General features: G+C 51.5%; 54 protein-coding genes, 1 pseudogene and 1 CRISPR repeat array (1 of these 56 running past the window's edge). Of the genes and pseudogenes, 28 read left to right on the forward strand and 27 right to left on the reverse strand.

Translation table 11 applies throughout. The features are described from left to right. Positions 1 to 90: 90 nt before the first annotated feature. A pseudogene (locus AADEFJLK_RS18440) lies at positions 91 to 1,046 on the forward strand (IS1595 family transposase). 158 nt (positions 1,047 to 1,204) lie between these two features. Here AADEFJLK_RS18440 and AADEFJLK_RS18445 read toward each other — a convergent pair. Further along, complete coding sequence (locus tag AADEFJLK_RS18445) at positions 1,205 to 2,980, reverse strand: hypothetical protein (protein ID WP_103975302.1); 1,776 nt, start codon at positions 2,978 to 2,980, stop codon at positions 1,205 to 1,207. 419 nt (positions 2,981 to 3,399) lie between these two features. On the opposite strand from AADEFJLK_RS18445, the gene AADEFJLK_RS18450 reads away from it, so the two are divergent. Then, entirely contained in the window at positions 3,400 to 3,900 is a 501-nt protein-coding gene (locus AADEFJLK_RS18450; protein ID WP_232463754.1) for a hypothetical protein, read from the forward strand. 160 nt (positions 3,901 to 4,060) lie between these two features. Here the strand turns inward: AADEFJLK_RS18450 and arsA are convergent, their stop codons facing one another. The 4 genes from arsA to AADEFJLK_RS18470 form a co-directional block, all read right to left on the reverse strand. Next, positions 4,061 to 5,824, reverse strand: a complete 1,764-nt coding sequence (gene arsA / locus AADEFJLK_RS18455; protein WP_103975303.1) for an arsenical pump-driving ATPase — start codon at positions 5,822 to 5,824, stop codon at positions 4,061 to 4,063. A gap of 294 nt (positions 5,825 to 6,118) precedes the next feature. Continuing rightward, positions 6,119 to 6,475, reverse strand: coding sequence for an arsenite efflux transporter metallochaperone ArsD (gene arsD / locus AADEFJLK_RS18460; RefSeq protein WP_103975304.1), 357 nt, complete (start codon positions 6,473 to 6,475; stop codon positions 6,119 to 6,121). A gap of 18 nt (positions 6,476 to 6,493) precedes the next feature. Then, positions 6,494 to 6,973 (reverse strand): arsenate reductase ArsC, encoded by a 480-nt coding sequence (locus AADEFJLK_RS18465; protein WP_103975305.1) that lies wholly within the window; start codon positions 6,971 to 6,973, stop codon positions 6,494 to 6,496. A gap of 33 nt (positions 6,974 to 7,006) precedes the next feature. After that, a complete protein-coding gene (locus AADEFJLK_RS18470; protein ID WP_088618060.1) occupies positions 7,007 to 7,345 on the reverse strand; it encodes an ArsR/SmtB family transcription factor in 339 nt (112 codons plus the stop codon). A gap of 279 nt (positions 7,346 to 7,624) precedes the next feature. Between AADEFJLK_RS18470 and AADEFJLK_RS18475 the strand changes: the two genes are divergently transcribed. From AADEFJLK_RS18475 to AADEFJLK_RS18495, 5 genes are all read left to right on the forward strand, one after another. Next, on the forward strand, positions 7,625 to 9,415 hold the full coding sequence (locus AADEFJLK_RS18475; RefSeq protein WP_088618059.1) for an ABC transporter ATP-binding protein: 1,791 nt from the start codon (positions 7,625 to 7,627) through the stop codon (positions 9,413 to 9,415). Between the two features lie 2 nt (positions 9,416 to 9,417). Next, positions 9,418 to 10,269, forward strand: a complete 852-nt coding sequence (locus AADEFJLK_RS18480) for a PHP domain-containing protein (protein ID WP_088618058.1) — start codon at positions 9,418 to 9,420, stop codon at positions 10,267 to 10,269. 121 nt (positions 10,270 to 10,390) lie between these two features. Then, on the forward strand, positions 10,391 to 11,341 hold the full coding sequence (gene ispH, locus AADEFJLK_RS18485) for a 4-hydroxy-3-methylbut-2-enyl diphosphate reductase (RefSeq protein WP_088618057.1): 951 nt from the start codon (positions 10,391 to 10,393) through the stop codon (positions 11,339 to 11,341). Next, positions 11,331 to 11,729: an RNA-binding S4 domain-containing protein gene (locus tag AADEFJLK_RS18490; protein ID WP_088618056.1), complete on the forward strand. Its 399-nt coding sequence runs from the start codon at positions 11,331 to 11,333 to the stop codon at positions 11,727 to 11,729. The genes ispH and AADEFJLK_RS18490 overlap by 11 nt, the downstream gene beginning before the upstream one ends. Positions 11,730 to 12,066: 337 nt before the next feature. After that, positions 12,067 to 12,694: a CRISPR direct-repeat array (repeat unit 28 nt; unit sequence GTTAACCGCCGCACAGGCGGCTTAGAAA). 103 nt (positions 12,695 to 12,797) lie between these two features. After that, entirely contained in the window at positions 12,798 to 13,007 is a 210-nt protein-coding gene (locus tag AADEFJLK_RS18495; RefSeq protein ID WP_088618055.1) for a hypothetical protein, read from the forward strand. Positions 13,008 to 13,085: 78 nt separating this feature from the next. On the opposite strand, the gene AADEFJLK_RS18500 is transcribed toward AADEFJLK_RS18495, so the two are convergent. From AADEFJLK_RS18500 to sugE, 3 genes are read right to left on the reverse strand one after another with little or no spacing between them, the layout of a single operon-like run. Then, on the reverse strand, positions 13,086 to 13,418 hold the full coding sequence (locus tag AADEFJLK_RS18500; RefSeq protein ID WP_103975306.1) for a TusE/DsrC/DsvC family sulfur relay protein: 333 nt from the start codon (positions 13,416 to 13,418) through the stop codon (positions 13,086 to 13,088). Then, positions 13,409 to 13,699: a sulfurtransferase complex subunit TusB gene (gene tusB, locus AADEFJLK_RS18505; protein ID WP_103975307.1), complete on the reverse strand. Its 291-nt coding sequence runs from the start codon at positions 13,697 to 13,699 to the stop codon at positions 13,409 to 13,411. The genes AADEFJLK_RS18500 and tusB overlap by 10 nt, the downstream gene beginning before the upstream one ends. After that, positions 13,699 to 14,019 carry a quaternary ammonium compound efflux SMR transporter SugE gene (gene sugE, locus AADEFJLK_RS18510; RefSeq protein WP_088618052.1) on the reverse strand — a complete coding sequence of 107 codons (321 nt, stop codon included), beginning with the start codon at positions 14,017 to 14,019 and terminating at the stop codon, positions 13,699 to 13,701. The genes tusB and sugE overlap by 1 nt, the downstream gene beginning before the upstream one ends. Before the next feature lie 185 nt (positions 14,020 to 14,204). Here sugE and AADEFJLK_RS18515 point away from each other — a divergent pair, with 185 nt between their 5' ends. Beyond that, a complete protein-coding gene (locus AADEFJLK_RS18515) occupies positions 14,205 to 14,972 on the forward strand; it encodes a LamG domain-containing protein (RefSeq protein ID WP_103975308.1) in 768 nt (255 codons plus the stop codon). A 58-nt stretch (positions 14,973 to 15,030) separates the two neighbouring features. Here the strand turns inward: AADEFJLK_RS18515 and AADEFJLK_RS18520 are convergent, their stop codons facing one another. Further along, on the reverse strand, positions 15,031 to 16,734 hold the full coding sequence (locus AADEFJLK_RS18520; RefSeq protein WP_249028079.1) for a lytic transglycosylase: 1,704 nt from the start codon (positions 16,732 to 16,734) through the stop codon (positions 15,031 to 15,033). 313 nt (positions 16,735 to 17,047) lie between these two features. On the opposite strand from AADEFJLK_RS18520, the gene AADEFJLK_RS18525 reads away from it, so the two are divergent. From AADEFJLK_RS18525 to AADEFJLK_RS18535, 3 genes are read left to right on the forward strand one after another with little or no spacing between them, the layout of a single operon-like run. Continuing rightward, positions 17,048 to 17,767, forward strand: a complete 720-nt coding sequence (locus tag AADEFJLK_RS18525) for a class I SAM-dependent methyltransferase (RefSeq protein ID WP_103975309.1) — start codon at positions 17,048 to 17,050, stop codon at positions 17,765 to 17,767. Then, positions 17,760 to 18,203, forward strand: a complete 444-nt coding sequence (gene rnhA / locus AADEFJLK_RS18530) for a ribonuclease HI (RefSeq protein ID WP_103975310.1) — start codon at positions 17,760 to 17,762, stop codon at positions 18,201 to 18,203. Before AADEFJLK_RS18525 ends, rnhA begins: the two co-directional genes overlap by 8 nt. Positions 18,204 to 18,238: 35 nt before the next feature. Further along, on the forward strand, positions 18,239 to 18,883 hold the full coding sequence (locus AADEFJLK_RS18535) for a hypothetical protein (RefSeq protein WP_103975311.1): 645 nt from the start codon (positions 18,239 to 18,241) through the stop codon (positions 18,881 to 18,883). An 18-nt stretch (positions 18,884 to 18,901) separates the two neighbouring features. On the opposite strand, the gene AADEFJLK_RS18540 is transcribed toward AADEFJLK_RS18535, so the two are convergent. From AADEFJLK_RS18540 to lexA, 3 genes are all read right to left on the reverse strand, one after another. Beyond that, positions 18,902 to 19,282: a YajD family HNH nuclease gene (locus AADEFJLK_RS18540; protein WP_088621490.1), complete on the reverse strand. Its 381-nt coding sequence runs from the start codon at positions 19,280 to 19,282 to the stop codon at positions 18,902 to 18,904. Between the two features lie 92 nt (positions 19,283 to 19,374). Then, complete coding sequence (locus AADEFJLK_RS24720; protein ID WP_170065179.1) at positions 19,375 to 19,512, reverse strand: hypothetical protein; 138 nt, start codon at positions 19,510 to 19,512, stop codon at positions 19,375 to 19,377. Positions 19,513 to 19,528: 16 nt separating this feature from the next. Beyond that, positions 19,529 to 20,167, reverse strand: a complete 639-nt coding sequence (gene lexA, locus AADEFJLK_RS18545; protein WP_088621489.1) for a transcriptional repressor LexA — start codon at positions 20,165 to 20,167, stop codon at positions 19,529 to 19,531. 572 nt (positions 20,168 to 20,739) lie between these two features. Here lexA and AADEFJLK_RS18550 point away from each other — a divergent pair. Then, complete coding sequence (locus AADEFJLK_RS18550; protein WP_103975312.1) at positions 20,740 to 21,126, forward strand: lipocalin family protein; 387 nt, start codon at positions 20,740 to 20,742, stop codon at positions 21,124 to 21,126. 174 nt (positions 21,127 to 21,300) lie between these two features. On the opposite strand, the gene AADEFJLK_RS18555 is transcribed toward AADEFJLK_RS18550, so the two are convergent. Together AADEFJLK_RS18555 and rimK are read right to left on the reverse strand one after the other, a co-directional pair. Then, positions 21,301 to 21,600 (reverse strand): hypothetical protein, encoded by a 300-nt coding sequence (locus AADEFJLK_RS18555; protein WP_103975313.1) that lies wholly within the window; start codon positions 21,598 to 21,600, stop codon positions 21,301 to 21,303. 144 nt (positions 21,601 to 21,744) lie between these two features. Next, entirely contained in the window at positions 21,745 to 22,680 is a 936-nt protein-coding gene (gene rimK / locus AADEFJLK_RS18560) for a 30S ribosomal protein S6--L-glutamate ligase (protein WP_088618044.1), read from the reverse strand. A 171-nt stretch (positions 22,681 to 22,851) separates the two neighbouring features. Here rimK and AADEFJLK_RS18565 point away from each other — a divergent pair, with 171 nt between their 5' ends. From AADEFJLK_RS18565 to AADEFJLK_RS18625, 12 genes are all read left to right on the forward strand, one after another. Then, positions 22,852 to 23,997 (forward strand): type III PLP-dependent enzyme domain-containing protein, encoded by a 1,146-nt coding sequence (locus AADEFJLK_RS18565; protein WP_103975314.1) that lies wholly within the window; start codon positions 22,852 to 22,854, stop codon positions 23,995 to 23,997. Positions 23,998 to 24,212: 215 nt separating this feature from the next. After that, the gene (gene dapA, locus AADEFJLK_RS18570) at positions 24,213 to 25,088 is read left to right on the forward strand and encodes a 4-hydroxy-tetrahydrodipicolinate synthase (protein WP_103975315.1); all 876 of its coding nucleotides are present in this window, start codon (positions 24,213 to 24,215) and stop codon (positions 25,086 to 25,088) included. Between the two features lie 2 nt (positions 25,089 to 25,090). Next, entirely contained in the window at positions 25,091 to 25,849 is a 759-nt protein-coding gene (gene bamC, locus AADEFJLK_RS18575) for an NlpB/DapX family lipoprotein (protein ID WP_103975316.1), read from the forward strand. Between the two features lie 143 nt (positions 25,850 to 25,992). Continuing rightward, positions 25,993 to 29,856 carry a phosphoribosylformylglycinamidine synthase gene (gene purL, locus AADEFJLK_RS18580; RefSeq protein WP_103975317.1) on the forward strand — a complete coding sequence of 1,288 codons (3,864 nt, stop codon included), beginning with the start codon at positions 25,993 to 25,995 and terminating at the stop codon, positions 29,854 to 29,856. 90 nt (positions 29,857 to 29,946) lie between these two features. Then, entirely contained in the window at positions 29,947 to 30,402 is a 456-nt protein-coding gene (locus AADEFJLK_RS18585) for a hypothetical protein (RefSeq protein ID WP_103975318.1), read from the forward strand. A 254-nt stretch (positions 30,403 to 30,656) separates the two neighbouring features. Continuing rightward, positions 30,657 to 31,088 (forward strand): carboxymuconolactone decarboxylase family protein, encoded by a 432-nt coding sequence (locus AADEFJLK_RS18590; RefSeq protein ID WP_088618038.1) that lies wholly within the window; start codon positions 30,657 to 30,659, stop codon positions 31,086 to 31,088. 40 nt (positions 31,089 to 31,128) lie between these two features. Then, the gene (locus tag AADEFJLK_RS18595) at positions 31,129 to 31,677 is read left to right on the forward strand and encodes a GNAT family N-acetyltransferase (RefSeq protein ID WP_103975319.1); all 549 of its coding nucleotides are present in this window, start codon (positions 31,129 to 31,131) and stop codon (positions 31,675 to 31,677) included. Then, the gene (locus tag AADEFJLK_RS25250; protein ID WP_198328444.1) at positions 31,646 to 31,804 is read left to right on the forward strand and encodes a hypothetical protein; all 159 of its coding nucleotides are present in this window, start codon (positions 31,646 to 31,648) and stop codon (positions 31,802 to 31,804) included. The genes AADEFJLK_RS18595 and AADEFJLK_RS25250 overlap by 32 nt, the downstream gene beginning before the upstream one ends. 969 nt (positions 31,805 to 32,773) lie before the next feature. Continuing rightward, positions 32,774 to 35,599, forward strand: coding sequence for a 2-oxoglutarate dehydrogenase E1 component (locus tag AADEFJLK_RS18610; protein ID WP_103975347.1), 2,826 nt, complete (start codon positions 32,774 to 32,776; stop codon positions 35,597 to 35,599). Position 35,600: 1 nt separating this feature from the next. Further along, positions 35,601 to 36,842, forward strand: a complete 1,242-nt coding sequence (gene odhB, locus AADEFJLK_RS18615) for a 2-oxoglutarate dehydrogenase complex dihydrolipoyllysine-residue succinyltransferase (RefSeq protein ID WP_103975320.1) — start codon at positions 35,601 to 35,603, stop codon at positions 36,840 to 36,842. Between the two features lie 4 nt (positions 36,843 to 36,846). Next, entirely contained in the window at positions 36,847 to 38,286 is a 1,440-nt protein-coding gene (gene lpdA / locus AADEFJLK_RS18620) for a dihydrolipoyl dehydrogenase (RefSeq protein WP_088618034.1), read from the forward strand. An 8-nt stretch (positions 38,287 to 38,294) separates the two neighbouring features. After that, on the forward strand, positions 38,295 to 38,798 hold the full coding sequence (locus tag AADEFJLK_RS18625; protein WP_088618033.1) for a methylated-DNA--[protein]-cysteine S-methyltransferase: 504 nt from the start codon (positions 38,295 to 38,297) through the stop codon (positions 38,796 to 38,798). On the opposite strand, the gene glgX is transcribed toward AADEFJLK_RS18625, so the two are convergent. After that, positions 38,795 to 40,891: a glycogen debranching protein GlgX gene (glgX, locus tag AADEFJLK_RS18630; protein ID WP_103975321.1), complete on the reverse strand. Its 2,097-nt coding sequence runs from the start codon at positions 40,889 to 40,891 to the stop codon at positions 38,795 to 38,797. The genes AADEFJLK_RS18625 and glgX overlap by 4 nt on opposite strands. Before the next feature lie 255 nt (positions 40,892 to 41,146). Here glgX and AADEFJLK_RS18635 point away from each other — a divergent pair, with 255 nt between their 5' ends. From AADEFJLK_RS18635 to AADEFJLK_RS18645, 3 genes are all read left to right on the forward strand, one after another. After that, the gene (locus AADEFJLK_RS18635) at positions 41,147 to 41,881 is read left to right on the forward strand and encodes a sulfotransferase family protein (RefSeq protein WP_088618031.1); all 735 of its coding nucleotides are present in this window, start codon (positions 41,147 to 41,149) and stop codon (positions 41,879 to 41,881) included. A 41-nt stretch (positions 41,882 to 41,922) separates the two neighbouring features. Continuing rightward, the gene (locus AADEFJLK_RS18640) at positions 41,923 to 42,606 is read left to right on the forward strand and encodes a sulfotransferase family 2 domain-containing protein (protein WP_088618030.1); all 684 of its coding nucleotides are present in this window, start codon (positions 41,923 to 41,925) and stop codon (positions 42,604 to 42,606) included. Positions 42,607 to 42,754: 148 nt separating this feature from the next. Continuing rightward, positions 42,755 to 44,314 carry a hypothetical protein gene (locus tag AADEFJLK_RS18645; protein ID WP_146054664.1) on the forward strand — a complete coding sequence of 520 codons (1,560 nt, stop codon included), beginning with the start codon at positions 42,755 to 42,757 and terminating at the stop codon, positions 44,312 to 44,314. Positions 44,315 to 44,362: 48 nt separating this feature from the next. On the opposite strand, the gene thrC is transcribed toward AADEFJLK_RS18645, so the two are convergent. The 8 genes from thrC to AADEFJLK_RS18685 form a co-directional block, all read right to left on the reverse strand. Then, on the reverse strand, positions 44,363 to 45,448 hold the full coding sequence (gene thrC / locus AADEFJLK_RS18650) for a threonine synthase (protein ID WP_088618028.1): 1,086 nt from the start codon (positions 45,446 to 45,448) through the stop codon (positions 44,363 to 44,365). Between the two features lie 91 nt (positions 45,449 to 45,539). Further along, positions 45,540 to 46,850 carry a homoserine dehydrogenase gene (locus AADEFJLK_RS18655; protein ID WP_103975348.1) on the reverse strand — a complete coding sequence of 437 codons (1,311 nt, stop codon included), beginning with the start codon at positions 46,848 to 46,850 and terminating at the stop codon, positions 45,540 to 45,542. An 88-nt stretch (positions 46,851 to 46,938) separates the two neighbouring features. Then, positions 46,939 to 47,145, reverse strand: coding sequence for a DUF1289 domain-containing protein (locus AADEFJLK_RS18660; protein ID WP_088618027.1), 207 nt, complete (start codon positions 47,143 to 47,145; stop codon positions 46,939 to 46,941). 179 nt (positions 47,146 to 47,324) lie between these two features. Further along, on the reverse strand, positions 47,325 to 48,263 hold the full coding sequence (gene miaA, locus AADEFJLK_RS18665; RefSeq protein WP_103975349.1) for a tRNA (adenosine(37)-N6)-dimethylallyltransferase MiaA: 939 nt from the start codon (positions 48,261 to 48,263) through the stop codon (positions 47,325 to 47,327). Between the two features lie 42 nt (positions 48,264 to 48,305). Further along, positions 48,306 to 50,114 (reverse strand): DNA mismatch repair endonuclease MutL, encoded by a 1,809-nt coding sequence (mutL, locus tag AADEFJLK_RS18670; protein ID WP_103975323.1) that lies wholly within the window; start codon positions 50,112 to 50,114, stop codon positions 48,306 to 48,308. A 19-nt stretch (positions 50,115 to 50,133) separates the two neighbouring features. Next, positions 50,134 to 51,333: an N-acetylmuramoyl-L-alanine amidase gene (locus tag AADEFJLK_RS18675; protein WP_088618025.1), complete on the reverse strand. Its 1,200-nt coding sequence runs from the start codon at positions 51,331 to 51,333 to the stop codon at positions 50,134 to 50,136. Positions 51,334 to 51,436: 103 nt separating this feature from the next. Next, the gene (gene tsaE / locus AADEFJLK_RS18680) at positions 51,437 to 51,856 is read right to left on the reverse strand and encodes a tRNA (adenosine(37)-N6)-threonylcarbamoyltransferase complex ATPase subunit type 1 TsaE (RefSeq protein ID WP_103975324.1); all 420 of its coding nucleotides are present in this window, start codon (positions 51,854 to 51,856) and stop codon (positions 51,437 to 51,439) included. Next, positions 51,856 to 53,343, reverse strand: a complete 1,488-nt coding sequence (locus tag AADEFJLK_RS18685) for an NAD(P)H-hydrate dehydratase (RefSeq protein WP_088618023.1) — start codon at positions 53,341 to 53,343, stop codon at positions 51,856 to 51,858. The genes tsaE and AADEFJLK_RS18685 overlap by 1 nt, the downstream gene beginning before the upstream one ends. A 240-nt stretch (positions 53,344 to 53,583) precedes the next feature. On the opposite strand from AADEFJLK_RS18685, the gene AADEFJLK_RS18690 reads away from it, so the two are divergent. After that, a complete protein-coding gene (locus AADEFJLK_RS18690) occupies positions 53,584 to 54,156 on the forward strand; it encodes a beta-class carbonic anhydrase (protein WP_088618022.1) in 573 nt (190 codons plus the stop codon). A gap of 36 nt (positions 54,157 to 54,192) precedes the next feature. Here the strand turns inward: AADEFJLK_RS18690 and AADEFJLK_RS18695 are convergent, their stop codons facing one another. The 4 genes from AADEFJLK_RS18695 to AADEFJLK_RS18710 form a co-directional block, all read right to left on the reverse strand. After that, positions 54,193 to 54,480 carry a hypothetical protein gene (locus AADEFJLK_RS18695; RefSeq protein WP_088618021.1) on the reverse strand — a complete coding sequence of 96 codons (288 nt, stop codon included), beginning with the start codon at positions 54,478 to 54,480 and terminating at the stop codon, positions 54,193 to 54,195. Positions 54,481 to 54,553: 73 nt separating this feature from the next. Further along, positions 54,554 to 55,507 carry a YVTN family beta-propeller repeat protein gene (locus AADEFJLK_RS18700; protein WP_088618020.1) on the reverse strand — a complete coding sequence of 318 codons (954 nt, stop codon included), beginning with the start codon at positions 55,505 to 55,507 and terminating at the stop codon, positions 54,554 to 54,556. Positions 55,508 to 55,515: 8 nt separating this feature from the next. Then, positions 55,516 to 56,079 (reverse strand): SRPBCC family protein, encoded by a 564-nt coding sequence (locus AADEFJLK_RS18705; protein WP_088618019.1) that lies wholly within the window; start codon positions 56,077 to 56,079, stop codon positions 55,516 to 55,518. A 366-nt stretch (positions 56,080 to 56,445) separates the two neighbouring features. Next, positions 56,446 to 57,671 carry the 3' portion of a choice-of-anchor tandem repeat GloVer-containing protein gene (locus AADEFJLK_RS18710; protein ID WP_103975325.1) on the reverse strand. The gene runs 31 nt beyond the window's last position, so 1,226 of the gene's 1,257 nt are visible here — the last part of the coding sequence; the start codon falls outside the window, past its right edge — the gene reads right to left on this strand; it ends in the stop codon at positions 56,446 to 56,448.

A 57,671-nucleotide genomic window follows, 5' to 3' on the forward strand; every position in this document is an offset into this window, starting at 1 on the left:
TTCCTGATTAGCAAGATGCTTCAGCCAAACCCAGTATTACGCGAAAGGACGGCGTCTACTAAAGGCATATCATTTAAGGGGCCGTATATCATGGCGATGAACCGCATCCAATTCCAACCTGGGCTGTCACTGCCTGAGTTTCTTAAGCAGTTCGGCAGCGAAGCGCAATGTGAGGCCGAACTTGAGCAAGCCCGCTGGCCTGAGGGTTTTGTCTGCCCCTGTTGTGGCGGAACCGGCCATAGTGTGTTTAAAACCGGCTCCCACAAAACCTTCCAGTGCAAAGCCTGCCGCCGCCAAACGTCACTGACCGCCGGGACGCTCTTCCAAAGCACCCGCCTGCCGCTGACGGTTTGGTTTCTGGCGATCTATTTCATCAGTCAAGCCAAGACAGGGCTGTCCGCATTGGCTTTGAAGAGGCTGATTGGCGTCAGCTATCCCACGGCTTGGCTGATCCAGCACAAGCTGATGGCGGCGATGTCCGAGCGTGACGCGGACTACACCCTCAGCGGCAGGGTCGACATTGACGACGCTTATCTTGGTGGCGAACTCAGCGGCGGCAAAGCGGGCCGGGGGTCTGAAAACAAAGTGCCTTTTGTGGCCGCGCTGTCGCCTGACGACGACGGGCATCCTTTATGCATCAAGCTGTCCCCCGTTCCGGGCTTCACCAGCGAGGCTATTGCCGACTGGGCGGAAACTAACTTGGAACCCGGCAGCGCCGTCTTATCTGACGGGCTGGCCTGCTTCGCGGCGGTGACCCGGGCGGGTTGCCGACACGGGGCGATCATTGTCGGCGGGCGAAAACCTAAAGAAATGCTTGAATTCCTATGGCTCAATACCATACTGGGCAACCTTAAGACCAGCCTTGGTGGTGCTTACCATGCGTTTGGGTTCGCAAAATATGCCTCGCGTTATCTGGGGGCGTTCGCCTATCGCTTCAACCGCAGGTTCCAGCTCGATAGGCTTCCCATGCGCCTGCTTGTTGCCGCCATCGCCGTTGGGCCTCTCGCCCAGAGGTTTGGATCCGCTCGGCTGAAGCATCTTGCTAATCAGGAAGGGGTAAGCGCTGTTAGGAAGATTATTTTTAAGCAACCAAGAAAATACAGTCCCCCAAAAATGCAAAAAAGCCAACCGTCCGAAAACGGTTGGCTTTGTTTTTACGGCAAGATGCCGCTGTTCAAGCCATTAATGCCTTGCGCATTAACAATTATTGAACAATTTGCAAGCCCTGGGTGTTGTTTGCAGGGTTGTTAGAGTAGATGATTGGCGTACGGCAATCGTTAGTGGCACTGCCGCTGGTGCCTGGGAAAATGGCATGGCTTAATGGGTTAACAGGGGCTGCCAAGTTAACTTTGCCGGTTGCCGCAGCAGGGTGTGTGCTGTTAGGAATTGCCATAATGCCAGAAGCACCGAAAGTATGAGTACCTGTATTGGTGTTGACATAGCTGATTACAGAAGGGGTAGTGAATGAACTAACCAATTCCAGAACCATTGCTTTCAGCGCGGCGTCAGTCAATACAGTCGTGTTGTATTGGAAAGTACCTTCAACCCAATCAGGGTATAAGCCGTTAGCGACGTTAGCCAAAGTCGGCGCTACACCGTCGATTTTCACGAAACGGTAAGCGTTAGCCAAGTTGGCGTTTTTGTCTAATGATTGGAAACCGACTGCCCAACGTACCGCAGTCGCGCCAGCAGCGCCATAAGCTGTGCCTGGGGCAAAGTTACCCGCCGTGTTGGCTGAGCCTGCATCCAATTCATTCAAACATTCAGCCAAATCGCCGCCGCTGGCCATGGCATGAACCATAGGACGCAAACTTTTTTCTACGTTGGCGATAGGGCCAGCTTTATAGCCTGTTTGGCCAGATTCGCCAATGGCAGAATGGTCAGCATGTTGGACAACTTTGCTGCCGTTGGTGCCACAGACGTTGCCTAAGAATTTAACGCCAAATTGGGCTTTGGTGCCTGAACCGACAGTACGGCTACAGATATGGACTTTAGCTGCACCTGGTTTGTTGGCGGCACTGACTTGGGTATACAAATCAGAAGCGCCGACTTTAAACTGGGTCCATTGGTTGATTTTGCCGGCACCTAAAGCAGGGGCACTGATGTTGGCGGCTAATGGCGCGACTGGTGTTGGGTAGGCGGCAAACAAAGCAGCGACAGTGCCTTTATTCAGGTTAGGCATACACGCTTCTGAATCGGCAGTATCAACTTGGGTGCCAGACAGGTCAGTATAGCCAGCATTTTTTGGGTTACAAACGCTAGTTACAGGAAATTGGGCTTCTTGCAGCGCGTTACGCAGCTTAGTCGTAGCAACGATACCAAACACAACGGCAGGGCCTGGGACAATTTGGTAAGTGGTTGGTGTTGGGTTTGGCGGAGTGCCAGGAACCGTACCTACAGGCGCATTTTCACTGGCGACAGTGAAAATTTGTGGGTTGACATCGGACATACCGAAAGTAGGGACGTGGAATTCAGCGTTAGTGCTGACATTGTATGCGCAAGTTTTGACGCTGGCGAACACAGAAGAAGACGCAGAAGTACAAGCTGTTGGGTTAGTCGTCAGATTCAAGAATTCAATTTGCGCAGGGGCGACGATTGGCACAACACCTTTGCCTGAACCGCCCGCGTTACGTTTGTAAACCAACAGGTTTGACGTAGTGATAGAAGCAGGGATGCTGGTGTCAGGTGTCAAGCTGCCGTTAGCGGCAGTGTTCAATTCACAGATATAAGCCAATTGGTTGCCAGTTGACTCTTGGAATTTATGGACAGTACCCGCTCTACAAACGCCTTCGTTAGTACCGACAGTCAAGCCTCTTTCAATCAAATCTGATTGGGCAGAAGAACCTGACAGATAAACGGTAGTGGTATCAGCCAAAGTTGCCGCATCAGGCAGGTTGTTGGCATTGAAGGTAATGGCCGCTTGGGCAGCGCCGCCAAACAAAGCCGCAGAGATTGCCGCTCCTAATAAGATTTTTTTCATGTTATCCTCGTTATTTATAAATATAAAAAAACCGCACTTACAGTCTATGGGTACAGTGGGCATCTTCAACACATCAGGCTCAATTCCTTCTGCTAAGGGCTATTCATCAAACCCTTAATAAACGGCAAACTAGCCTTCCATGTTTAAGCAATGACACACCGCCAGCTTGGCCATTATTCATATCCGCTAGATTGGTCAATGCTGATGGCCTTACCTCAACTTGTGGTATTTTTTCATACTTACTGCGTGAAGATGGTTACAGCTTCATGAAAATTCCATGTAACGTATGACGTTTGTATGACGTTTGTGGCTTATCTTGGCTTTCGTAGTATTTCTGTAACATTAATCTTTTATCTTATGCGCAATTGATGAACCACCCTCATCCCCCTGATCACCCACAGCTCCCAGGGAGTTGCCTTTTGAACGAATTAAAACAAATCATTTCGCTACGCCTGGTCGATAGTGATAGGGCCGCAGTGCAGGCGATCGCCGCACGCCTGTTTGTCAGGGAATCTGATATTTACCGTTTCGCCATTAACTATCTGCTCAACCGGTTCAGTTGCCTGTTTGACGATACTTACACGGGCAGCGATTTATTGCCCGCCATGCTGGAAATCCGCGCGGAAATTAACCACACCCTCGGCTTAAAAAGACATCAGCTAGAAAAGATCATTAATGGTAACAACATCAACCCGGACAAATATGTGGCGATGTGTGATATTGAACTGCTGCTGATGCCGCAACACTTGCTAAGACAGCGCCTGCTGAAACTGGATGAAAACCCAAGGAACCAAGGCGATGTGGAGACTTGGCTAAAAGACTACCTGACCGACAAATACCATTTGCTGGCTGTGGAAAAAAAGACGGTATTCGACGATTTTATCGTGCCGCGCAAAAAAGCCCCAAAGCTTGATACCTAATGGCCTGCCAACGCTTCACAGTGAATTTTCGCCTGTACGACAGGAAAGGCATAAGCTCACGCCCCTGTGAAGAGGGCTTTCGGCTTCGCTCAGGAACTGAGCGGTGGGGTTTAACACACTGAGGCGCAATGGAGCGCCCACTTAATTTTATGCACGTTCCTTAATGCCTACCCGCCAACGCCAACAGCCGATCAACTCCCACAGGCTCTTCAGATAATAACGGTACCACGGCATAGCGATGGGCATGTTGATGCGCAACCGCGTCGATTTCGCGCACTTCATTCATAGCACGTTGACGCAATAACGGCGATGCCACGGTCGTGGCAGCGATACTGTTATTGATCACCCACGCCCAAGGCTCAATACCGGCACGGCGCAAGTCGTTTTGCAGATTAGCCGCTTCCAGCACAGGGGTCGTTTCGGCCAATGTGACGATCAGCACCTTGGTTTGCTGAGGGTCTTGTAGTTGCATCATCGGCGTTGAAAACGGCACACTGCCGTCCATCTGCCGGGCGACTTCCCGATGATAAGCCCCTGTTGCGTCAAGCAGCAACAAAGTATGCCCAGTTGGGGCGGTATCCATCACGACAAACTGCTTACCTGCCGCGCGGATAATCCGCGAAAACGCCTGAAACACGGCGATTTCTTCGGTACAAGGCGAACGCAAATCCTCTTCCAGCATAGCGCGGCCTTGCGCGTCCAGCTTAGCGCCTTTGGTCGCCAAAATCTGTTGGCGATAACGTTCCGTTTCGGCGTGAGGGTCGATACGGCTGACGGTCAGATGGGCTAACGCCCCATCCAGCGTTTCACCCAAATGCGCAGCAGGGTCAGAGGTGGTCAGATGCACAGGCAAGCCGCGTTGCGCCAAATTAACTGCCACTGCCGCCGCTATTGTCGTCTTACCTACCCCGCCTTTGCCCATCAACATGATAAGGCCGTGACCGCCCAAGGCGATTTCAGCAACCAGACCAGAAAGGCTAGGCTGCGTAAACGCCATAACTGGCGCAACCGCCATCGGCACTGACGCAGGCGCGTCAACTAACAGCTGCCGCAAAGCCTCCAGCCCCACCAGATTAAAGGCCTTAAGCAATACCTCGTCACGCGGCAAAGCCCGCAACACCTCCGGGATGCCCTGTAGCGCCGCCTGCTCACGCGTATGGATAGCCAACGCCAAGGAATCATTGCCTATTGCGCTGGCAGGCAAGAGCGCGTTAATCAGCAAATATTGGTTCTGAAAGCCAATAGCCGCCAATTCCTCATGCGTACGCGCCACCTCGCGCAAGGCCGAGTGCTGGGCGCGGGCCACTAAAATCAGCCGGGTGCGGGCCGCATCAGCAAGACAGGCAACCGCCGCCTTATACTGGTCGCGTTGCTTTTCCAAACCCGCCAAGGGGCCAAGACAAGAAGCGTCGCCCTTACCTTCTTCAAGAAAGCCAGTCCAAGCACCCGGCAATTGCAACAAGCGGATGGTGTGTCCGGTCGGGGCCGTATCGAACACGATGTGATCGTAACCGCTGGTTAAGGCCGGATCAGTCAATAAGGCGGTGAACTCGTCAAAGGCGGCAATCTCCGTCGTGCAAGCACCCGACAGCTGTTCCTCAATGCCTTTGACCACCGCTTCCGGCAACAGACCGCGCACTGGCCCGACAATACGGTCACGGTAAGCTTGGGCAGCGGCTTGCGGATCAATTTCTAATGCCGCCAAGCGGGGCACGGCAGGGATGGCGGTAATCTGATTACCGATAGTGATGCCGAAGACTTGGCCGACATTGGATGCAGGGTCAGTGCTGACCAGCAAAACCTGTCGCCCGGCATCGGCTAATTGTATGGCCGTGGCACACGCCACCGAGGTTTTACCCACACCGCCCTTGCCGGTAAAAAACAAAAAACGTGGTGCTTGGTCAAGAAACCTTAATGCGGACATGAGAAACCTCAGGTAAGGAACGTGCATGAAATAAAATTTGTTGAACAGACAAAAGTACGACAACTTCCTCCCAGCCTGCCCTTTGGCAGGGGGAGGGGCATTTTTCCCCTGATTTTCGCCTGTACGACGGGGAAGCCATAAGCTCCCTCCCCTGCCAAGGGCGACTGCACGGATGCACACCCTCAGGGGTGTAAAGGAGGTAGAGCAACGCAAGGAGCGGTTGCCGAGAGGGCTGGGGTGGGGTTTAATACGCAGAGGTGCAATGGAACGCCGACTTGATTTTATGCACGTTCCTTAGCAACAGCTACTGCCACTACAACAAGCGGATACCGGTTTTTCGGTTGTTTCGGCAATGGCCGCCCAACGCGCCAATTCATCGCGGTTAGGGTAACGCCCCGCCAAAGCCACCTCACCGTCTACTAAAACCAATGGCAATGCATCAGCACCTGAACGCTCCAGAAAGGCCTTTACGACAGCATTGTCAGCAAAAGCCATCGGTTGCTGAGCCAGGTTGAAGCGCTCAAGGTTTGCGCCATTTTGCTTTGCCCAATCCACATCGGCAGAAAAACCCACTAACTGTTGATCGACTTCCACACCGCACACACCCGTACTGCAACACAAGGCGGGGTCAAAAATTTGAATGCTTGCCATGATTAAATTCCTTAAACGTTAGGGTAACAGATTGCCAAGACGATCCAGTTCCGCTTTTAAGCGTTCGCGGGCGTCCTTTAATTCATCCAGCGGTAAAGCCAGAAATTGTTCAATGCGATGCCGCAAAATACGGTAAGCCGTCATAAACGCCGCTTTGATTTCCTCTTCAGTACCTTCGGCATGGGCGGGGTCTTCAACCCCCCAATGACTGCGTAAAGCGCCGCCCAAATACACCGGACAGGTTTCGTTAGCCGCATTGCCGCACACGCTCAGCACAATATCCGGTGTCAACGGCAGATCATTCCAAGATTTGCTGTAATAGCCCTCGGTAGAAATGCCTTCCTGCTCAAGCAAAGCCACCGCGCCGCTGTTTAACCGACCCAACGGCTTGCTGCCCGCACTGATGGCCCGCCACCCTTCCGGGGCAAGATGATTGAAAATGGCTTCACCCATCAGAGAACGGCAAGAATTGCCAGTACATAAAAATAAAACATTCATAATCAATAAGATGTATTAATGAAAAATAAAAAATTAATCGCTATCACAGCAAGGGGATGCCTTATCGGCATCAAAACAGTGTTCCGGGCTACCCGCACAACACTCGGCAGTCAAATAGCCGATCAATGCCTGCATAACGGCAAGGTTCGCCCGATAACGCTGGTAGCGTCCCTCTTGGGTGACGTTAAGTAAACCGGCATACGTCATCGCCTTGAGATGAAAGGACAGATTCGTGGGCGGTAACGCCAATAACGTGGCAATTTCACCCGCCACCAGCCCGGTGGGCGCCTGTTTTACCAGCAGCCGAAAAATATCCAGCCGAATGCCGGATGCTAGTGATTCAAAAAGTGTGGTGGCAAGTTGTTTATCCATCCTTCAATTATACAATAATAGTTGAAATATAAAAATTATAAAATGGCTTATTGTAAAAGTTGTCTGCCCAATGTGCATGTGCTTATTGGCGAGCCAAACGATTGCCTTTTGGATAGGAGTGCGTACAGGGAGTTGAGTTCCCCCCCTTTTGGCAATAAGCACAAAACATGACGCGCCTGCCTCTACAGATAAACCGTAGATAGCATTCCGCAATTGACTGTCCAGCCTTTTGCCGACAAGATGCTACAATAACCGTTTTTTCATCGCCCTCCTCCCCCTGTGCAAACTAAACCGGACAAGCCCGTTGACCTTTGGAAGCCCATTAAACAAATCGCCCTTGAGCATAAAAAAGCCCTGGTTTACTCGCACCTGATCGCGGTCTTAGCCACCGTCGCCAGCGTTCCCGTACCGTTGCTGATGCCCTTGCTGGTCGATGAAGTCTTGCTGCATAAACCGGGCATTGTCATGGCCACTATTGACTTGGTCGCCCTGCCGGAATGGCGGCAACCGATTTTGTATATCGGCGTGGTGCTGTTTATCAGCGTTCTGCTACGCTTATTCTCCATCCTGTTCAACATCATCCAGTTGCGGCAATTTTCGATGGTATCGAAAGACATCGTGTTCCGGCTGCGCAAAGGCCTGCTTGACCGCTTGCGGACGATTTCAATGGCCGAATATGAAAGCCTAGGCACGGGTACAGTGGTCACGCATCTGGTCACCGACTTGGACACGCTGGATAATTTTATCGGCAACACCATCAGCAAACTGTTGATTGCGGTACTGACCATCATCGGCACAGCGGTGATTTTGCTCTGGATGCACTGGCAACTGGGCTTATTTATCTTATTGCTCAATCCGGTGGTGATTTATTTCACCCGCGTAGTCGGGGCAAACGTCAAACACCTAAAAGCTAAAGAAAACTCTGCATACGAAATTTTCCAACAAGCCCTGACCGAAACCTTGGAGGCCATCCACCAGATCCGCGCCAGCAACCGCGAACAATACTATTGCCAAGAACTGATTACCGCCGCCCGTTCAGTCAAAGACAACGCCATCGCTTACGCGTGGAAAAGCGATGCCGCCAACCGCCTCAGTTTTCTGATATTTTTGTTCGGCTTCGATGTATTCCGCGCCGGTGCCATGCTCATGGTGTTCTATTCCGACTTGACCATGGGACAAATGCTCGCGGTGTTCGGCTATTTATGGTTCATGATGGCGCCGGTACAAGAAGTTTTAAACATCCAATACGGCTACTTTGCCGCCAAAGCCGCCCTGCTCCGCATCAATCGCCTGAATGCCCTGCAACAAGAGCCGCAATACCCGCATCTGCATAACCCTTTCCAAGGCCAAAAAACCGTCGCGGTGCGCGTCGATAACCTGCATTTCAGCTACGGCGAAGACAGTATCCTCAACGGCATAAACCTGCACATCAAAGCGGGCGAAAAAGTCGCCTTAGTCGGAGCCAGCGGCGGCGGCAAATCGACCCTGATCCAAATCCTGATTGGCCTGTATCCCTGCGCCCCGCAGCGCATTTATTTTAATGATATACCCATTGAACAGATCGGTTTGGATATCGTCAGAGAAAATGTCGTCACCGTTTTGCAACATCCTGTATTATTTAACGACACCATCCGCGCCAACCTGACCCTCGGTAAACCGGCCCCTGATGACGTGCTATGGCACGCCTTAGAAATCGCCCAACTGGGCGAAGTGATAAAAGACTTGGACAAAGGTTTGGATACCGTCGTTGGCCGCCACGGTATGCGCCTGTCCGGCGGACAACGCCAGCGCATGGCCATTGCCCGCATGGTGGTCGCCGACCCCAAAGTCGTCATCCTTGATGAAGCGACCTCGGCCTTGGACAGCGAAACGGAGCATAATCTGCACCAGGCTCTGGCGACATTTTTAACAGGCCGCACCACGCTCATCATCGCCCATCGGCTCAGTGCCGTCAAACAAGCCGACCACGTTTATGTGTTCGAGCAAGGCAGCATTTGCGAGCAAGGGCGGCACGAAACCTTAATCCAACAAAATGGCCTTTATGCCAAGCTATACGGCGAGTACCAATAACCATGCCCGAACCTGACCCAAGCAAACCGCAAATTTACGACCTGCACTGCCATTCCACCGCCTCAGACGGGGCTTTGTCGCCCACCGCCGTGGTGCAGCGTGCCTATGAACGTGGCGTAACCGATCTGGCTCTGACCGACCACGACACCACTGCCGGACTGGCCGAGGCGGAACGTTGCGCCGCCACCGCCGGCATAACCCTGATCCCCGGCATAGAACTGTCCGCACAATGGCGGCACCAATGCTTCCATATTGTCGGCCTAGGCATTAACTCTGCCTACCCGCCCCTAGCCGATGCCACGCAACGGTTACAAAACACCCGCATGGACAGGGCGGAACGGATTGCCGACAAACTGGAAAAAAAACGCATCCCCGGTGCCTTAGCCGCAGTCATGGCGGCAGCGGGTGACGGCATGATCACGCGTAGCCATTTTGCCGACTTTCTGGTCGCCGGACACCATGTTAACAGCCAACAGGAAGCTTTTGACCGCTATCTGGCCAAAGGCAAACCCGCCTACGTCTCGACCGCGTGGGCAGAATTGGTGGAAGCGGTCGGCTGGATTACCCAATCCGGCGGCGTGGCGGTGCTGGCGCACCCCCTGCGTTACAAACTCAGCGCCAACCAAATGCGCCTCTTACTGACTGCGTTTAAAGACGCGGGCGGACAAGGCATAGAGGTCGTTACCGGACGCACCAACCCCGACGAAATCAGCCGGGTCTGCCAATACGCCAAAAACTTTGGCCTGAGCGGCTCGATGGGTTCCGACTTTCACGGGCCCGACCAATGGGTGGAACTCGGTCGCCTTATGGCCCTGCCGCCGCAAATCCAACCCGTTTGGCAATTACTTAACTAACCGCACAGCGGGTAAAAAACTTACCCGCCGCCGCAATTCACTTTTGCGCACATCGCCAATAGTATCGCCTCCCCTATTGAGTTAAAATATCCCCATTCAACCCACTAAAGAAGTCAAGATTATGCAAATCGTACTCGCAAACCCCCGTGGATTCTGTGCCGGTGTAGACCGCGCCATCGAAATCGTCGACCAAGCCATAGAAGCGTTCGGCGCCCCCATCTATGTCCGTCATGAAGTCGTGCATAACCGTACCGTCGTTGACGGCCTGAAAGAAAAAGGCGCGATTTTTATCGAAGACCTGACCGACGTACCCGTCGGCTCTTACCTTATCTTCAGTGCCCACGGCGTTTCCAAACAAGTACAGCAAGAAGCCAAAGAGCGCAACCTGACCATTTTTGATGCCACCTGCCCCCTAGTCACCAAAGTGCATCTGCAAGTCGCCAAACACGCCAAATCCGACCGCGAAGTGATCCTGATCGGCCACGCCGGCCACCCCGAAGTGGAAGGCACCATGGGCCAATACGAAAAATGCACGGAAAACGGCGGCATTTATCTGGTCGAAACCCCCGAAGACGTCGCCAAACTGCACGTCAACAACCCCGACAACCTGGCCTACGTCACCCAGACCACCCTGTCCATGACCGATACCCAAATCATGGTCGATGCCCTCCGCGCCCGGTTTAGCTCCATCCAAGACCAGAAAAAAGACGATATTTGCTACGCCACCCAAAACCGTCAAGACGCGGTGTATGAGCTGGCAAAAACCGCCGGCACCATCTTAGTGGTCGGCTCGCCGAACAGTTCCAACTCCAACCGCCTGCGCGAAATCGCCGAACAGCTCGGCAAACCCGCCTACCTGATCGATACCGCCAAGGACATGCAGCAAGAGTGGTTTACCAACATTGATGTCGTCGGCGTAACCGCCGGCGCCTCCGCCCCCGAAGTCTTAGTACAAGAAGTGATTAACCAACTGAAACAATGGGGCGGCCAATCGACTATTGAAATCCAAGGCATTGAAGAAAAAGTCGTCTTCTCCCTGCCCAAAGGCCTAAGAAAAGCCAGTGTCGCCTGAACTGGAGTCCCTCCGCCTAGATAAATGGCTGTGGGCGGCGCGTTTTTTTAAGACCCGTGCCGATGCCGCCGAAGCCATCAACGGCGGCAAAGTCCACGTCAACAAACAACGCGCTAAGCCAGGTAAAGACATTAAAGTCGGTGCACAACTGAGCATCAGCAAAGACCGCTACCGCTGGGAGATCACCGTCACCGCCCTCAGCGGCCAACGCCGCGCCGCCAAAGACGCGGCGCTGCTCTACGAAGAATCCCCGGAAAGCCACGCCCAACGCCAACTGCAAATCATCCAACAGCGCGAACAACGGGAATTTTTAGCCATCAACGGCATAGACCACAAGCCCAATAAAAAAGAACGCCGCTTGATCCATCGGTTTAAAGATGGGCAATAACGCCCATCACCTTACCGCGTTTCCGGTACAGAAAAGCTCCCCTCGCGATCAATATGAGCGGCATCAAACGGAGCGCAAAGGTCTTTAGCCTTTGGACGATAACCTAAAGCCAACGCATTAACATTCCGCTTACCCCCTGTAGCTTACCCATAACCATAACAGACCAGCCCCTATTTTTACCCCCTAAGCCTGCACCCCCAAAATTTAGGAATAAATTTAAAGCCCAAATTTACTTAATAATAATCAATAACTTATAGTAGCATCAAAAAACATTGGTTTTTCTTGCCAAAATCCCCGTAAAGCCTATATACTCTAGCCTCTGAAGCATCTAACTCCAGTTAACCGCCGCACAGGCGGCTTAGAAAAAAAGTTAAAATCAAAACTGATGTTCCCCATTGTTAACCGCCGCACAGGCGGCTTAGAAAGATTATTGTCGCTAATAATGATTAACGAGCCAGTTAACCGCCGCACAGGCGGCTTAGAAATCTTATGAGTTGGGCTATCACGCTTGGGGTACGTTAACCGCCGCACAGGCGGCTTAGAAACACCCGCCGCCTGCGCCAGCGCATCGCTGATAGTTAACCGCCGCACAGGCGGCTTAGAAAAGCCCTCGAAACCGAAACCGACCCTTTTTTGCGTTAACCGCCGCACAGGCGGCTTAGAAAATGCTTCGCGCCATGTTAGCCATGACAGGCATGTTAACCGCCGCACAGGCGGCTTAGAAAATGTTGAAGGCCTTGATTGATTGCTTGGTGTTGTTAACCGCCGCACAGGCGGCTTAGAAATTTTCCGGTTTTTGAAAATACAAAAACTTAATGTTAACCGCCGCACAGGCGGCTTAGAAAAATAGTCGAAGAGCGCGATCAGCTTTCGCAGTGTTAACCGCCGCACAGGCGGCTTAGAAATTTACATTATAAGAACTTCTGTTTGTTGTAATGTTAACCGCCGCACAGGCGGCTTAGAAAATCAATCTTAGCACCCGACTGGATTTGTTTCAGAAACGTTTGTAGGCAAGCATTTTTATGCTGAAATAGTCACGCTGTACCAAAAATTACACGAGGCTGACTTATGATCCATAGATACCAAGACAATTGCCGTTTTTGCGCCCATTATCTGGGCGGACAGCGCTGTAAGGCATTCCCTTTGTCGATACCTGCTTACTTATGGTCGGGCGACAACCAGCACCGTAGCCCCTATGATGGCGACCAAGGCATCCAGTATGCGTCTAAGCAGATGGCCGTGCCCGATGCAGATGCCTTTCTGTCCGGCAATTATTAATGGCTGGCGCATCCGTCACTGTTAACCGTCGGCCAGCATTTACAGCAGCTTAAAAACCCAAATGCCATTATCTACCCCTCACAAACAAGTTGGCGGCTTGGGCAACCCCGCCAGCTTGCAAGTATACTTCAACGGCCCAGCGGGGAATAAGCGCTGCAAATAACGGCTATTGCCCTTCTCTTCCCCTAGCGTCTTCGCTATGGCTTTGGCGAATACCCGTGCATTGGGCAGATGCTTATACTGCCGATAATACCCCCGCATAAATTCAATCAGCTCCCAATGCGCCTCCGTCAACTGAATCTGGTTAGCAGCGGCTAATGCCTCGGCGACCGTAGGGTTCCAATCCGCCGCATTCACCAAAAAACCTTGCTCGGTAGTCGGTAAGGCGATACCTTCAACCATTAAGACCATGATTGTGTCACTGTATTTTTAACGGTCAACGCCACCAGCCCGGCATAATCGACCAAAGCCAACCCTGCTACCAAGTCAGCTTGGGCAAGGCCGCGTATCTGTAAATCATCCGCTAAGGCAAACACCTGGCAGGCCCCTGTTAAGCGGCTTATCTCCTGCGCCCAACGGCTATTTTTTAACAATCCCAGCACCGCGCCATCCAAAAAAACCACATCATCCCCTGCGCCGATCCGCGCCAGTACCGCCGCATCCGGCGGCGTTTGAAAAATGAGCTGTAACATTACACCGTATCCGTTATTTTTAAGCCAATAATGCCGATAATCACCAGTAACAGCGAGAGCAAACGCGGCCAGTCCGCCGATTCTTTAAAAAGGACAATCCCCAGAATGGCTATGCCGACTGCACCGATGCCCGTCCACACGGCATAAGCCGTACCGATAGGTAAGGTTTTAATCGCCAACGTCAGCAGATAAAAGCTCAGCGCACCAGAAGCGGCAGTCAGCAAGCTTGGCCAAAGCTGGGTGAAGCCTTCGTTATACTTAAGGCTGACCGCAAAAACAATCTCTATCACACCCGCCAAAAACACTAATAACCACGCCACAATAACCTCTTTTTCTTAACAAAACAGCGGACATTTTACAACATGTAGGGGGCAAGGGCATGTAAGTCTGCCGCAAACAGACAAATGCCCTACGTTTAAGGTAAATATTTACCTGCCTTCGCCGAGATTCTTTGCTACATTACCTCCGACACAGCGATTATCATCATAAAAAGGACTGGAAAGCCATGAAAACCACGACAAAATGCCTATTATCCCTCGTTGCCGCCATCGGCACTTATAACGCCCAAGCCGCCCCATTGAATAATATGGTCGCCAACTGGCATATCGACGAGGGTGCAGGCCAAAAAATCCTTGATTCATCGGCTTATGGCAAACATGGGCAACTGGGCGGCAGCACGGCGGCAGATGCCGCCGACCCACTCTGGATTAGCCGCCGTTTTGACGATGCGGCGTTAAATTTCACGGGTGGACAGTATGTAAAAATACCTCATGCGGCTATTTTAGAGCCGCAAAAAATCTCTGTGGAAGCGTGGATAAAAGCAGGGACGACTGACGCAACCGTACCGCTGTATGTGCTTGCCAAAAGCAACCATGCCTGTAGTTATGCCGCATACGGCCTCTATCTGCACGAAAATGCGACGCACAGCAATGGCGTGCCTTATTTTTATGTCGCCAACAGTGACGGCTCGTCTTATACCGAATCGCCCGATCCGGGCTATAGCTTAATGGATGGCAAATGGCATCATTTGGTCGGCACTTATGACCTGAACGCCGTCAGGTTATATGTAGACGGCGTACAAGTCGGTACCGGAACACCAACAAAATCAGCCATCGGCTACGGCAGTTTCAGCCAAAAAGATGTCTATATCGGCAGTTTTGACAATGGGGCAAATGGATGCCCATACCAGTTTATCGGCAGCATTGACGAAGTAAGGATATGGAATAAAGCCTTGACTGCCAGTGATGTGTTGACCCGCTATAAGGGCTATTGACAGGCACAAAAAAGGGCGGTCAAGCCGCCCTTTTTATCGGTGTCGGTGTCAGAACGTTTTAAGTAGAGGGCTGCCCGTCAACAATCACTTTTAATTGCTGCCCAGGACGCAGGCCTCTGCTTAATGCGTCGGCGTTAGTTTTGCGCAATTCGCTTACGGAGATGTTAAAGCGTTTGGCGATTTGCGTCAGGGTATCGCCATTGCCGACTTTATAATGCACCAAGCGTATCGGTGCGGCTGAGGCGACCTGCTGGTTGGCGGTGCCCCCTTTAATCACCAGTTTACGGCCCGGCAATAGGGCGGTTTTTAGGGTTATTTTATTCCACTCGGCCAAATCCTTAGGATCTACTGCAAAGCGTTGCGAGATATTCCAAAAGGTATCGCCTTTTTTCACCGCATACATCTGGCCGCTGCCGCCAGTCTGGATTTTTGCCGCTTTTACCGCTATCGGCTGGCGCTCAGCCCGCGCGTCGTTAAGGTCGTCGCTGGCGGACGGAATCTGCAAGCGCATACCCCAACGCACATTACCGTCGGGCAAATGGTTGGCTTGGCGTAACGCCGCTATGCTGGTATGGCTACGCTCGGCAATCGCCGATAAGGTTTCGCCCGGCTTGACGGTATAACGCCCTGAAATAGTGCTGGTCTGAATCTCTTCATGACGCTCTTCTTTCGGCTCGCTTCTTTTCATGATAGGGGCGGCGGCAAGCCGTTCTTCAGAGCGGATTCTGGCCGGAGCCGGGGCTGGTGCAGCCTCTTCATAAAATTGGCTGTAATCGACGCGTTCGTTAAACGGCAATTGGGCGAGGTTTCTTTTAAAGTTTTGCGCTTGCGCCACTGGCACTAACAGGCGGTGCGGACCTTGCGGGGCGGTACACGATCGGTTAAAACCCGGATTAAGCTTTAAGAATTGGTCAAAAGGGGTATTGGCCAATTGTGCGGCTTTGCGCAAATCCAACGGCGCTTTAATATCGACCGCTTCAAAATACGGCTTATTAGGGATATGATGCAAATGCAGATTGTATCGCTCGGCATTAGCGAATATTTTGGCGATCGCCAATAAGCGCGGCACATAATCTTGGGTTTCTTGGGGCAGGCTTAAAGACCAGTAATCCGTCGGCAGACTGCGGCCTTCATTTTTATCTATCGACTTGCGGACGCGGTTTTTACCGCAATTGTACGAAGCCAAAGCCAACAGCCAATCGCCGTCGAACAACTCGCTTAACTCTTTCAGATAAGTGGTCGCGGCTTTAGTGGAGGCATAAACATCGCGGCGGCCATCGTACCAATCATTTTGCTCCAAACCGTATTCTTGACCTGTAGAAGGGATGAATTGCCAAAGCCCTGAGGCATCAGCGGTAGAATAGGCGTTCACCACGAACGCGCTTTCCACCACGGGCAATAAGGCCAATTCCCCAGGAATGTGCTTAGCTTCCACCTCGTCCAAAATATGGTGCAGGTAAGGCTCTGCGCGTTGCTGGATAATTGCGAGGGAAGCCGGATGTTGCAAGTACCAATCAACCGCACGGTCGATACGCTCATTATCCATTTCCGGCAGGGAATAGAGCGCTAATAAACGGTCCCATACGCTATCGTATTGGGCGGTTTCGCTTTGGGGCTTGTGTTTGTTGAATTTAAGGCGAGAACCGGCCTGTCCAGAGACATTCTCTGGCGCATTAGGATCGGTGTTGCCGGACACTTGGTCGGTGGCACTGATCTGGTCGGTGGCGTTTTCCGTACAGCCTGCTGCCAAAAAAGACAACAAAATCAATAGGAAATTAACTGGCCTCTTAAAATTAACATGCATCGTCTTATAGCCTAAGAGTGTAGTTATATAATATAAGGGTTATAGTATAGCGTGTTTTTCTTGAAATTATTCAAAGGAATATTACATTATCTGAAAGAAAAAGTTAATCCACGCCTAATGCCTGACCCGCCTGCGATTAATTGCCCGCCGCCAGCCGTTTTCTTTCCGCATTAAGCGGCAAGCTTGGCGTAAATAAACAGTGTCCATGCCACAGCGGCAACCACCCGCCTTGCCTTAAATTGGGGCAGGCTCACAACCTGTAAGCACCGCAATGAAACGTAACTTCTTATTTTCTTGGTACCAAACGCCTAGGGGCAAATTGCTAAAAGAACTCGAAACCGAGTATCTGCAACGCGCCATTACGGTAAGTTGCCAGCAAACCGTTTTGCAGATTGGTGGATTGGGCTGGGAAAATGACTTTATTGACTGTACTTTATACAAATTCTATACCATTCTTGACGCAAAAAATCTAGGCTCACCGCTGGCCAGAAAAATTCAAGCCAAAGCCTTCCGTTTGCCGTTAAAATGTGCCAGCGTCGATATGGTCATTGTTCCACATCTGTTAGAATTTGACACGTCGCGCTTCCAAACCATGCGCGAAATAGAGCGGGTCTTAAAGCCTGAAGGGGTCATCCTGATGATGAACTTTAACCCTTGGAGCATCTGGATTCGGTACCAGTTTTTATGGGAACTCAAACTGACCGATTCTTGGCGCGGGCACTTTATCAGCCATGCCCGAATGATGGACTGGCTAAAACTGCTCAATTTTGAAGTTACCGTCTCGTCAAGCTTTTATCTGGATGAAATCAAGACCAAACACGGCAAAGCGGTGCGCACGGCCGGCTCGTTTACCGCAACCGCCTACGCCATTAAGGCCATTAAGCGCCGCTACAACCTGATCCCCTTATCCCCAGTGACGCAAACCGACCAACCCCGTTTAATGACCACCTCTTTAGCTTCTACCTCTACCCCCCAAATTAACCATGACTGACTGCGTAATTATCTATACCGACGGTGCTTGCCGCGGCAACCCGGGCCCTGGCGGCTGGGGTGCGATGCTGACCTATAAAAGCCACAGCAAAGAACTGTTTGGCGGCGAAGCCACCACCACCAACAACCGCATGGAACTGATGGCGGCGATACAAGCCTTAGAAGCGCTGAAAAAACCCTGCAAAGTCAAATTGCACAGCGATTCCAGCTATGTACTGAAAGGCATTACCGAATGGTTGCCCGATTGGAAAAAACGCAATTGGCGCACCGCCGCCAAACAGCCCGTGAAAAACGACGACCTCTGGCGCAGGCTCGATGCCGCCAGTAACCTGCACACCATCGAATGGCAATGGGTCAAAGGCCATTCCGGCGACCCCGGCAACGAACGCGCGGATGCTTTGGCAAATAAGGGGATTGATAGCTTAGGGAGGGGATAAAATAGGCCTAATAACGCCACGCGAAGAGGAAAATCATGATTCAGGCGCTTTTCATTCTAGCGGCATTACTTATTCTTGCCCTTGCAGGGTATTTGCTGATTATTGCTGTCCGCTGGGCGTTCCGGTTTCCAAAAGCCGCGCTCATCCTCTGCACCCTATTAATTGCCGGATGCGGCATCTATTACCAACACTTTATAACACAGCATAGGCTAAAGCACCTCCCCAAAGACCTACCCATTGACGATATCCTTTACGCCAACGAAGAATCTTGGGGATGGGGGCCTGGCGGCAATGAAACGGGCTTTATCGCCTATAAATTACCCGATATTGCCGCACAAGCTATACTGCAAGGCGGTCTTGCTTATCTGGAAAAATTATCGCCCAGAGGATCAGCATCCGGCTTTTATTGGCATTACGGAAAATGGCAAGAAACCCCAATTCTGTCAGATCCCCAGTGGCTAGACAATAAGCAAAAACGCGAAGCCATAACAGCGGCAGCTAGCCCCAAAATTGCCAACTACCTAAACGTATATGGCTTTGGCATTCCCATAGACCCGCTGATTGAGAGCGAGCTTAATACGGCAATTGCCAAACCAAAAAGCTATTTTGCCTATGGGCGCATTGGCATCATCATTGTCATTCCCGATGCCCGAAAAGTTATCTATGCTTACAACGGTTAGGCGTAGATAAACAAAGCCTTATTTCTTACTGCCCAACAAGCTCTTCAAATCCGCAAACGGATTATGGGTGGCCACAGGCGCACTGGCTTTGCGGGTCTGGATACCGGAGAAGCGGGTCTCCTCATAACGCGAATGCTCATTATCATGGCAATACAGGCATAACAATTCCCAATTGCTGCCATCCGCCGGATTATCGTCATGGTTATGGTTGCGGTGATGCACGGTCAGCTCCGCAAGGTTTTTGTGGGTAAACTCACGCGCACAACGCCCGCACACCCACGGATACATCTTTAAAGCCTGCCCGCGATACGATTGCTCGCGCAATTCCTGTTCACGGCGGGCGGCCATCACTAACTGGGTTTGTTTGTCGCTATTGGCGGATGTTTTATTGACTGCCATATCCTGTCCTAAAAACTCATGCAAATAGGCCTATTGTAAAGCGTCTGAGCCTTTAGCGATAGTCATCATAAAGCTAAGCGTCCGGCTCCAGATCAGGCGGCCATTGATGGCCGCCGGATTAACTTAATCAAGCGGCGCATAAACCCCTGCATCGGGCGTTTTTTATAGTGGTTCATAATGCCGTCGATTTTATTGTACACCTGATCGTGCATGTGGATTTTTCTTGGCATGGCCTTGCTCCTCACATTAAATGACTGGGTTGGCATGGGATCGGTAACTGCGCATTTGCCCGACCAGCACACCTTGGATTTGCACCTGTTCAGGGCGGTAAGCCAACGCGCTCATGGCCGCATTGGCGGGCAGCAACAACACTTGTCCGGCGGATTGCTGAATGTATTTCAACGTGGCTTCGGCGTTATCAATTAGGGCGACGACAATCTCGCCGTTCTGGGCATAAGCGCGTTGCTCAATCACCACCCAATCGCCATCAAAAATCCCCGCCTCAACCATCGACTCGCCTTTAACTTGCAACACATAACACGGCTTATTGGTTTTTAAGGCCTCAGGCACCACCATATAGCCGACCGTCTCCAACGCCTCAATCGGTTTACCCGCAGCGATAGCCCCGACAAAAGGCAAGCCCTGCCCTTCCCTAGCCTCTACCCGCGCTTGTGCCGTCAGGCGCACCCCCGTCTGCTTATTGCCGTTAAACGGCTCGACCAGCCCCGCATTAACCAGTGCCGAAATATGCTTATGCAAAGACCCGCGCGAAGCCATGTCCAACGCTTCACAAAGCTCATCCAGACTGGGGGGATAAGGAAAACGCGCTTGATTGGCGCGTAAGAAGTTAAAAATCTCCCGCTGCCGCCTAGTTAAAATCTCCATCATGCGCCCTTCCTTAACGTGTTGAATACGGGGTTAGCTTACCAGAGACAACGGCAAAAGCAAGAAAAAAGAGAACAAAAAGAGAACAAGAAAGATACAGAGAAAAGCGAAACAGCCGTAGAAACGTTGTCGCACCTTTACCGCTTAGCGCTAGGCGTAGATCTGCTCGGCTCTAACTAATTACATGGGTGGCAATGGCCGCCACTATTTTCGCAACTGTTTCTTTCACCCCGGTCTTTAATGCTGGATGGCTGTAGGCAGGCGGCAAATCCGGCTCCGCCGCGCACCATTCCACAAGTCTTCTGACATTAGCTGAAGGCGGCTTTGCTGGCCGTACGGTAAGCCCGACAGCTTAAGAAATCATTTTTTTCAACCAATTGAAACAACATGAAAAAATATATTTATACAAGATGCTGGTTAGCCTTACTGAACCGTTTATTCCATACTGCCTATTAGTCCCTGAGGTTGCGCCAATTTATTTACTGGGCAACGCCAATTAAAAATAGGGTTATGCCCCTAGTGCGCGTAGAATCCTTTCGCGTAATCAATTAATTTTAAAAAGGAAAACGGTTATGAAAAAAATAGCTTTGACGGCGGCGATAGGGGTTTTAAGTGTATGGGCAAGCGTTGCGTTTGCGGACATTGCCTTAGAATCGAAAGATGATATGCACGGAACGTGGAAACTGCAATATACGAAAAACTCCCTCACCGCGAAAGAAACGGTATCACGGGAAGATTCGTGGGTATTTCAGGGCGGAAAAGTCACTATCAAAAATATTGCCCGCGAAGGCGGACATTATGACCAAACACCGCTGAATTATGAAATCGACAACGGCAAATTAAAAGTGCCTTTTGTAGGCCGCTCAGGATTTGATACCTTTACCTTAGTGGAGCGCACAGCGGATACCATGACGCTGAAAGGCAAATTCGGCGAGCTTTACTATTTTGTAAAAAAATAGCCGCAGGCATTTTAGCCAAGACAGGCCTACTGTCGGGCAGACCCTCATTATCTTGCATGGCACAGCGATATGGCTACCCGGCAACATATTGGCGTACAGAATCACTTGGTTAACGCGACCATAGGCGATGGACGTTAACCCATCACCTATGCGCGGGTTATTGCCCGGCCTTCTCTACGACTCGGCGCTGTCCATATCCGCCAAATACATATCCGCCAATAATTTCTTCTCGGCAGTTGTCAGTAAAATCCGTTTATAAGCCTGTTCTTTCTGTTCTCCGTCCACCTGACTGCGGCGGTCATTGGCACGCCTGAGCATTTTGCGGCGGTCGTGAATCGGCTGCTCCAGACCTTGGGTGCGGATATACTCCAGCCATTCGGGCGAACCGAACGGATGCGGATTTTGGCGGCGGTCGCCCCCACACCGGGTATTAGAAGATTCTCTAAGGCTGGTTCTTAAATCAATGATGTTCATATTATTATTGTCTCCTATCCTTGATTGCGGGCATTATCGGCCAACACAACAATAATAGGTTAACGTTTCATAAAGTCAAACACCTTTGCTCTTTAAACTTTAAAGAAACATCTAAAAATAGCCGCCGACTTCAACGGATGCTATCTAGCCCTTGCCGCGTGTGCGTGTCCGGGCTTGGATGGATTTGTCTTTGGAGGTTTCCAGCGATTCAAAGCGTTTTTCCATAAACTGGATAATCAAGTCGGCAATGTCTTTGCCGCTGGCGGCTTCAATACCTTTCAGCCCAGGCGAGGAATTAACTTCCATAATCACCGGGCCGTGGTTAGAGCGCAGCATATCCACGCCGCACACGTTAAGCCCCATGATTTTGGCGGCGCGGATGGCCGTCGAACGCTCTTCAGGAGTCAGGCGCACTAAGACGGCCGAACCGCCCCGGTGCAAGTTAGAACGGAACTCACCGTCCGCGCCTTGGCGTTTCATCGCGGCAACCACCTTATCGCCGACCACAAAACAGCGCAGGTCACTGCCGCCCGCTTCCTTAATAAATTCCTGCACCATGATATTGGCTTTCAAGCCCATAAACGCTTGGATGACGCTTTCGGCGGCATTATGGGTTTCCGCCAGCACCACACCAATGCCTTGGGTGCCTTCCAATAGCTTAATGACCAGCGGCGTACCGCCTACTTGGTCAATCAAATCGGTGATGTCGTCAGGGTTATTGGCAAAGCCGGTCACCGGCAGGCCTATGCCTTTTCTTGCCAGCAATTGGGTGGAGCGTAATTTGTCGCGCGACCGGGAAATGGCGACCGATTCGTTCAGGGGCAGGACATTCATCATTTCAAATTGCCTTAACACCGCCGTACCGTAAAAGGTCACAGACGCGCCAATACGCGGTATGACCGCATCAAAGTCGGTCAAATCTTCACCACGGTAGTGGATGGACGGATTATGCGAAGTGATGTTCATATAGCAGCGTAAAACATCCAAAACCCTGACTTGATGTCCGCGTGCTTCCGCAGCCGCAACGAGCCGGGACGTTGAATACAGTTTAGGGTTACGCGATAAAATAGCAATTTTCATAACTTCTCAAGTGGAGGGGACGGGTAAATGGCGCATATTCTGTCATGATTTAAGCCATCAAGCACCAGAAATAACGCCGCGAATACGTTTGGGCAGAGCAATATCCTATTAAAGCGAATATCCGTTAAAATAGCTTTTCAGTCCCCACTTTTTTATAGGATCATTCAGGCGATGGAAATTTCCGCCCGCATTTATGCCGGCCTTGCAACCCCCGCTTTAGTAGTGGATGAAGGGCGGCTTCTGGCTAACTTAAAAGCTCTGGACACCTTGCGCCAGCAAAGTGGCTGTAAAGCGCTATATTCTATCAAATCCCTGCCATTTGTGCCGATTTTGGCGTTGGCAAAACCCTATATTGACGGATTTTCGGTCAGTTCCTTATTTGAGGCCAAATTGGCGGCTGAAGTCTTGGCGGGTACGGGCAGCCTGCATTTGACCACGCCCGGCATCCGCCCTGATGAAGCGCTTGAATTGGCCGGGCTATGCAGCCATGTCAGTTTGAATTCGCTATCGCAACAACAACGGTTTGCCCCGCTGATGCAAGAGCGCACCTCGGTAGGCTTGCGCATTAACCCAAAACTGCCGTTTGTCGAGGATGCGCGTTACAATCCTTGCCGGCCCCATTCAAAATTGGGTGTTGACTTGGAAACGTTATCGCAAAGCCCAGCGTTGGAGGCTATTGAAGGCTTGCATATCCATACCAATTTTTCTGGCACAGATTACACGCCGTTGCTGAAAACGGTCGCCAAGCTGACGCAGCATTGGCCGGGTAATTTGCGTAAATTGCATTGGTTGAACCTCGGCGGCGGTTATATGTATTGCCAAATCCGCGACCAGACGGCCTTTGTCACGCAAGTCCAAGCCCTGCAAGACACTTATGGCTTAACGGTGTATATTGAACCGGGCAAATCGGTTTTGGAAGATGCCGTGCAACTGGTCGCCACGGTGATCGACTTGTTTAGCAGCGACGGCAAGACCATCGCCATCCTTGACACCTCCGTCAATCACCATCCTGAAGTGTTTGAATATCAAAGGCAGCCGGAAATTAGCGGCACGGATCAGCATGGCGAACATTCGGCAATCATAGCGGGTTCGACCTGTTTGGCCGGAGATTTGTTTGGCGAGTATCGGTTCGGCAAACCCTTGCAATTGGGCGATAAAATCATCTTTAACAATGCAGGAGCCTATAGCTTAGTCAAAGCCAACCGCTTTAATGGCTATAATTTGCCAAGCGTCTACATGCACCATGCCAACGGGGAGTGCCAAGCACTAAAACATTATACTTATCAAGATTATCGCCAACAATGGTTGGGCGATTGAAAGCAAAGGCCCTATTGGCAGACACTACCCAGTCATCGGCAAAGGCTAAAGCCCTTTACCGGACAATTGCAGCGCTTATATTCTGTAAATTATTGATTATTTGTTTTATTTATAGGCACTCGCCCTAGTAACCTTATCTATCAAGCTGAGTTTTAAGGGTTTGCTTGTTATAATGGACGGATTTTAACCGTATCCATATCTGTTCGAGAGATTTCATGATTCAAGGTAGTATCGTAGCATTAGTCACCCCCATGGACGACAGTGGGGCTGTGGATTTTCAGAAACTCCAAGCATTAGTGCATTTTCATATTGCGCAAGGCACTGACGCACTGGTCGCCGTCGGCACCACAGGCGAATCGGCAACGCTGGACGAACACGAACATTGCGCTGTCATCAAAGCTGTGGTCGAGTATGCGGACGGTAAAATCCCAGTCATTGCAGGTACAGGGGCAAATGCCACCAGCGAAGCCATTAACCTGACCCGCCGCGCCAAAGAAGCGGGTGCTGATGCCTGTCTGATCGTTACGCCCTACTATAATAAGCCTACCCAAGCCGGTTTATACCTGCATCACAAGGCCATTAACGATGCCGTGGATATTCCGCAAATCTTATACAATGTGCCTGGCCGCACCGGTTGCGACATGTTGCCGGAAACGGTGGGGCGGATCGCCGAATTAAAAAATATTGTCGGCGTGAAAGAAGCGACCGGCGACTTAAGCCGCATCAAGCAAATCCGTGACTTGACCGGCCCAGACTTTGCCATCTATACGGGCGATGATGCCAGCAGCCGCGAATTTTGCCTATTAGGCGGTAACGGTTCCATTACGGTCACGGGTAACGTCGCCCCGAAACTCGTTCATGATATGCTGATGGCCGCCCTCGCGGGGAATAAAGATGCCGCCTTGGCATTAGACAGCAAACTCGCCGCCTTACATAAGCAGCTCTTCATCCAATCAAACCCCATCCCTGTTAAATGGGCGGTTGCCGAAATGGGCTTGATTGGCAAAGGCATCCGCCTGCCCTTAACGTGGTTGACGGAAGATTGTTTTGCTGCCGTCCGTGCCGCCATGCACCTTGCCGAAGTCATTTGATTATGAAATTAACCCTTGTGTTGCCGCTGCTCAGTGCTTTGGCCTTAACCGGTTTGACCGGATGCGGCTATATCAAAAGCCTGTTTCCCGATAAAGAGAAAGACTACCAGTACACGGTGGAAATTCCGCCTTTAGTATTGCCTGCCGACTTGGCAAAAAATGATGGCCTAAAACGCCCCGCACCAGCCGTGCCGATGACTCCCGGCACGGCCGAAACCAGTGCCAATGCCGTCACCCCCGGCAGTAACTCCGCTAATGAAGCGCCGGAACTTGTCGCCCCTGCCCCTAATGCGCTTGAGCCACTGCCAGCCGCTTCAGAAGAGCCTATTACGGTCAGCACCAGCACAGACAATAAATCTAGCCAGCACGAACAGATTCCGGTCACGTTACTGAAAACAGCAGACGGTATCGACACCTTACGCTTGTCGGCGCCCTTTGAAAATGCTTGGCGGGCAGTAGATAAGGCGTTAAGCCGTAAATCGGTTGAAGTGACCAACCGCAATAAAGCCGAAAAGCAATTTACCCTGCATTACGACCCTGATGAAAAAGCCTTGGAAGACCGCTCATTTTGGCAAGAAGCCTTTTTTATCTTTCATGGCCTGAACGGTAACGAGCAAGAGTTTATCGTCAAGCTGAACGACCATAACGGACAAACTGATGCGGTTATTTTGGATAAAGACCAAAAGCCCACCGCCGATGCCAGTGCGTTAAAATTGCTTAAACTCTTACAAGACACTATCCAATCAGGTTTTAATAAATAATTGGCAACGTGGCAGACGGGCTATAACGCCCTGCCGGACAAATTGCCCCGAAAAACCTAGCCGGAACAGGCCTGTTCCGGCTTAGTGGCCTGTTGGACGCAGGCCACCCCTACCCTCTCTATTTTACCCAGTATCTTGCCCCCATGTTAAAAATCCCTGGAACCGCCGCCCTTTCAAGCTTTCGTATCAAGCAACTGTTATTAAAGTTGCAAGCTTTAGAACCTGCCATTACTGAGGTGAACGCCCGTTTTATCCATTTTGTCGATAGCGATGGCGATTTGACCGCATCTGACCAAGACATTCTGGCAAGCTTATTGGCTTATGGGCCGGATTGGGCGAATGCCGACGTGGAAGGCGAACGGCTCTTAGTTATCCCGCGCTCAGGCACCCAATCGCCTTGGTCGAGCAAGGCCACCGAAATTGCCCAACGCTGCGGCCTGACATCCATCCGCCGTATCGAACGGGGTATTGAATATACCCTCTCCTGCCCTGTCGCATTGCCGCCTAGCGTTGCCGTCCTGCTCCACGACCGTATGACCCAAAGTGTGGTGTTGGCCGACACGGATACCGGGCTATTCCAACAGCACCAGCCCCTGCCCTTACAAACCGTCAACCTGCTTGAGCAAGGCCGTGATGCTTTAGACAAGGCGAATACAGACTTAGGTTTGGCTTTATCCGCCGACGAAATCGGCTATTTGGCCACCAGCTTCCAAGAGTTGGGCAGAAATCCTACCGATGTCGAGCTGATGATGTTTGCCCAAGCCAACTCCGAACATTGCCGCCATAAAATTTTTAATGCCGATTGGACGATTGACGGGGTCGGGCAGGCGCGGTCTTTATTCAGCATGATCCGCAATACCGCCGAACAGCATCCTGAGAATATTTTATCGGCCTACAGCGACAATGCCGCCGTTGTGACCGGCTCTAAGGCACGGGTCTTTATCCGTAACCCACACACGGGCGAATACAGCTACACCGAAGAAGACGCGCACCTGTTGATGAAGGTGGAAACCCACAACCACCCCACCGCCATTTCCCCATTCCCTGGTGCGGCGACCGGATCAGGCGGCGAAATCCGTGATGAGGGCGCGACCGGACGTGGTTCAGCAACCAAAGCCGGGCTGACAGGTTTTTCCGTATCGCATTTAAAAATCCCCGGCTTTTTGCAACCTTGGGAACATGACAATGGCAAACCGGAGCGTATCGCCTCCGCCTTGGACATTATGTTGGAAGGGCCTTTGGGCGGTGCGGCCTTTAATAACGAATTCGGACGGCCTAATATCGCCGGGTATTTCCGTAGCTTTGAGCAGCCCGTCGCCGATAGCGGCAACGCATTTAGGGGCTACCACAAACCGATTATGATTGCGGGCGGCATGGGCAATATCCGCCCGATGCTGATCGAAAAACAGCCTATCCCTGCCGGATCGTTAATTATTATCCTCGGAGGCCCCGCCATGTTAATTGGCTTAGGCGGTGGCGCGGCTTCATCACAAGCCTCCGGCAGCAGTTCCGAAGCCTTGGATTTTGCTTCCGTGCAACGCGAAAACCCTGAGATGGAACGCCGTTGCCAAGAAGTCATCAACCATTGCAATGCCCTCGGCGAGGCGACCCCTATTATCTCCATCCATGATATTGGCGCGGGCGGCTTGTCCAATGCCGTGCCGGAAATCATCCATGATTGTAACCGGGGCGGACGCTTTGAACTGCGCAACGTCCATAATGCCGATTTAGGCATGTCACCCATGCAAATCTGGTGCAATGAAGCCCAAGAACGCTATGTGGTCGCCATCAAACCGGAAGCATTAGACTTATTCACGGCATTTTGTGAGCGTGAGCATTGCTTGTTTGCGGTCATCGGCGAAGCTACCGAAACTGAGCATCTGACCCTGAATGACCAGTTGCTGGGCACTAAGCCTGTGGACATCCCCATGTCGGTGTTATTCGGCAAGCCGCCGAAAATGCACCGCCACGCCGAACACCGCACTGCCAACTTACCCGCACTCGATACCAGCGGCATTGTGCTGGCAGAAGCGGTGCAACGGGTTTTGGCGTTTCCGGCGGTGGCCGACAAAAGCTTTTTGATCCACATCGGCGACCGCTCGGTGACAGGGTTGGTGGCGCGTGACCAAATGGTCGGGCCTTGGCAAGTCCCTGTCGCCGATGTCGCCGTCACCGCGTCCGGCTTTTATGCCCTGACGGGCGAAGCAATGGCAATGGGCGAACGTACGCCGCTAGCAATCATTAACGCCCCCGCATCTGGACGCATGGCTATCGGCGAAGCCATCACCAACTTGGCGGCGGCACGGGTCGACTCCTTAAAAAGCATTAAATTGTCGGCTAACTGGATGGCGGCGGCTGGCTTCCCTGGCGAAGATGCCGCCCTGTTCGACACCGTGCAAGCCGTGGGCATGGAACTGTGCCCTGCCTTAGGTATTGCCATTCCGGTCGGCAAAGACTCTTTGTCCATGAAAACCGTCTGGCAGGATGCGGCGGGGGGGAAAACCATGACTGCCCCCTTGTCCTTAATTATCACCGCCTTCGCGCCCGTTTTGGACATCAGCAAAACACTGACCCCACAACTGCGCCCGATTGCCGATAGCGTCTTGCTGCTGGTGGATTTAGGCGCGGGCAGAAACCGTCTGGGCGGTTCGGTATTGGCGCAAGTTTACGCGCAATTAGGCAACGATTGTCCCGATGTCGACCAAACAGCGCTGTTAAAAGGCTTCTTTGAAGCCATCCAAAACCTCAACCATAATGGCTTGCTGTTGGCTTACCATGACCGCTCCGACGGCGGCTTACTGGCTACGGTCGCAGAAATGCTGTTTGCGGGGCGGCAAGGCGTGGCGCTAAATATGGACAGTTTGGGCAATGACCTGCTCGCCGCTTTGTTTAACGAAGAGCTAGGCGCGGTATTGCAAGTGCGCAAGGAAAATTGCGCCCAAGTGCTAAAAATCCTGACCGATGCCGGTTTGGCCGATTGCCTCCATACCATCGGGCAAACCGTCAGCGGCCAAAGCCTGAGCCTCTATAAAGCTGGCGAATTGCTATACAGTGCCAGCCGTGCCGAACTGCAAAGCCAATGGTCGCAAGTCAGCTACCGGATGCAGGCCTTGCGCGATAACCCCGACTGCGCTTTAGCGCAATTTGAGCGCATTGCCGATGATAACGACCCCGGCTTACAGGCCGCGTTAAGTTTTGCCGTCAACACCGACATCAGCGCCCCGTATCTGGCCTTAAGCAAGCCGAAAATTGCCATCCTGCGCGAGCAAGGTGTCAACGGCCATGTAGAAATGGCGGCGGCTTTTGACCGGGCAGGTTTTACCAGCATTGACGTGCATATCAGCGACATTATCCATGGCCGCGTCAGCTTAAGCGATTTTATCGGCCTTGCCGCCTGCGGCGGCTTTTCTTACGGCGACGTGCTGGGCGCTGGTGGCGGCTGGGCAAAATCCATCTTATTCAACGCCCGCGCCCGTGAGGAGTTTAGCGCGTTCTTTAACCGTCCTGATACCTTCGGCTTAGGGGTGTGCAATGGTTGCCAAATGCTCTCCGGCTTAAAAACCATTGTTCCTGGTGCCGAGCTATGGCCGCGCTTTGTCCGCAATAACTCCGAGCAATTTGAGGCACGGGTGGCGATGGTGGAAGTGCAGGCCTCGCCTTCGGTGTTGTTTGCCGATATGGCCGGTTCCCGGATGCCGGTCGTCGTCGCCCATGGCGAAGGCCGCGCCGTGTTTGCCGACGGCCCGCAAGCCGCCTTGGACGCACAAACGGTCGCCTTATGCTATGTCGATAATTATGGCGCTAAAACCACCGCTTTCCCTGCCAACCCTAACGGCTCACCCTTAGGCATTACCGGGTTGACCACCACCGACGGACGTTTTACCATTATGATGCCGCATCCTGAGCGCTGCTTTAGAACCTTGCAAAACTCTTGGTATCCTGACGGCTGGCAAGAATACGGCGCGTGGATGCGCTTGTTCAGAAACGCCCGCGATTGGGTAAAGTAAACCCAAGACCGTAACATGTACAGGCTAGGGCATATCCTTTATACTCTAGCCTGACATAAAACGAATGCCCTTTTTACTATCGGACAAACAATGAACTCGCTGGATTATCGAAAAATTTTCAGGGGACTGGCTACGATCGGCATTCTTATTATTTTTTTGTTGCCGCATTTAGTATTCGAGTTAGTCACCGAAGCAGGCCATGTCGTATTAGAATTAATCGTCGAACTGGGTCATATTGTCTTTGAATGGGTAGAAATTAGCCTGGATACCGTTATCGAGCTGCTGTTTGAAACCGAGTTGCACGATACCCAGATTATTGTTTTCTATATCATCATGGCAGTTGTCTGTTTCGCGCTGTATCGCTTGGCCTTATTAATCCCCCGTTGGTTGCGATGGCTTTACAATAAACTGGTGGCTTATTATTTAGGGCAAAAAAACCGCTTTAGCTTGTACTGGCAAAGCCTCAGCTTGCTGAACAAAATAAAAATGGCGGCTATCGGCATCGGCGTTAGTGTCGGTTATTTATATGTGTTTTTCTCTTTCTGATACGGCAATTAGGTCATATCCCACCATAGCTATGCCTTCTGCCCCAACACCAGTAGCGCGGGCTGTGTTCTTAATATCTGCGGTTACCCAGCCATATTCTGCGGTTTAAAAAACAAATTCGGTTTTGTCTTAGGGTCGTCCTGTCTTTATGCCCTTGGGTATTTATGCCCTTTGGGCGTACCTGCCCTGCCGACGCACAGCATCCATTGTAGGCGTTAGAAAATTACAACTACCAAAATTAACGGGTTCAACTGATGAAAAACATCCGCCTTAAATACTTCGACCTATCATTACCCGCGATAACGGCGTTACGCGAATGCCTAAATGCGGTTGAAAAATCGGGGCTGGAAAAAGCCTTGCTGGAATTGGTTTACCTGCGGGTATCCCAAATAAACGGGTGCGGGTATTGCCTCAACCTGCACGCCAAAGCCTTGCGCGAAGCTGGCGAAACGAATGCCCGCATTGACATGCTCGCGGGTTGGAAAGTGAGTGCCTGTTATTCCGAACCGGAACGCGCCGCCCTCGCCTGGGCCGAATCGTTGACCGCCATCACGGTAGACGGCGGCAGTGATGCGGCGTTTGCCCAGTTAAAAGCGTTTTTTACGGATGCGCAAATTTCCGACCTGACTATCGCCATTGCCAATATGAATGCCCTGAACCGTATCGCCATCAGCATGCGGGTCTGATGGCACCTTAACAACAAGCGTTTTTTGCAAAAGCAAGACAATGAAAAAACCAAGTGATTTTGATTTCAAGCCTTCCATTGTAGGCGGCTCCATTGTGCTCAGGCCGCTGTATCCTGAGGATTTCGGGCAGTTATACGCAGTAGCGGCTGACCCGCTCATTTGGGAACAGCACCCGCAACCCCTGCGTTATCAACGGGAGGTGTTTGGGAGCGGTTTTTTTGCCGGTGCCATCGCTTCCCCAGGGGCTTTGGTGGTGCTTGACAAGCTATCAGGAGACATCATTGGCTCATCCCGGTTTTATGAATGGGATGCTGAGCGTCAGGAAGTGGCGATCGGATTCACCTTCCTGGCCAGAAGCCATTGGGGTGGGCAGACCAATCGGGAATTGAAACGGCTTATGCTGGAACATGCCTTCCGTTGGGCAAACACTGTGTGGTTTCACGTTGGTGTCAACAACATCCGTTCACGAAAAGCCATGGAAAAAATTGGCGCAGAATTTTCCCACGAAACCGCCAAAACGGTTAATGGCGTTATGGATACTTATGCGTTTTATCGGATTGAGGCAATCAGATTCTGTACTGAACGATAGCGCGGCGCGTTGTGCAAACAAAATTATGGACGACATCATCTGGCCTGAGGCCTACCTGCCCGGCATGACTGACAACTACGTCTCTAATGAACTCATCGTCAGCGACTTGAGCGCCGTTGCGGTGTAGGCGGCATTTAACGACACGTCGTACAGCAACGTGTCCGACATTTATACTGTGAACGGCCAAGTTTTCGGCTTTTACAATTCACCGTAGGGTACGCTGTGCGTACCTTTTGCACTGATTTTTATGAGGATTTTTTAAAGGTACGCACAGCGTACCCTACCAAAAAAACCGAAAACTTGGCCGTTTGAAGTATATTTCCATAACAGCCCAGAGCCGCAGCTACACCTGAGCTCCCATTTCCGTTTACCACCTTTAACTTTTCGGTAGAGGCGTACGTTACCGAATACCAACCACCCGTTAACGACGAAGCGGCGCGGGTCGCTTGGCACGGTTGGGTAGACGACGGTACGGCGGCAAACCGTCTGGATGTCCATCATGCTTGGCTGTTTGAAAATCTGCCGGGCGGGTACGCATACTGGCTCAAGAAACCCCAATTGGCAACCCCGCGCAGACCCTCGCTGCGATCAAGCCCAATCCAATGCTTAAAGCCCATCAAGAATGGCTTGAAGGCCTGGCGCAGATAGCAGCCCGTATCCAAGCGCAGTCTGTGCAGCCTCTCACTGGCGTTTGCTGCCTCACTGCCATTAAGTTAATGAAAGCATTTCAAGCATTGCTCAAAATTACAGATTATCGTTACAGCACCCAACTTCCTCTCCCAGAACTGTCCCTTAACGCCAAAGCTAGACATAAAAACCCAGTTGCGGGACGGTAGCCCGTCCTGCAATATTTGCCTTGACGCGATAAAAGCCAAGCAAATAGGACTCTAGCACCTATTGTCACCGTTATTTTCAAAAATCAGGCCGCTATTATCATCTGGTGGCCGATTATCTTCAGTCAGTACCTGCTAATAAATTCGGCATATTCGCCTTTCCTGTTAAAATAACGGATATTTTTAACAACGCCAGTGTCCACTGCTTTGATTACGCCTTTCTATCGCGCAAACCCCGTCCTGAATACACCGGATTCCCCCTAATGAGTACATTACTTAAACTTTTTCAAGATTCATCTTCCTTGTATGGCAGCAATGCCACCTTTATTGAGGATTTGTACGAACGTTTTCTGGAAAACCCAGAATCTATTGACCCTAGCTGGCAACAACATTTTAAGACCCTACACCCTAATACCGATTTTGAGACCGCCCATAGCCCGATTGTCGAGCGTTTTGCCAAGCTGGCGATCAAATCACCAAACCGTTTGGCGCAAATCCAAGGCTTTACCGAAGAAAGCGTCAAAAAACAATCGGCGGTGGCACGGCTGATTAACCATTACCGTGTCCGTGGCCATCAGATTGCCAGCAATAACCCTTTAGGCAAAACGGCTCCGCCGCCTTTGGATATGGAGCCGTCCTATTACGGCCTGTCGGAACCGGATATGGACACCTTATTCGATACGGGGGCTTTGTACGGGATCAATAAACTGCCTTTACGCGATATTTTGGCACACCTGCGCAGCATTTATTGTGGCAGTATCGGCTCCGAGTACATGCACATAGACGATACCAATATCCGCCGCTGGTTTATTAACCGCCTGGAAAGCGCCAAATCTTACGGCACGCTGGATCAGGACAAGAAATGCTGGATACTGAAATTATTGACAGCAGCGGAAGGTATCGAAAGCCATTTACAAAACAAATTTGTCGGCCAAAAACGCTTTTCATTAGAAGGCGGCGAATCCTTGATTCCGGTACTGGATGAACTCATCCAACGTTCCGGCGAAAAAGGCGTGAAAGAAATCGTTATCGGCATGGCCCACCGTGGACGCCTGAACGTCTTGGTGAATATTTTGGGCAAAAGCCCGGCCAGCCTGTTTGAAGAATTTGCCGGACATTTCACCCTAGTGCCAGGGATGCGCTCAGGGGATGTCAAATACCACATGGGCTTTTCGTCGAACATTGAAACCCCGGGCGGGCCGGTGCATTTGGCTTTGGCATTTAACCCTTCACACCTGGAAATTATCAATCCGGTGGTGGAAGGCTCGGTAAAAGCCCGCCAAGACCGTGCGGGTAAAGAGGGGCAGAGTACGGTGATTCCGGTGCTGATACATGGCGACGCGGCGTTTGCCGGTCAAGGTATTGTCATGGAAACGCTCAATATGTCGCAAACCCGCGCCTTTTCGACGGGTGGCACTATCCATATCGTCATCAACAACCAAATTGGCTTTACCACCAGCAACCCGTTGGATGCCCGTTCTACGCCCTACTGTACCGATGTTGCGCGGATGATCCAAGCTCCGGTGTTTCATGTTAATGGCGACGACCCCGAAGCGGTGCTGTTTGTGACCCAGTTGGCGGTGGATTTCCGCATGACCTTTAATAAGGATGTGGTGATTGATCTGATTTGTTACCGCCGTTTGGGCCATAACGAAGCTGACGAACCGGCGGCAACCCAACCGTTGATGTACAAAAAAATCCGTAAGCACAAGACTACCCGTAAGCTGTATGCCGAGCGGCTTATTGCCGAAGGCATTGTCACGCCCGACCGTGTTAAAGACATGGCGCAAGCCTATCAAAACTTGCTGGAAGCGGGGAAAATCGTGTCGCGTCCGGTTTTGGACAGCCGCAGTTATTCGTATTCGACGCAATGGAACCAGTTTATCAACAAGCAATGGGACATTCCTTGCCAAACTGCCATATCCTTAGATCGCCTGCGTTTTTGTAACGACCGGATGCAACGCCTGCCCGCCGGTTTTGAATTGCATCCGAGGGTCGCCAAAGTGATGGAGAACCGCCGTAAAATGGCGGCGGGGGCCATGCCTTTGGATTGGGGGTTTGCCGAAAATCTGGCCTATGCGACGCTGTTAATGGAAAAGCACAATATCCGCCTGACCGGACAAGATGTCGGGCGTGGTACGTTTGTCCATCGCCATGCCGTACTGCATAACCAAATCAATAATAAAACCCACACACCCCTAAAACATTTGGATGAAGCCCAAGGCCGCGCACAAATCTTTGACTCGCTGTTATCGGAAGCGGGGGTCTTGGGTTTCGAATACGGCTATAGCACCACCACACCGAACACATTGGTGATTTGGGAAGCGCAATTTGGCGACTTCGCCAATGGTGCCCAAGTGCTGATCGACCAGTTCATCAGTTCCGGCGAAACCAAATGGGGGCGGCTGTGTGGCTTGGTGATGTTGCTGCCGCATGGTTTTGAAGGCCAAGGCCCGGAACATTCCTCGGCACGTCTGGAGCGCTATTTGCAGTTGTGTGCCGAACATAATATGCAGGTTTGCACTCCGACCACACCCGCACAAATCTTCCATCTGTTACGGCGGCAAGTATTGCGGCCTTACCGGAAGCCGCTGATCGTCATGAGCCCTAAAAGCTTGTTGCGCCATAAATTGGCAATATCGACCCTGGAGGATCTGACTTCCGGCGAATTCCAAGCCATTATTGGCGAACAGGACGCGCTCGCCCCGAAAAAAGTCACCCGCTTGGTGTTGTGCGGCGGCAAAGTGTATTACGACTTATTGGAAGCCCGGCGCGAAGCCGACCTCAAGCATGTCGCCATTGCCAGGATTGAGCAGTTGTATCCGTTCCCATTAACGTTGTTTAAAGCGGAAATTGCTAAATACCCGCACTTAAAAGAACTGGTCTGGTGCCAGGAAGAGCCGAAAAACCAAGGGGCTTGGTATAATTCCAGCCACCATTTTATCGACAACCTACCCGCCTCTATTAAAGTCACCTACGCTGGCCGCGAACCTTCCGCATCGCCTGCTGTCGGTAGCTTTCATGTACATATCGAACAACAAAAAGCCGTTGTGCAGTCAGCACTTTATGGCACTTCTTCAGGAAAATAACATGAGCATTGAAGTCCTAGTCCCCAATTTACCCGAATCCGTAGCCGATGCCACTTTAATCTCGTGGCATAAAAAAGCTGGCGATGCCGTCAATAAAAATGACAATCTGGTTGATCTGGAAACGGACAAAATCACCTTGGAGGTCACCGCCCCCGAAGCCGGCATCCTCAGCGAAATCTTGCAACATGACGGGGCTATTGTAACCAGCGGCGAATTGCTGGCGCGGATTAGCATCGGCGCAGTTGCCGATACCGCCCCCGCCTCTGCGCAAACCGACGAAGCCAAAGCCGGAGCGATTCCGTTAAGCCCTTCGGTACGCCGTCTGATTAGCGAAAACACCTTAGACCCTGCACAAATCACCGGCACAGGAAAAAGCGGCCGCTTGACCAAAACCGATGTTTTGGAACATTTGCAAAAACAAACGCCAGCGGCGGCCACCCCACCACCCGCCCCAGTTGCACCCAGCATTGCGCCTGCACCTGCCGCACCGGTCAGTGCGCCGCCTGTCGTAGCCACCGTAACGACACCACCGCCGTCTAATCTACGGCCTGAGCAGCGCGTCGCTATGACCCGGTTACGCGCGAAAGTCGCCGAAAGGTTATTGCAAGCGCAACAAAACGCCGCCATGTTGACTACCTTCAATGAAGTCAATATGCAAAACGTCATTGATTTGCGTAACCAATATAAAGGCCGTTTCGAAGATAAACATAAAGTCAAATTGGGCTTTATGTCCTTTTTCGTCAAAGCCTCTATTGAAGCGTTGAAAAAATTCCCGGCCATTAATGCCTCCATCGACGGTAACGACATCATATACCACGGCTACTATGACTTAGGCATTGCCGTCAGCACCCCGCGCGGCCTGATTGTGCCTGTGCTGCATGATGCCGACCAACTGGATTTTGCCGGCATTGAAAAATGTATCGTCGATTACGGCGAAAAAGCCCGTGCCGGCACCTTAACCTATGACGACCTGAAAGGCGGCACGTTCACCATCACCAATGGCGGCGTATTTGGTTCCATGCTCTCCACGCCTATCCTCAATCCGCCGCAATGCGCGATTTTAGGTATGCACGCCATTAAAGAGCGTGCGGTGGTTGAAAACGGCCAAATCGTTATCAGGCCAATTATGTATTTAGCTTTGTCTTACGACCATCGCTTGGTAGATGGCCGCGAAGCGGTACAGTTTTTAGTCACGATTAAAGAATGCTTGGAAGCTCCTGCCCACCTACTCCTAAACATTTAAGCCTATGTCAACCATACCCCCTATTTATGATGTCATCGTCGTCGGTGCTGGCCCTGCGGGCTACTCCAGTGCCATCCGTTGCGCCCAACTCGGTTTGCGGACTGCTTGTGTTGATAATTGGCGTAATAAACAGGGGCAGCGTATTTTGGGCGGCGCCCATCTGAACTCCGGCTGCGTCGCGTCGATCACCTTACTGGAGTCGGCGCGGCTCTACCATGCGCTCAACCATGACCTAAAAAAACACGGAATCCATGCCGATAATATCAGCCTTGATATTGCCGCCATGATCCAACGCAAAGACAGCATTATTGATGCGCTGGGCCATAAAATCACCGACTTGTTTAAGCTGCATAAAATTGACAGCTTCCATGCCACCGCCAAATTAATCAAGCCTAGGCAACTGCATCTCACCCCGATAGACGGCTCCGAGCCTTACCGCCTGGAAGGTAAGCATATTATTTTGGCGACCGGCTCATCGCCTATCCCCTTACCTTATGCCAAAGTCGATAATGAATTTATTATCGACTCTTTTGCGGCCTTAAATATGACCACTTTGCCGAAAAAATTGGCGATCATCGGCGCAGGTGTGATAGGTTTGGAACTGGCGGCGATATGGGGCCGTTTAGGGGCTCATACGGTCTTATTGGAAGCCCAAGAAAGTTTCTTATCCTTACCCGACCAACAGATTTCCCGCGAAGCCTACCGCATTTACACACAGCAAGGTTTGGATTTGCGTTTAGGGGCACGGGTGACGGCGGCGAAAAAAGTCGGCAAAAAAGTCCAAGTCGAGTATCAGGATCAAGAAGGCAACCACAGCCTCAAAGTGGACAGGCTGATTGTCGCGTCTGGCCGCAAACCGAACACCGAAAACCTAGCCGCCCCCGAAGCCAGCCTGTTACTGGATGAAAATGGCTATGTGCATGTCGATGAAAATTGCCGCACCAATTTGCCTGGGGTTTTTGCGATTGGCGACTTAACCGTGTTAGGGCCGATGCTAGCGCATAAAGGTATAGAAGAAGGTGTGTTTGTCGCCGAACAAATCGCCGGCAAACACACTGCCATCCATTACGACACCTTGCCCAGCGTCATTTATACCGATCCTGAAATTGCCTGGGTAGGACAGACCGAACAAGTGTTACGCGCTTTAGGGGAACCGATTAAAATCGGCATTTTCCCTTTTAGCGCCACCTCCCGCGCCCAAGCGTCAGGCCGTACCGAGGGGCTGGTGAAAATCATCGCCCATGCCGAAAGCGATGCTTTATTAGGGGTTCACATCATTGGCCCGAAAGCCTCAGAGCTCATTGCCGAAGCGGTGCTGGCCATGGAGTTTTCGGCCAGCAGCGAGGATTTGGCGCGGACTATACATGCCCACCCGACCCGCTCGGAAGCCTTCCACGAAGCGGCCTTGGCATTTAAAAAGATGCTCTCGCATATCCCTGGCTGATAACGCTTATGAAGAACAGCATCCGCTTTGTTATTAGCCCTTGTTCTTTAGGCTATGTTTTAGTAGCCGAAACGGCTAATGGGATATGCGCCATTGCCTTGGATGATGACGAACAGGCCTTAAGCGCCTATCTGCAAAACCTGTTTCCCAAGGCTTTACTCATTCCTAACCATCATTCAATAGAGAGGGCGGCGCAAGTGCTGGCACTTATCGAAGCCCCCCAGTTGCCGTGTAGCTTACCTTTAGACATTCAGGGCACGGCGTTTCAGCAACAGGTTTGGCAAGCCTTACGCGCCATTGCGCCCGGCACAACGCTGAGCTATTCCCAACTGGCCGAAGCTATCGGCGCCCCTAAAGCCGTACGGGCGGTAGCAGGGGCTTGCGCCGCCAATAAATTGGCGGTCGCCATACCCTGCCACCGCATCATCCATAAAAACGGCAACAACTCCGGCTACCGTTGGGGTGTTGCCCGCAAGGCCGAGTTATTGCGCCGCGAGCAGCTTAAACCTTAACGGCCTTCAAATACCACCACACTGCGTCCCGCCACTTGGTAGCCGGATTTACCGGCGCGTTTCTGTTTGTTAGGCAGGACAATATCGCCCGGCGATACCAGCGAGGTATTGACCGCCAAATACCAGATCCTGCCTTCAAAAACGGGTAAATTAATGGTGACGGCGGTGTCCGCCATATTCATGACAATATGCAAATCCGCTTCATGAGCCTCATGGATTTCACGCCCTATGAGCGTATAACGCAATAGCTGCGCGTGTGGGTCATCCCAACACGGCACATCATCGCCATTTTGCCAATGCCAGATAATATCCGGCAACAAGCGTTCGCCGCTGGGCTTGCCGGTCAAAAAATGGCGGCGCATAATGCTGGGATGACGCTTGCGCAAAGCGATCATCTGTTGGACAAAGCGCACAATATCGGCATTTTGTTTGGCCAAATCCCAGTTTAACCAAGACAAGCCATTATCTTGGCAGTAGCCGTTATTATTGCCGTTCTGGGTGTTGAGAAATTCATCTCCGGCCAATAACATCGGCACACCTTGGCTCAGCAATAAGATCGCCAAGGCATTTTTGGCCTGTTGCCGCCGTAATGCCATAATCGCCGGATTATCCGTGTCGCCTTCGACACCACAATTGTAGCTCAGGCTATTATTGCAGCCGTCCTGATTGTTCTCGCCGTTCGCTTCGTTATGTTTTTGGTTGTAACTGAACAGATCATATAAGGTAAAGCCATCATGGCACGTGATAAAGTTAATGCTGCTGATCGGCATACGGCCATGCGGCTCATAGAGATCGCTACTGCCGCACAGACGGGTCGCCACTTCATTGACAATCCCTTTATCGCCGCGCAGAAAGCGGCGCACACTGTCACGGTAACGCCCATTCCATTCCCCCCAGCGATAGCCGGGAAAACTGCCGACCTGATATAATCCGGCGGCATCCCAAGCTTCGGCAATCAATTTAGTTCTTGCCAATTGTTCGGACAGCTCTATCCCCCAGAGCACAGGCGGGTTATGCAGAACTTCACCGCCCTCACCCCGCGCCAAAGCGCTGGCAAGGTCAAAGCGGAAACCGTCAACATGCATTTCCCGCACCCAATATTCCAGACAACTGATGATAAAACGCGATACTAGAGGATGGTTGGCGTTGACGGTATTGCCGCAACCCGTATAATCATGGAAAATACTCTTATCAAAAGGGTCGAGATGATAGAAAATATCCCCTGAAATGCCCTTGAAATTAATCATCGGCCCGCGCGTACCCGCTTCGGAGGTATGGTTGAACACCACGTCAAGGATGACCCCCATGCCCGCCTTATGTAAGGCCTTAACCAAGTCGCGGAATTCTTGGATATGGGTGCCTTGCTCAGGTGTGACGCAAAAGCCCGGATGCGGGCTAAAAAAGCTGTGCGTACTGTAACCCCAATAATTTTTCAACCCCAATTCGGCAGTATGCTGCGGCACGTCTTGCTCATCAAAGGCCATAACCGGCAACAGCTCGACATGGCTGATACCCAATGCTTGCAAATAGGGGATTTTTTCAATCAAACCCGCAAACGTGCCGGGATGTTTGACTTTGGCTGTGGTGTCGCGGGTATACCCACCCACATGCAGCTCATAAACAATGGCTTTTTCACTGCTGATGCGTAGCGGCGTATCGCCTTCCCAGTCATAACGTAGGTCTACCACAGCTCCCCGCATGGCGGTTTGGCTATTATCGCCTGGCCTACAGGCGATGGCACGCTGCCAACGTTTATGGCTGACTGCCCGCGCCCAAGGGTCAAGCAAATGCTTGTCTTTATCAAAGCGCAAGCCGGAATGGACGGGATCGTAAGGGCCATCCAGCCGCCAGCAGTACCAAGTACCGACCGGCAAATCTTTAACAAAAACATGCCAAGAAAAAAAAGTGCGGTTTTTCTCTTTGCTCAGCGTAATGATATGGGAAGGCTCGGTACTGTCTGAAGCGGTAAACAGCAATAACTCTACCGCTGTGGCATGACGGCTGAAAATGGAAAAATTAACCCCGCCCTCAGTGACAGTGCAACCTGGCGGATAAGGATTGCCGTGTTTTAATTTAAATTCGAGTTTGTGCATATTTTTATGAATAACCGTGTCGTTGTCTGGCAATATTTTCTATAAAACATCACCCGTAATGAAATAGTCACTATTTCTTATTATCATTGTAGCCCTTTGCCACCAATAAACTAGCAACTGACTGTTTAAGCCATTTGCAGCGTGTCGGTTCATCATCCCCCATGCTTACTTTTACTGCCACCCCATTTCCCATGCCCTCGCTTTTTACAATAATCCACTGAGAAAACCGTTTTTTAAGACAGGAAAATTTTGATTATGAACTATTTATTCATTTGTGGCACAGCCCGTTCCGGAACAACGGCCATGTGGCGTTTAGTGACAGCGGACGAGCGTTTGGTCATTGGCTTGGAAAGATATTCCAAGCATAGCTCCCATCATGCGCTGACCACTGACCTGTTTACCCCAGAGCGCTTTCTTGAGCTTCGGGCCGGCGACACGTTCTACCCTAATTTATGCGAATTTGACCCTTATTATGAAAAAGTTGGGGCATTGTTAGCCCATGCCGAGTATGTCGGTGATAAAATCCCCAAATTATTTAATTTTTTAGATACGCTATTCGCAAATATCCCGACAGCGAAAGTCATTTTTATGCTGCGGAATATCATTGATGTCGCCACCTCTTTCGAAAGTCGGGCCAACAGCATCCAAGACAAATCTTGGCCTGAAACCCGCAAAACTCAGGCGGCCATTAAGGAGTGGAGAAACTCCTTACTCATGCTGAAAAAATATCACCATGATGACCGTGTGTTTCCGGTCATTTACGAAGAGTTTTTCGCAGCCAACAGCTCTATAGAGCCATTGTACCAATTTCTTGGCCTAGAACCCACCCAAGCCGCCCATTTAGCCCACCAGACATTGCTGGCACAAAACCTGCAATTGGAAATAAAACGCCGTAAACGGGAATTGTCGGTCGAAGGCGTGCAACAAATTTGCGAGACGGCACCTTTTGCTTTATACAGGGAAGTGCTACGCACTATTAGGGCTAAATAAGCAGATTTTTACTTTCAGACATCTTATATAATCAGGCAACTATGGCTATCATTAACCATTCCCATAAATTTATCTTTGTCCATATCCCAAAAACTGCCGGAACCTCCCTAACCTCCGCACTGGAAAAATATACCCATTACTGCGATTTGGAAATTGGCGGCACGGCTTTTGGCGAACAGATACAAAGCCCCTACAGAAAACGTTTCGGCTTGGCCAAACATTCCACCGCCAAAGAAATACGCAATGTGTTAGGTACTGTGGCTTGGGCACAAACATTCAGCTTTTCTTTTGTCCGCAATCCTTTTTCCCGCTGTCTATCAACCTACCATTTTTTGCGCAAATGGGATGCACCAAACAGTGAAATATCCAGAAAAATCAGAGGTTTTAATAGCTTCGATGATTATGTGTTATCGGATATTTGGCAAGAAACCAATGGCCCTGACGAATTGTTCCGCCCACAAATTTATTGGCTACGCGCAAACATTAACACCAATAGCCTACTGGTCGATTTTGTCGGTCAAGTCGAACGTATTAACGAAGATTTTGCCACCATCCTTCATTCTATTGGCATACCGGAAAGTAAACGCCCAAGTACTTTACCAAAACTCAACAGCAGTCAGCCTTCAGCACTGACTGACATTAAAAATCAGGCAGTGATCGACAAAATTATCACAAAATACCGGGTCGATTTTGAAACCTTCGGCTATCCTTATTCGCCTTATTGACCGAGATGTTGTTTGGCGTACAGAGAGCCCGCAGCAGCCTAACAACAATTGTCTAAGGCGGGCTTTATAAGCGACCCGTTTGACCGTTGCGTTTTTTTTGCAAAATCTCAACATTATCCTTACTGTCAAATCCAATAGGAATACGCCATTGTCACCCAAAAAACCTCATTTTATCACTGCCACCCATTATTTCGGACGCTGTTCTATGGGTAACTTTTGGAATACGTTCGAATGTGGGCGGGTGCCTGACGATTTTAAACAAATCCGTGCTGACGGCTTTAACGCCATTATCCTCATTGTTCCGTGGGCGCACCTACAGCCGCACACTCAGCCGATTGAATATGACCAAACCATTTTAGGCAGGTTATCTTACTTGCTCGCCCAAGCGCGTGCCGTCGGTTTGCGCATTATGCTAAGGCTAGGTTATTTGTGGGAAAATGCCCCGGCCGATATGACAACCTACCGCCGCTACCAACGGCTATTGACCGATCCGCAGCTGCAATTGGCTTGGCAGGATTATCTCGCTAAAGTGGAAAGCGTGGTTGGTGAGGATGCCCAAGACTGCAATTTTTTCCTTAGCTGGGAAGATGCTTATTGGCCGGTGTTGCGCCACCCTGAAAACCTGCGTCCAGAAGCCCGCATCAAATACGCCCAAGACATCGGGCTGACCGCCTATATCAAAAAACGTTTTGCTTTTGAGCAGCTACAGGCACTTTACGATGTCACTGCCGACTCTTATGATACCTTGCCCGCCCCCACCTCCAGGGAAAAATTATTTGCCGAATTCGCCCTATTTTTTGACCGCGAATACATAGAGCCTTGGATACTCGCCAGTAAAAATGCGTTAGTCCATGACATTTGGTATGAACACCGTATCGATCCTGATGTATTTTACGGGGATGGCTGGCAAGACTCCGTAGAATACGGCTCCTATAAAACCGGCAGCAGTTGTGATGTCATCTATTATCATCCTAAAATAGGGGTAAGTGGCGCCAAGCCCCTCAGCGCCGACGAGGCCGCCAAACACATGCAGCGGGTCTTAAATGGCTTCCGACCTTTTAATATCCACAAAAAACCGGTTTTTTTAGACCAGTTCAACTTTAAGATCAATAATCCCAAGCACCCTGATTTTGCCCGTCTGGCGGACGAGCATGTCCCCCGGCTTTTAGAACAACTGGTTCCCCTGTTCAAAAAAAATCTGATCGGCTATGGTGTCTGGGGCTACCGTGATTGGCGTGACGACAAAATTTTTAACGGGGCTTTTGAATTGGGCTTGGCCGGCTGGGAAGGCACTCAGCTGATTATGGAAGGCGACACTGTCCTGTTGACAGCGGGCAGCGAGCTGAAACAAGCTAACTTACCCCCCATGCCGTTTGTTTATATTGAATGTTTGCCGCTACCCGGCGAAACAGTGCTGAGCATCAGCAACGGCGTATGCACCGAACAGCAAACCGTTACCGCCGATACCTGTGAAATCATCCTGACTTTTGCCCAGAACAACACGGGCAAAGGGCCGCTTCATATCAATTGCCTGCAAGGTACGCTCAGCATCCGTAAAGTCGCTTACTATTCGCACATTTACAGCAACGGCATGAGGGATATTAACGGCGCGGCCAGCCCTATCCTCAATGCGATTGCCCGTTTTAACCATACGCTTGCCCCCAACCTGCCAACGGCGGCCCATAAGCAAGCCGCCCTGCCCGCTTAAGGCCACCCGCCCCGACTGAGCCGCCCTTTAAAAAGGGCGGCAAAGGGTTTACAGGCTATCTAAAATAGCCCGTTTTACCGCATCCAAGCTCGCGTCAATGGTAACGGGTTTAGCGTCGGCACATTGCTGCATGGCAATTTCCGGGTCTTTAATGCCGTTGCCCGTCAAGGTGCAGACAATCCGGCTGCCTTCGGGAATTTTGCCGATACTGATGTCATGCAGCGCCCCCGCCAACGATGTTGCGGAAGCGGGTTCACAAAATACCCCTTCAAATTGCGACAACATTTTTTGTGCCGCCAAAATCTGCTCGTCACTAAACTTATCAAACCAACCGCCGGACTCTTTCTGGACGTTCCAAGCCAAATCCCACGATTGCGGATTACCGATACGGATTGCCGTCGCTAAGGTTTCAGGGTTTTCTATCGGATGGCCGGCCACAAACGGCGCCGCACCCGCCGCCTGATAACCGCACATAATCGGCAAATTACGGGTCACCGCCGCATGGCTGGCCGAATAACGGGCATATTCGGTATAACCTTTCCAGTACGCAGTGATATTGCCCGCATTACCAACGGGTAAGCAGTGATAATCGGGCGCAAAACCCAGCTCATCAACAATTTCAAAGGCTGCGGTTTTTTGGCCTTCGATACGGAACGGATTGATGGAGTTGACAATAGTCACGGGTGCCAATTCGGCGACTTCCTTAACTAAAGCCATGCCTTTATCAAAGTTACCGTTAATTTGGATGATTTTGGCATCATACATCAAGGTTTGTGCCAGCTTGCCCAAGGCAATCTTACCTTCGGGGATCAGTACGAAGGCCTTAATGCCCGCCCGCACCGCATAAGCCGCCGCCGAAGCTGAGGTATTGCCGGTCGACGCGCAAATAATGGCTTGGCTACCCGCTTCCACAGCTTTGGTCACAGCCATGGTCATACCACGGTCTTTAAACGAACCAGTGGGGTTCAGGCCTTCAAATTTGACGTAAATATCGACCTCTTTGCCGATCAGGCGGGGGATATTTTGCAATTGGATCAGCGGTGTGTTGCCTTCGCCAAGGCTAATCAGGCGGGTGTCGGCACTGACGGGCAGGCGGTCACGGTAGCGTTCAATTAAACCGGTGTAACGGGACATGAGAGTTCCTATGAATTTGAATAGTGATAATTAGGTTTATTAATGCTTATTAGGTAAGCTTTATTGTATAGAGCAGAGCTAACCAATAAGACTAGCCCAGCGTTTCCATGCGGATACGGTTGACTTTGCCGCTGACCGTGGGCAAGGCTTCAATCGCCCGGATAGCGGCGTTCATTTCTTGTTCCAAGGTGATTTGCGTCAACATAATAATCGGCAAGGCTGTACTGTCTTTAGGCGGCTCTTTTTGGATAATGGCTTCTATACTGATGTCATGGTCGGCAAGGATTTTTGTGACATCCGCCAATACTCCTGGCTTATCTTCGGCGTTCAGGCGCAAATAATACGATGTTTTAATGCGTTCCGCCGAAAGGACCGGAATATCCGCCAAGGCATCGGCACGGAACGCCAAATGCGGCACCCGGTTTTCCGGGTCGGAAGTCAAGGCGCGTACCACATCAATGACATCGGCGACCACGGACGAGCCAGTCGGCTCAGCCCCTGCACCTGCACCGTAATATAAGGTCGCGCCGACGGCGTCGCCTTTGACCAACACCGCATTCATCACGCCGTTGACATTAGCGATCAACCGCCGCTCAGGAATTAAGGTCGGATGCACCCGTAACTCAATGCCCTCGGCAGTTTTGCGGGCAATCCCCAAATGCTTGATACGGTAGCCCAATTGCTCGGCATATTCAACGTCAATCCGGGCAATTTCGGTAATGCCTTCGGTATAAACCTTCTCAAACTGCAAAGGGATGCCAAAAGCAATCGATGCCAATATAGTCAGTTTATGCCCGGCATCAATACCTTCAACATCAAAAGTAGGGTCGGCCTCGGCATAACCCAAGGCTTGGGCTTCGGCCAACACATCGGCAAAATCGCGGCCTTTATCACGCATTTCGGTCAGGATAAAGTTGCCCGTACCATTGATAATGCCGGCCACCCATTGGATTTGGTTGCCGCTTAGGCCTTCACGGATCGCCTTAATAATGGGTATGCCGCCCGCCACCGCCGCTTCAAAAGCGACGATTACGCCTTGCTCACTGGCTTTGGCAAATATCTCGTTACCGTGGGTGGCAATCAGCGATTTATTGGCGGTGACAATATGTTTGCCGTTGGCAATGGCGGTCAGAATCATATCTTTAACCGTCCCTGCCCCACCGATGGTTTCCACAATAATGTCGATATCAGGGTCGTTGATGATGTCTAAGGGGTCGGTGGTCAATTGTATATCTTGCGTGTCGCAGATACGCGGTTTTTGTAAATCTCTTGCCGAGGCGCGGGTAATGATAATTTCCCGTCCGGCGCGGCGGGCAATTTCTGCCGCGTTGCGCTTTAAGATATTGACCGTACCGCCACCGACAGTACCCAATCCCAACACACCTACTTTTATCGGTTTCAAAGCAAACTCCAGTTCAGCTAAAAGCTGACCATTATATTTCATAAGCCGTAAGGCACAAGCGCGAGTTTACGGTTAGCGGCCTTGAGCCTTAGGACGTTTTTACTAATTTCTTACGCACTTTTTTGCTGACCATATTAATAAACTCATCGCTGTTGTCATAGCCTTGGACTTTGATAAACTCGACTATCGACGCGATTAATTTTTTGGTGTCGGCGATTTCTTGGTGCGAACGTCCGCAACCTTGGCAATGTGTGCCGTCTTTTGTGCAGAGGTCAGCACAGGGGGTAAATTTCATAACATCTCTCGGATTATTTTAAGTAAATCGGGCGGGGCTTTAGTCAGTGGCCCATTAAGAATGCCAAGATAGCCGCCACCTTGCGGTAACTTGCCTTATTTTAAAGCTATTTACGGCACAGGACACGAAGAATACGCAATTTTTGCCGATGCATCCGTCTTATGGTCGGCTTATCGGCGTTAAACCAGCAGATGGCGGCCAATGCAGGCAAGGGCTTGGCTGACTAACGCGCTGTCGCCCGTCACCAAATGCTCGGCTTCGGTTTCTTTACGCAGCCAAGTGAATTGCCGCTTGGCCAGTTGGCGGGTGGCGGCGATGGCCTGCTCGGTCATAGTCTGCCAATCCGTATCGCCATGCAGATAGGCCCATACTTGCCGATAACCCACCGCCCTCAGTGCGGGCAAAGCGGCGTTTAAATCGCCGCGCTGGTACAGCACCCTGACCTCCTCGACCAAACCTTGCGCCAGCATCTGATGGAAGCGTTCGGCAATAATGCCGTGCAGGATAGCCCTATCAGACGGGGCGACCACCAGCTTAAGGATACGGTAAGGGATCGCGGGGCCGGTATCGGCAAAAAAGTCCGACAAGGGTTGGCCACTTAATTCATAGACTTCCAATGCCCGTTGCACCCGTTGCGGGTCGTTAGGATGGATTCTGGCGGCGGCTTTAGGGTCTATCGCCGCCAAGCGCTGATGCAAGGCCTCTTTACCTAAGCTTGCCAACTCTTGGTCTAAACGCCGCCTCAGTTCCGGGTTGGCCGCTGGCAGCACGGCCAAGCCACTACTCAAGGCATTAAAATACAGCATAGTGCCGCCCACCAAAATCGGCAACTTGCCGCGTGCGGTCAAGTCCGCCATCAAAGCCAAGGCTTGGCTGCGGAATTGTCCGGTGGAATAGGCCTCAGAAGGGTCAAGGATATCGATCAGATGATGGGGAATGCCGCCGCGCTCCTGCGCGGTCGGTTTGGCCGTGCCGATGTCCATGCCGCGAAACACCAAAGCCGAATCGACACTGATGATTTCGCCATTAAGCTGCTGTGCCAATTGCACCGCTAAAGCCGTTTTGCCGGAAGCGGTCGGCCCCATGAGAAAAATGGCGGGGGGAAGGGTTAAATCCATAAATACGGGTTCAGGCAAGGGGGCGGCAAACGGCACAAGGCCTTATTGTCCGCGCAAAAAGAATTTATCCAATTCGCCCGTTGAGAGGGCAATCCAAGTAGGGCGGCCATGGTTGCATTGCCCGCTCCGTTCCGTTTTTTCCATATCGCGCAGCAAGCCGTTCATCTCCTCAACCGTCAGGCGGCGTTGGGCGCGGATGGCTCCGTGGCAAGCCATTGTCGCCAACAGTTCTTGGATATGCTCTTGCACCCGTTGGCTCATGCCATGCTCGGACAAATCCGCCAACACATCGCGGAACAAGGTTTCGACATCGGTATGGCGTAACAAAGCCGGCACGGCGCGTAGCACTATGGTTTCGGGGCCAAAACGGTTAATGTCAAACCCCAAGGCCAAAAAAATGGCTTGGGCCTGTTCGGCCAAGTCGGCTTCGGCAAGGCTGGTGCTGAGTTTTATCGGCAACAGCAAGGGCTGGCTGGCGACTGTACCTTGCTGATATTGCTGTTTCAGGCGTTCATAAGTGACCCGCTCATGGGCGGCATGGGCATCCACCAAAATAATGCCCGTGCGCGTCTCCGAGAGGATAAAAATATTATGTAAATGGGCAATGGCATAGCCTAACGGCGGCGCCCCGCCCGCCTCAGCATCTACCGCTGTCGGTATCGGTAGAGGTTCGGCGGCCAATTGCGCGTAATGCCGAAGCTGCTCTTCAACCTGCAAAGGCAACTGGCTTTGTCTGGCGGGCGGCGGCTGGTAAACCGCCGCCGTACCGCCCCCTGTCGCCGCCACTGTCGGCGGTAAAGGCGGATGGGAGACCTCAGGTAACGTATGGATAGTCAAATCAGGATGGCCGGGACGTAAATCCGCCAAGCTACGGTGTAAGGCGCTGAACAAAAAATCATGCACCAACCGCCCTTCCCTAAACCGGACTTCCAATTTGGCGGGATGGGCATTGACATCAACTAAGGTCGGATCTAAGGTCAGGTATAACACAAATACCGGATGGCGGCCATGAAACAGGACATCCTGATAAGCTTGCTTGACCGCATGGGCGACCAGCTTATCCTTAATCAGGCGGCGGTTGACATAAAAAAACTGCATGTCCTGCTGGCTACGCGAAAATGTCGGCAAGCCGACCCAGCCGGTCAATTGCAAACCGGCTGCGGCAAAATCAATGCTGACGGCGTTATCGACAAAGGCTTGGCCGCACAAGCTGGCGACGCGCTGGATTTGCTGAGCTTCGCTAAGTGCGGGCTTTAATTTAAAGATTTCCTTTTGGTTATGCACCAAGGTCAGGCCAATATCAAAACGGCTTAAGGCCATGCGTTGCAGTAAAGTTTCGATATGGTTAAATTCGGTTTTTTCCGTCTTTAAAAACTTGCGCCGAGCGGGGGTATTATAAAACAAATCCCTTACTTCAATCGTTGTTCCCGGTGGGTGCGGGTCGGGTTGCGGGGCAAAATCCTGTTCGGAACCGTCGGCAGCGACCCGCCAAGCGCAATCGCTGGCCGCCGTGCGGGAAATTAGCGTCAACCTCGACACCGAGCTGATACTGGGCAAAGCCTCACCGCGAAAACCCATGCTGGCGACCTGCTCCAAATCCTGTAAAGAGGCAATTTTGCTGGTGGCATGACGGGACAAAGCCAGCGGCAAATCGTCTTTAACAATGCCGCAACCATCGTCCCTAATTTTAATCAGCCGGATGCCGCCCTGCTCTATCTCTATATGGATGTGGCCGGCTCCGGCATCAAAACTATTTTCGACCAGCTCCTTAACTACCGAGGACGGCCTTTCGACAACTTCACCCGCAGCAATTTGGTTAACCAGTTGGGTCGGTAAGGGATGTATGCGCATTAAGCCTTAAATCGTTTTTTTACAGTGCCGCCATACGGCTATCGATGGGCGCAGATTTTTTAAAATAATCATACACGCCTGCAAAAATGGCCCTGGCCATTTGCGTCTGGTAGCGCGGATTAACTAAATTCTGCTCTTCCAGAGGATTGGAAATAAAAGCCGTCTCCACCAAAATGGAGGGGATATCAGGTGACTTAAGGACAATAAACGCGGCTTTTTGCACCGCATCACGATGTAATTGGTTCACTCCGTCAAAATGCCTTAACACACTGTCGGCAACTTGTTGGCTGGCGGATAAGGTGGCCGTTTGCGACAAATCCAACAGCACCGAAGCCAACACGTCTTCTTTATCGCTTAAATTGACCCCGCCCACCAATTCGGCGGCATTTTCCGACTTTTCCAGCCAACGGGCGGCTTCGCTGGATGCGCCCTGAGTCGATAAGGTGAATACGGAAGCCCCACGCACCGAAGTATCATTAAACGCATCGGCATGTACGGAAATAAACAAATCGGCTTTGGCGGCACGCGCAACCTGCATCCTTTCCCGCAGGCCGACATAATCATCACCCTTACGCACCATCACCGCTTTCATACCCGGCTGGGCATCAATCAGCACGGCAAGCTTTTGGGCAATGGCAAACGTGACCACCTTCTCTTCGGTACCTTGCGGGCCATGGGCACCCGGATCATTACCGCCATGCCCTGCGTCAATGGCGATAACAATATCACGGCCTTTATGAATAATGGCTTTGGGTTCGGCGGCAGGCTTAAGCTTAGCAACCTTAGGTGCTACTGCCGCAACGGCTTTAGGGTCATTAGCGGATATCGCCTTATGGGTAAGGTCAACCGTCAAGCGGTGTTCGTTACGGTTATTGGACGATAAGGAGAATTTTTCCGGGCTAATGGCTTTTTTTAAATCGATCACCAGCTTTACGCCAGCCGCATCCTGAACCGCCAAACGGGTCTTAGCAAATAAGGGGTGGTCAGCCGGAGGCTGTTGTAAACTGCCCTGCAAAGCGGCATTTTTAATGACGATGACTAAGCGTGGCGGGTTATCCATAACAAAAACGCGATGCTTAGGTGAGGCCGTAACGGCAACCGACAGATGGCCTTGTCGATTATCGTAAGCTAATGCCCCCACTTGGATGGGTTCTGGCAACGCCATAGCAGCCCCTGATTGCAAGGCTAAAATACACAGTATTTTATGGTAATTTTTCATAGACAACGCCAAAAAATAATATCTCAGTCGAGATTATATAGTAGCTTATCCTTAGATATATACAAGATATATACAAACCGGACTCTCTAAACCGGATGATTTTTTACGGCTTACCCCACTCCAAGGTCATCAGCCGTCCATTGCCTTCGGCTTCCAAACGGATGATGATGTCAGGCGGCGGTAAAAACCCCAAGCCTTTTTCGGCCCACTCGATAAAACACAGGCAAGGCTGGCTAAAATAGTCACTTATACCTATCCATTCCAGCTCTTCCGGTTCGGCAAGCCGATATAAATCGAAATGGTAGATGGTTTGCCCTTTAATGGCATATTCTTCCACTAAGGTATAAGTGGGGCTTTTGACCGCCCCCACAAACCCGGCTGCACGCAGATACGCCCGTACCAGCGTAGTCTTACCCGCCCCCAGATCACCTTGCAGAAACACCACAGCTTGCGCGGGTAACAGTTCGCGTAATTCGCCGCCTAACTGTTCGGTCGCCGCAGTGTCGGCCAAGTAACGGCGCATCAGTGGTTAACCAAACGCCGTAAATGCGGCATCAGATCACTGGCAAGCAAGCCGCGCTCACCGTCTTGCATCGCAGCCATATCGGCGGCTTTACCGTGGATATACACGCCTTGCTGGGCGGCATCTTTTAACGAAAAACCTTGTGCCAACAATCCGGCTATAACGCCGCACAGCGCGTCCCCCATACCGCCTGAAGCCATGCCCGGATTACCGCTAGTGGATACGCCAATATCATCGGCGGTGGCGATTAACGTACCCGCCCCCTTAAGGATGGCGATGCCGCCATATTTTTTTTGGACATTGGCGACCACCGTAAAACGGTCTTCTTTTATTTTCGCTATGGGCAAGTTCATCAACCGTGCGGCCTCGCCGACATGCGGGGTCAAGATACTCCGGTAAGGGGTCAGCAGCAGATTGTTATGTGCAGCCGGAATTTTCGCCAGAATATTGAGGGCATCAGCATCAATCACCGATACCTTCCGGGAATGGATCACCGCCAATAACAATTCCTTTGCCCAATGGCTTTGGCCTAGGCCGGGGCCGATAACGACTACATTGGCTTTTTCCAACAGGCTGGTCAGTTGCTCGGCATTATCGACACCGTGACACATCAGCTCAGGGCGGTGGACACTGATAAATCCGGTATGCTCTTTACGCGTGGCGACACTCACCAAACCCGCCCCCACCCGCAAAGCGGCTTCCGACGCTAACATTACCGCCCCAATATAGCCACGGTCGCCACCAATCACCAGCACATGACCATTTTTGCTTTTATGTATACAGCGGTCACGGCGCGGAAAAGTCTTCGGTAAGACCCGATACACCGTGGATTGCACATCCTGAAAGACTTCTTCCGGCACATCCAATGAGGCATAAATAATGTCCCCACAATATTCCGCCGCCTCTCCTGTCAGCAAACCCCGTTTCAGGCCAATAAAAGTCACCGTACAATCGGCCTTAACGGCTGCTGCCAGGACGGTTCCGGTATTGGCATTCAGGCCGGACGGCAAGTCTACCGAAATCACCGGGCTGGCGCTGTCATTAATCGCTTGGATAGCCGCCAGATACTGGCCAGTCACCGGCCTGTCCAGTCCGGTGCCGAATAACGCATCGACAATAACATCCGCGTTTATAGGCTGCCCCAAACTGAACGTGCTGACGCTACCGTGTGCCGCCCTATAGTGTTGGTAGGCGGTTAACGCATCCCCTTTCAACACATCCGGGCTAACCAAAGCGTAAACGTCAACGGACAAACCCGCTGACAAAGCCAACGCGGCGGCAATATAGCCGTCCCCGGCATTATTGCCTGCCCCACAAAAAACCGCAACTGTCCGCGCGTGCCGCCATTTTTTATGCAGTTGGGCAAAAACGGCGGCACCGGCTTTAGTCATCAGCGCAAAACCGGAAATGCCCCGCTGATGGATAAGCCGCTGTTCGAGTTCCTGAATTTGTGCCGTGTTGTACAGTGTCGGCGGTAGTGTTTGCATAAAATTATTTTGTTAAAATGACCGCAGAATAATCCAATTCCCAACAAGTCCGGCATTTTTGCCGTTTTGGGTTTTCAAAGACATTTTTTATGATACATTAAAGACCGCTAAGATGCTTATAAGGCCTAAAACCCTTTTAGGCGCTTGGCAATGAATGATATGGGATTGGATATCCAAACAATTTGTTTCATGTCCATTCCTTAAGCAACTTATAACTATAAAGAATCCTGAGGAAAACCCATGAGTAACGTATTAAATGAAGTGCTGCTGGCAAACCGCGGTTACGCGGCCAGTTTTGACAAAGGCGACCTGCCTATGCCTCCAGGACGGCGTTTTGCCATTTTGACCTGTATGGACGCACGACTGGACCCTGCCAAATATGCCGGCTTGTCAGAAGGCGACGCGCATGTTATCCGTAATGCGGGTGGCCGAGCCAGTGATGATGCCATACGCTCCTTGGTCATTTCCTACAAACTGCTCGGTACCCGCGAATGGTTTGTTATCCACCATACCGATTGCGGCATGGAAACCTTCACAGACGACATTATGCGCGGCTTACTGGCCTCCAGCTTAAAAACCGCCTCAGTTGACGAACACGGCTGGCATGACTGCTGCGAAGGCCCAGGCTCCGCCGAAGCCAACCACATTAGCTGGCTGACCATTAAAGACCAAGCCCAAAGCGTTTTAGAAGATGTCCAACGCATTAAAGCACATCCCTTAGTGCCTAGCGACATTCCGGTTTACGGCTATATTTATGACGTTAAATCAGGCCGCCTGATCGAAGTGCCGGAAGCCACCGCCGCCGGCAAATAAGGCAAAAGCAGCCGTGCCGGCATTAGTGCCGCACGGCTACTCTTTATCGATCCATTCCTCTAAGGCCGCAATGATGCTCTTCGCTTGGTCTTTGCTGGAAATATTAAACTTGGATTTTTGCTGATATTCCCCGTTGCGTTTTTGGTAACGGCGGATAGTATATTTATCCGGGCCGTATTCTTCCTTAGCGCGGTTCCAATCCTGATAACGGTACATCACCGTCGCCCAAGCCCCCTTGGTCAAAACTTTTTTATCCAGTTCCTTAACGGTCTCAATATCGCCGTCCTGATAACTTACCGTCAATTCATCTACTGTTTCAGCCATGTTATTCCTCAACTATTACCAAATGGTTCGGAGTCTATCATATCGCCCGGCAATATCCGCTTAAAAAACGGCGTTATTTGCCGATAAATTGCCCAAAAGCCCGGCTGCCCTCACCCGTCTTAACCGTCTTAATGACACGCAAGGTTTGCGCGTCCACAACCGAGACAGAATTGTCAAACCAATTGGCGACATAGACATGGCGGTCATCAGGATGGGTACTGATACCTTCCGGCTTTTCGCCGACCGGCACCAAACCTATCGCCGTCAAGGTGGCGGTATCAATCACCGACACCGAGCCGTCGTCTTGGTTAGTCACCAACAAACGGCTGTCATTTAAAGCCAACGCCGCCGCATAAGGCAACATGCTGACCTTAACCGTCGCCAACACCTGCATCCGCCGGGCATCCAGCACCGTCACATCATCACTTTGCACATTAGCGGCATACAAGCGCTCGCCACGGCTATCTAAGGTCAAACCAAACGGATGCTTACCCACCGCCACAGTTTGCTTCACCGTGCCGCTGCCCAAATCCACCTTACTGACCGAATTGTCCAAACGGTTCGCCACATACAGCCAACGGTTATCGGGACTGACCGCCAAGCCGGACGGCGATTGCCCCACAGCAATGGTTTGCACCACCTTAAGGCTAGCGGCATCGACCACCCCGACGCTATTATTATACCAATCGGCGACATAAATACGGCGGCTATCCGGGCTAACGGCAATGCCCAACGCCCCGTCACTGACCTTAACCTCCGCCACCAACGCGCGTTGCGCGGTGTCGATAACGGCAAAACCGTGCGCTTCCGGGGTGCTGACATAACAGCGCTTACCGTCGGGGGCAACTGCCACCCCGGCAGGCTTACCCGGCACGGCAACCGTCGCCACCACCTCACCCACCGCCGTATCAATAATAGAGACGCTATCGCCCAACTGATTGCTGATATAAGCAAACGGGGCGGCAACCGCCGCAGACGTAAAAAAAGCGGTAGCTATTGCTACCGCTTGCACAAGCTTAGCCCGCACCGGATGGCCTATTTTTCAGCCAAGGCTTTCAAATTGGCCAAGCCACCTTTCAAAATCGCCGTAACGGCGGTATTGGCGGCTTCTTCGTTCATTTCCGCTGGCGGATTGTTGTTCATATAAGCGCGGTAGTAACCGGCTTTCCAAGAAACTACCGTTGCACCGCCTTTCGCTTCCACTTCAATGCTGGCCGCATAGTTGTCCACTGGCAATACGGGTACTTTTTCGTCCACACCCGAATGGTTAATGGTCTTGACGGTGCTCATATCGATAATTTTATAGGCGTAAGACATATTTTTTTCGTCATACTTTTTCAGCTCTTCCGTGATAGTGCCGCCGGCATCCAAGGTCAACACGCGGACTGAGCCTTTATTGTTACCCTTATCGACAGTGGTGCTTTTAACGCCCGGCAACCAGGACATATCACCGTAATCTTTAATGATATGCCATACTTTTTCGGCAGGGGCGTTAATTGTCACTTCTTCTTCCGCTTTTTGGCGGACTGGGCCGTGGGCATTAGCAACCGCAGTAAACATGAGCATAGCTGAGAACCCCAATAAAGCAATTTTTTTCATAGTCATTTCCTAGTGAGAACAAATAAACGCCCCATTATATGCCAACTACCCGCCGCAAGCATTAGTTGATGGTGTCTTTTCGTGGGTAATGCCCATAGATGGACTAAACAATCAATGGTTTATGAAATACCCCTTATGCAAGCGGAAGGTAAAGGGCTTTAGGCCTTGCCGAATGGCTTAGGAACGCGCATGAAATAAAATCTGTTGTAAAAACGTTACACGGTAACGTCACTACAGTTTTTAGCCTAATCGGGGGTATTTTTTGCCACTGAACTTAAATGGCAACATTATTTTATGCACGTTCCTTAACCGGGCTTTTAGCCACTGCCACCCACAAAGTAGCCACAAACCGCTGAACTGTTACACCTATGGGCTGACCTTAAATACCGTGCCAAAACCGTATTGGCCTCCTGAGTTGGTTGCCCCATAGAGATTACCTAAGGCATCCCGCACCAGTCCGGCAAAAGGAGATTTCCCGTTGGTACCGTCAAAATCAACCAGGGTCGCTAATGTCCACGCCGTTTGTCCGGTCACGGGCGGCGACAGCTTGAAAACAGTACCAAAATCGTCGTCAGCACCGCCGATAAAGGCTGTGCCATAAAGGTTGCCGGATGCATCCCTCAGCAGCGGCGCAAAGGGGTAGTGGCCGCTGGTCGCGGTAAAATCGGCCAGTGTGGTCAGCCTCCAGGTGGTTTTGCCCGGCAAGGGCGGCGACAGTTTGAACACCGTGCCTAAGCCGTTTGCCCCACCACGGGTGGTTGTGCCATAGAGGTGGCCGACTTTATCGGCCACCAATCCGGCAACCGGGAAATTCCCGTGTGTGCCGTCAAAATCAACCAGCGTGGTCAGCACCCATTCGCTCTGTCCGACCGCAGGCGGCGACAGCCGGAACACCGTGCCGTCATCGTCAACGCCGCCCCACCAAGTTGTCCCGTACAGGTTGCCGGACGCGTCCATAATCAACCCACCAAACGGCAGGGTGCCGTTGGTGCCATTAAAGTTGACCAACGTACTCAGTGTCCAGCCTTTTTTTCCGGCGGCAGGCGGCGCTAGCCTGAACACGCTGCCGCCATGGCCTGCCCCACCATCAAATGTTGTACCGTAGAGGTTGCCGGACTTATCCCTCAGCAAGCGGGCGGAAGATAAGGGGGCCTGTGTACTGTCAAAGTTGAACAGTGTAGTCCGCGTCCATTTGGTTTGCCCGACCGCAGGCGGGGCTAGCCGGAATATCGTGCCTACGCCGTTGGTGCCACCGCTGACGGTGACAGCGTACCAATTGCCGTCTTGGCCTTGCAGCAAAGGGCCTGGCTGATAACCGTCACTAGGGCTGTTAAATTTGCTGAGCCGCGTTAACGTCCACGCGGTGTATTCGGGTGCTGGCGGCGACAGTTTGAGCACCGAGCCGGCATAGCCTAGGCCTTTTGCCGTCCCGTACAAACTGCCCGCCCCGTCCAATACCCATGTAGAATCAGGATAGGCACCGTTGTTGCCGTCAAAATCAAGCAGGGTGGTGAGTTGGGCAGCCTGCGCCCAATTTGGCAAGACCACGGCCATCAATAAGGGAACAGCGGCCAGTTTGCAACAGGCCCGCA

Source organism: Methylovulum psychrotolerans (assembly GCF_002923755.1).
Classification (GTDB): Bacteria; Pseudomonadota; Gammaproteobacteria; order Methylococcales; family Methylomonadaceae; genus Methylovulum; species Methylovulum psychrotolerans.

Bases quoted from the DNA above. Each gene is read 5' to 3' on its own strand.
- AADEFJLK_RS18550 (WP_103975312.1), top strand. From the start codon at position 20,740: ATGAAAAAAATAGCTTTGACGGCGGCGATAGGGGTTTTAAGTGTATGG.
- AADEFJLK_RS18685 (WP_088618023.1), bottom strand. From the start codon at position 53,343: ATGCAAACACTACCGCCGACACTGTACAACACGGCACAAATTCAGGAA.
- thrC (WP_088618028.1), bottom strand. From the start codon at position 45,448: ATGTCCCGTTACACCGGTTTAATTGAACGCTACCGTGACCGCCTGCCC.
- AADEFJLK_RS18540 (WP_088621490.1), bottom strand. From the start codon at position 19,282: ATGGCAGTCAATAAAACATCCGCCAATAGCGACAAACAAACCCAGTTA.
- AADEFJLK_RS18585 (WP_103975318.1), top strand. From the start codon at position 29,947: ATGAACTCGCTGGATTATCGAAAAATTTTCAGGGGACTGGCTACGATC.
- AADEFJLK_RS18690 (WP_088618022.1), top strand. From the start codon at position 53,584: ATGAGTAACGTATTAAATGAAGTGCTGCTGGCAAACCGCGGTTACGCG.
- AADEFJLK_RS18465 (WP_103975305.1), bottom strand. From the start codon at position 6,973: ATGAATGTTTTATTTTTATGTACTGGCAATTCTTGCCGTTCTCTGATG.
- AADEFJLK_RS18695 (WP_088618021.1), bottom strand. From the start codon at position 54,480: ATGGCTGAAACAGTAGATGAATTGACGGTAAGTTATCAGGACGGCGAT.
- AADEFJLK_RS18495 (WP_088618055.1), top strand. From the start codon at position 12,798: ATGATCCATAGATACCAAGACAATTGCCGTTTTTGCGCCCATTATCTG.
- tsaE (WP_103975324.1), bottom strand. From the start codon at position 51,856: ATGCGCCGTTACTTGGCCGACACTGCGGCGACCGAACAGTTAGGCGGC.
- arsD (WP_103975304.1), bottom strand. From the start codon at position 6,475: ATGGCAAGCATTCAAATTTTTGACCCCGCCTTGTGTTGCAGTACGGGT.
- AADEFJLK_RS18610 (WP_103975347.1), top strand. From the start codon at position 32,774: ATGAGTACATTACTTAAACTTTTTCAAGATTCATCTTCCTTGTATGGC.
- AADEFJLK_RS18525 (WP_103975309.1), top strand. From the start codon at position 17,048: ATGAAACGTAACTTCTTATTTTCTTGGTACCAAACGCCTAGGGGCAAA.
- AADEFJLK_RS18625 (WP_088618033.1), top strand. From the start codon at position 38,295: ATGAAGAACAGCATCCGCTTTGTTATTAGCCCTTGTTCTTTAGGCTAT.
- glgX (WP_103975321.1), bottom strand. From the start codon at position 40,891: ATGCACAAACTCGAATTTAAATTAAAACACGGCAATCCTTATCCGCCA.
- AADEFJLK_RS18535 (WP_103975311.1), top strand. From the start codon at position 18,239: ATGATTCAGGCGCTTTTCATTCTAGCGGCATTACTTATTCTTGCCCTT.
- lpdA (WP_088618034.1), top strand. From the start codon at position 36,847: ATGTCAACCATACCCCCTATTTATGATGTCATCGTCGTCGGTGCTGGC.
- AADEFJLK_RS18565 (WP_103975314.1), top strand. From the start codon at position 22,852: ATGGAAATTTCCGCCCGCATTTATGCCGGCCTTGCAACCCCCGCTTTA.
- AADEFJLK_RS18705 (WP_088618019.1), bottom strand. From the start codon at position 56,079: ATGAAAAAAATTGCTTTATTGGGGTTCTCAGCTATGCTCATGTTTACT.
- AADEFJLK_RS18515 (WP_103975308.1), top strand. From the start codon at position 14,205: ATGAAAACCACGACAAAATGCCTATTATCCCTCGTTGCCGCCATCGGC.
- mutL (WP_103975323.1), bottom strand. From the start codon at position 50,114: ATGCGCATACATCCCTTACCGACCCAACTGGTTAACCAAATTGCTGCG.
- AADEFJLK_RS18445 (WP_103975302.1), bottom strand. From the start codon at position 2,980: ATGAAAAAAATCTTATTAGGAGCGGCAATCTCTGCGGCTTTGTTTGGC.
- purL (WP_103975317.1), top strand. From the start codon at position 25,993: ATGTTAAAAATCCCTGGAACCGCCGCCCTTTCAAGCTTTCGTATCAAG.
- AADEFJLK_RS18595 (WP_103975319.1), top strand. From the start codon at position 31,129: ATGAAAAAACCAAGTGATTTTGATTTCAAGCCTTCCATTGTAGGCGGC.
- ispH (WP_088618057.1), top strand. From the start codon at position 10,391: ATGCAAATCGTACTCGCAAACCCCCGTGGATTCTGTGCCGGTGTAGAC.
- AADEFJLK_RS18640 (WP_088618030.1), top strand. From the start codon at position 41,923: ATGGCTATCATTAACCATTCCCATAAATTTATCTTTGTCCATATCCCA.
- bamC (WP_103975316.1), top strand. From the start codon at position 25,091: ATGAAATTAACCCTTGTGTTGCCGCTGCTCAGTGCTTTGGCCTTAACC.
- odhB (WP_103975320.1), top strand. From the start codon at position 35,601: ATGAGCATTGAAGTCCTAGTCCCCAATTTACCCGAATCCGTAGCCGAT.
- rimK (WP_088618044.1), bottom strand. From the start codon at position 22,680: ATGAAAATTGCTATTTTATCGCGTAACCCTAAACTGTATTCAACGTCC.
- AADEFJLK_RS18555 (WP_103975313.1), bottom strand. From the start codon at position 21,600: ATGAACATCATTGATTTAAGAACCAGCCTTAGAGAATCTTCTAATACC.
- rnhA (WP_103975310.1), top strand. From the start codon at position 17,760: ATGACTGACTGCGTAATTATCTATACCGACGGTGCTTGCCGCGGCAAC.
- lexA (WP_088621489.1), bottom strand. From the start codon at position 20,167: ATGGAGATTTTAACTAGGCGGCAGCGGGAGATTTTTAACTTCTTACGC.
- arsA (WP_103975303.1), bottom strand. From the start codon at position 5,824: ATGTCCGCATTAAGGTTTCTTGACCAAGCACCACGTTTTTTGTTTTTT.
- AADEFJLK_RS18675 (WP_088618025.1), bottom strand. From the start codon at position 51,333: ATGAAAAATTACCATAAAATACTGTGTATTTTAGCCTTGCAATCAGGG.
- miaA (WP_103975349.1), bottom strand. From the start codon at position 48,263: ATGGATTTAACCCTTCCCCCCGCCATTTTTCTCATGGGGCCGACCGCT.
- AADEFJLK_RS18660 (WP_088618027.1), bottom strand. From the start codon at position 47,145: ATGAAATTTACCCCCTGTGCTGACCTCTGCACAAAAGACGGCACACAT.
- tusB (WP_103975307.1), bottom strand. From the start codon at position 13,699: ATGTTACAGCTCATTTTTCAAACGCCGCCGGATGCGGCGGTACTGGCG.
- AADEFJLK_RS24720 (WP_170065179.1), bottom strand. From the start codon at position 19,512: ATGCCAAGAAAAATCCACATGCACGATCAGGTGTACAATAAAATCGAC.
- AADEFJLK_RS18500 (WP_103975306.1), bottom strand. From the start codon at position 13,418: ATGGTCTTAATGGTTGAAGGTATCGCCTTACCGACTACCGAGCAAGGT.
- AADEFJLK_RS18590 (WP_088618038.1), top strand. From the start codon at position 30,657: ATGAAAAACATCCGCCTTAAATACTTCGACCTATCATTACCCGCGATA.
- AADEFJLK_RS18470 (WP_088618060.1), bottom strand. From the start codon at position 7,345: ATGGATAAACAACTTGCCACCACACTTTTTGAATCACTAGCATCCGGC.
- AADEFJLK_RS18480 (WP_088618058.1), top strand. From the start codon at position 9,418: ATGCCCGAACCTGACCCAAGCAAACCGCAAATTTACGACCTGCACTGC.
- dapA (WP_103975315.1), top strand. From the start codon at position 24,213: ATGATTCAAGGTAGTATCGTAGCATTAGTCACCCCCATGGACGACAGT.
- AADEFJLK_RS18635 (WP_088618031.1), top strand. From the start codon at position 41,147: ATGAACTATTTATTCATTTGTGGCACAGCCCGTTCCGGAACAACGGCC.